This is a genomic window from Streptomyces sp. NPDC001222 (genome assembly GCF_042896945.1).
In the GTDB taxonomy this organism is placed as follows: Bacteria; Actinomycetota; Actinomycetes; order Streptomycetales; family Streptomycetaceae; genus Streptomyces; species Streptomyces gibsoniae.
This window is the reverse complement of sequence record NZ_JBIAXT010000002.1, coordinates 511,000-568,670: the sequence shown is the minus strand read 5'-3', so window position 1 is coordinate 568,670 and position 57,671 is coordinate 511,000. Positions and strand designations below refer to the sequence as shown.

Genomic DNA, 57,671 nt, shown 5'->3' with positions numbered 1-57,671 from the left:
AGACGCCGGTCGGGGTGCCCGTACTGAAGGTGACAGTGCCGCTGGGGGACTCGTCGCCGATCGGCAGCAGCCACCACAGCAGCAGCCCGACGAGCGCGAGGGCTGCCGTCGAGCCCAGCAGCGCGCGGCGCCTGCCGATACGGGGGAGTGCCTGGAGCATGCGGGCGATCCTGCCAGGCCCCACGCACCCCTGACCAGGGCGGGGTGCGTGCGGATGAGCGCGAGGGTCGCGGCGGCGGTGGCCGATAGGGTCGCCGGATGCACCCTTCACCCGCCTCCCTCGTCCGAGAGTTCCACCTCGCCTTCGGCCTCGACGCCCGTTCCGTTCCGACCGAGGTCTCCCCGGAGCTGGCCGCGCACCGCGGTGAGTTGCTCGCGGAGGAGGCGGCCGAGGTCGCCGAGGTGGCCGTCACCGGACCACTGGACCGGCTGGCGCACGAGCTGGCCGACCTCGTGTACGTGGCCTACGGCACGGCTCTTGTGCACGGCATCGACCTCGACGCGGTGATCGCCGAGATCCATCGCGCCAACATGACCAAGATCGGCCCGGACGGCACGGTCGCCCGGCGGGACGACGGGAAGGTCCTCAAGGGCGACCACTACCGGGCCCCGGACGTGTCGGCGGTGCTGCGCCGTCAGGGGTGGACGCCGTCCTCGGTGTAGGACGCCCACGCCTGCGCGCCGCCCGGTGGGCTGACCGCCGGTCGGCCCTGTGCCGACCGTCGTGTCCCCGGCAGTCTTCGTCCGCCGGCATGCCGGGTCGGCGGGCCGCGCCCTCGGTGGGGCCGGGGCCGGAGTCGCCCCTAGACTGGGGCGACTCTCAGGACATGACCGGCAACGGGAAGGGGACGACGACGGTGGCGGCAGGTGGCGGTGGTTTCGCGCAGGACCCGCCCCCCGAGGTGTGGTCGGCGGCGGCGGCCGCGTTCGGGCTGCTGGCCTCGCCCGCGCGGCTGCACATCGTCTGGGCGCTCGCGCAGGGCGAGAGCGATGTCACCGGACTCGCCGAGCGCGTCGGCGGCGCACTGCCCGCCGTGAGCCAGCATCTGACGAAGCTGAAGCTCGCCGGACTGGTGCGCTCCCGTCGCGAGGGCCGCCGGCAGGTGTACTTCGTCGACATCGCCGACACCGCCGCCGACGCGGACGTGGTGACCGTGGTGCGCCTGGTGGTGGACCAGCTCAGCGACCGTGCCACCCGCACCGGCGTCCCGGCCGCCCGGCTCCGTGGCCTCTGAGGCCGCCGCACCGTCGCCGGCCCGGCTCGCGGGCGTCGGCCCCGGCCCCGGGGCGCCCACCGCCCTCCAGGAGTTGCGCCGGCTGCGGAGCAGTCCGCGCGGACTCACCGACGCGCAGGCGCAGTCCCGGCTCGCGGACCTCGGCGAGAACGTCCTCCCCGAGGCCCGTACCCCCTCCTGGTCCCGCCGCTTCGTGCGCGGTCTGCGCGATCCGTTCACCACCGTCCTGCTCTGCCTCGGCCTGGTGTCCGCGACGGTCAGCGCCTGGGGCACCGCCTGCGTGATCCTCTCCCTCGTCGTCGTCAGCTGTCTGCTGCGCGCCACCGGCGAGTACCGGGCCGACCGTTCGATGGCCGCGCTGCGCGACCTGGTCGCCACCACCGCGACCGTGCTGCGCCGCCCGGACGCCGACCGGCCGCCCCGGGAGTGGGAGACACCCGCCGCCGAACTGGTGCCGGGCGATGTCATCCGCCTCGCGCCCGGCGACCTGATCCCCGCCGACGTACGGCTGCTGCGCACGGGCGGCCTGACCGTGCACCAGGCGGCGCTGACCGGTGAGTCGGCGCCCGTCGCCAAGTACGCCCTCGACGCGCCCACGGCCGTGGTGGCGGGCCCCTTCGAGCAGCCCCATCTGTGCTTCCAGGGCAGCAGTGTCGCCACCGGCGGCGGCACCGCGCTCGTCCTGGAGACGGGCACCCGCACCCGGTTCGCCCGGGCCCACGGGGTCCCCGCCCGGCGCGAGGCGAGCGCCTTCGAGCGGTCCGTGCACGGCATCTCCTGGGTGCTGATCCGATTCATGCTGCTCACCCCGCCGCTGGTGCTGATGGCCAACGCGACGCTGCGCGACCGGGGCCTGGAGACGCTGCCCTTCGCGGTGGCCGTCGCCGTCGGCCTCACGCCCGAGATGCTGCCCGTCATCGTCACCACCTGCCTGGCACGCGGCGCCCGGCTGCTCGCCCGCACCCACGGCGTGATCGTGAAGCGCCTGCCCGCCCTGCACGACCTGGGCGCGGCCGATGTGCTGTGCCTGGACAAGACCGGCACCCTCACCCAGGACCGGCCGGTCGTGGAACGGGCCCTGGACGGCGCCGGCCGGGACGCGCCCGAGGTGCTGCGCCAGGCCGCCGCCACCGCCTGGTGGACCCTCCAGCTCGCCGACCTGCCCGCCCCGGACGCCCTCGACGAGGCGCTGCTGGACGCGGCCGACGGCAGCTGGGAGGCGTACGACGGCGTGACCGCCGTACCGTTCGACCCGGTCCGCCGGATCGCCACCGCCGTGGTCCGCGGCGGCCTCGGCACCCACACCCTCCTCGTCAAGGGCGCCCCCGAGGCCGTACTGGAGCGCTGCGCCGTGGCACCCGCCGAGCGGGAGCGGCTGCTCGCCCTCGCCGCCGGCCAGGCACGGGACGGCCTGCGGGTGATCGCGGTCGCGGCCGGCGACCGACCCGCCCGCATCCGCCCCTACACCCCCGCCGACGAGCGCGGACTCACCTTCCGCGGCTTCGTCACCTTCCGGGACGCCCTCGCCCCGACCGCCGCGCGGGCCCTTGGGGACCTCGCCGCCCGCGGCGTCACCGTGCGGGTCCTCACCGGCGACCATCCGGGCACGGCGGCCCGCGCCTGCCGCGACCTCGGCCTCGACCCGGGTGAGGTACGGACCGCGGGCGCCGCGGACGACCACACCGCGACCGTCGTCGCCCGGTGCACCCCCGAGGACAAGGCGCGGATCGTCACCGCGCTGCGCCGGGCCGGGCACACCGTCGGCTTCCTCGGCGACGGCGTCAACGACGTCCCGGCGCTGCACGCCGCCGATGTCGGGATCGCCCCGCGCGACGCCGTCGACGTCGCCCGGGAGAGCGCGGACGTCGTCCTCGCCTACAAGGACCTCACCGCGATCGACCACGCCGTCGCCGCCGGGCGGCACAGCAGCGGCAACATCGCCACCTATCTGCGCGTCACGCTCTCCTCCAACCTCGGCAACGTCGTCGCGATGCTCGGCGCGGGCCTCCTGCTGCCCTTCCTGCCGATGCTCCCGGCCCAGGTGCTGGCCCAGAACCTGTGCTTCGACGCGGCCCAGCTCGCCTTCGCGTACGACCGCCCAGCGCCCGGGGTGCTCACCCGCCCCACCGTGCTGCGCCCGCGCGACTTCCTCCGCTTCATCACCGGCTTCGGCCTGCTCAACGCCGTCGCCGACCTCGCCACCTTCGCCGTCCTCGCGCTCGCCCTGTACGGGCCCGACCCACTCGACGACGAAGCCGTCTTCCACTCGGCGTGGTTCACCGAGAACCTGCTCACCCAGTCCGTGGTGATGGTGCTGCTGCGCTCCGGCCGAGGCCTCGCCGCCGGGCGGGCCCCGGGGCCGGTGGGCCGGGCCGCGGGCGTCCTCGCCGCCCTCGCCCTCCTGCTGCCCTTCACCCCGGTCGGTGCGGTGCTCGGCATGACCGTGCTGCCGGTGGGCTACTACGTGCTGCTCGCCGCCGTCCTCGCGCTGTACGCGCTCGCGCTGTGGGCGGTCCGGGCGCGCTACGAGCGGCGCGCCGCGGCCGGCGGCGATCACCTGTAGGTCACGGTTCGGACCGGGCGGGCGTCCCACGCTCCCGATTCCGTGTCACGGTCGTACAGTTGCGCAAAGTAGCAACCATGAGCCGGACGGGCGAGTGACGGAAGGCGTCCTCGGCCGAGGCGAGGAAGGCGGGCGCGGCCGATGCTCCGCAACGGACTGGAACCCTGGCATCTCCTGATCGTGGCGATCGTCGTCATCATGGTGTTCGGCTCGAAGAAACTGCCGGACACCGCCCGTGCGCTCGGCAAGTCGATGCGCATCCTCAAGAGCGAGGCCAAGGCGATGAAGGACGAGGACGCGCCCTCCTCCCCCGGCTCCGAGTCCGCCGCGACCTCGGCGGCGGTCCGGACCGCCGCCGAGGTCGCGGCGGCCGAACCGCCGGCCACCGCCTCCTGAGCCGGGGCCGCCGCCCGGCGACCCGGCCGGGTCAGGGGCTGGCGCTGTCGTAGCCGTACATCAGGGGCTCGTCCCGGGCGCCGAGCCGGCGCCGGTACACGTACAGCGCCGCCACCTGGACGCCGTCCGCCGGGTCCTCCACCTGGCACGGACAGGTCACCTGCACCACCGAGGGCCGGCCCGCGACCCGCATGCGCAGGCCGTCGGCCGGCCCTCCCGCGAGGACCGCCGTCTCCCACTTCGTCGCGACATGAAGATCCATGTCTGTACTGTAAAGTTGCGCAATCGATGAAGTGTTGTGAGCTCTACCACCTCGGCGGGTGATGCCCGAAGCGGGCCGTGCCACCTCAGTCGGTGAAGCGCGGATCGACGGGGAGAGCCAGCCGGAACAGTGCCCCGCCCCCCGGTGCCTGATGAGCGGTGAGCTCCGCGTCGTGGGTCTGGGCGATCTGGCGCGCCATGGCCAGGCCCAGGCCGGAGCCGGGCAGGGCGCGAGCGGTCCGGGACCGGTAGAAGCGGTCGAAGACATGGGGCAGGTCCGCGGCATCGATGCCGGGACCGTGATCGCGGACAGTGATCTCCAGCCCGCCGTCGGCCGGTGCGGTGCGCGCGGCCACCTCCACCCGTGCGCCGGTCGGCGAGAACTTCGCGGCGTTGTCCAGGAGGTCGGAGAAGAGCCTCGTCAGACGGCTCGGCACGGCGGCCGTCATCCCGGCCGCGGCCGCCGGGTCGATGTCGACGGCGAAGGCGACCTGGGGCCAATGGTCGCGGGCCGCGCGAACGGTGTGCTCCAGGAGCGCCGTCGGCTGTACCAGTTCGAGCGCCTGGTGCGGTTCCTCGTCGCGTGCCAGGTCGATCAGGTCGTTGACGAGCGTGGTCACCTCCCGCAGCTGCCGGGTGAGGGCGGCCGTGGCACGCTACCGCTGACGCGGGGTCAGCTCATCCGTCCGCAGCAGGATCTCCGCATTGGCGCGCAGCGCCGTCAGGGGCGTGCGCAGTTCGTGCGACGCGTCGGCGACCAGCCGTCGCTGCGCGGTGACGGACTGCTCCAAGGCGTCGAGCATGGTGTTGATGGTGACGGCGAGTCGGGTCAGCTCGTCCTCACGGCCTCGGGGCGCGCCCGGCACCTCGATGCGCAGCCCGGCGTCGCGGGTGGCCGTGATCCGCTCAGCGGTCGAGGTCAGCCGGGTCACGGGAGCCAGCTCCGAACGGGACACCCAGTAGCCCAGCAGCGCCGCGACCGGCACGCCCGCCCCGCCGATCACGGCCAGGAGACCGGCGGCCTGACGCTCGGCCCGCTGCACCCCGTCGGACCGCAGCGCCACCTGTACGGCCAGTCCCTTGCGGGCCGGAGTGGTCAGCACCCGCACCGGATGGCCCGCCACCGAGGCGACGCCGTAGTACGGCGCCCGACGGCCGGCCGCGACCTGGCGCACCGCCGGACTCACGGGCAGCAGAAAGCCGTCCGCGCCGCACCTCCGACTGGATCCGCGGCAACCTCCATCTGTTCGCCCCCGGCCGCTACGCGGTCTGACCGCCCCTCGGAGGAGGGAGCGGTCATGAGCCGCCACTCGAAACGGTCCCGGCGCGGGCGTCCACGGCGCAGACATGTCCGCCGGTCCGTGCTGGTCCTCGCCGGGCTCGTCCTGCTCGGCACGGCCGGGCTGGGCTGGACGGTGCTGCGGCTCAGCCGCGGCGTCGAGGCCTTCGACGCGGCCGGCCTCGCCGAGGACCGCCCGCCGGTGTCTCTCTGCGGGTCCCCGGTCATCGCCCGCGGCTGCCGTGGGGACCCGCAGAGACGGCTCAAGGGAAGCGCGCTTCGTCCGGCGGGAAGCCGTGCCGCCCCTGGAGCCGGACGAAGCAGGCGGCGGTCAGCACCCGCAGCTCCCGCAACTCCCGTTCCGTGCGCTCGAAGCACACCACCTGCTCGTGCCCGCCCGGCCCGATCGGCTGCACCAGGCGGCCGCCCTGCCGCACCTGCTCGACCAGCGGCTCCGGCACCTCGGTGAACGCCGCCGACACCAGGACCGCGTCGTACGGAGCCCGGTCCGGCACGCCACATGTGCCGTCGCCGACCCGCAGGTCCACGTTCCGTACGTCCTGCCGCGCGAGATGCGCGCGCGCCTGCCGGGCCAGGTCCGGCCGTACCTCGATGCTGACCACGTCGGCGGCCAGCCGGGCGAGCAGCGCTGTCTGGAAGCCGAGGCCGGTACCGATCTCGAGGACGTGCTCGCTGCCGTCCAGACCGAGACCCTCGATCATCAGGGCGGACAGCGACGGCTGCGTGGTGACCTGACCCTGCCCGATGGCGACGGGCACGTCCCGATAGGCGGCGGCCGTCTGCCCCGAGGGGACGAACCCCGCCCGGGGCGTCGTTCGCACGGCCTCGAGCAGTCGCTCGTCCCTGATCCCGGCCGCTCTGAGGGCTCGCACGAGATCTCCGGGATCCCTGGGTACCGAGGTCACGGTCGGGTCACCACACCAATGGGCCGGGCAGCCGCCGGGCTGCGGGTTTCCACGAGGCGCCCGCTCCGGGCAGCACCGGGGCAGGGACTTCCAGGAAACGCCTACCCTTGAGGAATGACCAGCAGCAGCGACCGGAGCCTCGCAGTGGACGTTCCCGCACCCAAGAGCTATGAGATCCGCACCTACGGGTGCCAGATGAACGTCCACGATTCAGAGCGATTGGCCGGGCTGCTCGAAGACGCCGGGTACGTGCGCGCCCCCGAGGGTTCGGACGGTGACGCGGACGTCGTCGTCTTCAACACCTGCGCCGTGCGCGAGAACGCCGACAACCGTCTCTACGGCAACCTCGGCCGCCTCGCGCCCAAGAAGGCCGACCGGCCCGGCATGCAGATCGCCGTCGGCGGCTGTCTCGCGCAGAAGGACCGCGACACCATCGTGAAGAGGGCGCCCTGGGTGGACGTCGTCTTCGGCACGCACAACATCGGCAAGCTGCCCGTCCTGCTGGAGCGCGCCCGGGTGCAGGAGGAGGCGCAGGTCGAGATCGCGGAGTCGCTGGAGGCGTTCCCCTCCACCCTGCCGACGCGGCGCGAGAGCGCGTACGCGGCCTGGGTGTCGATCTCCGTGGGCTGCAACAACACTTGCACCTTCTGCATCGTCCCCGCCCTGCGCGGCAAGGAGAAGGACCGCCGGCCCGGGGACATCCTCGCCGAGGTCGAGGCCCTGGTCGCCGAGGGCGTCTCCGAGATCACGCTGCTGGGACAGAACGTCAACGCCTACGGCTCGGACATCGGCGACCGGGAGGCGTTCAGCAAGCTGCTGCGCGCCTGCGGCGCCGTCGAGGGCCTGGAGCGGGTCCGTTTCACCTCCCCGCACCCGCGCGACTTCACCGACGACGTCATCGCGGCCATGGCCGAGACGCCGAACGTCATGCCTCAGCTGCACATGCCGCTGCAGTCGGGTTCGGACACGGTCCTGAAGGCGATGCGCCGCTCGTACCGCCAGGACCGCTACCTGGGGATCATCGAGAAGGTGCGGGCCGCCATCCCGCACGCCGCGATCACCACCGACATCATCGTCGGCTTCCCGGGCGAGACCGAGGAGGACTTCGAGCAGACCATGCAGGTGGTGCGCGAGGCGCGGTTCGCGCAGGCGTTCACCTTCCAGTACTCCAAGCGGCCCGGGACCCCGGCGGCCACCATGGAGAACCAGATCCCCAAGGAGGTCGTCCAGGCGCGCTACGAGCGTCTCGTCGCCCTTCAGGAGGAGATCTCCTGGGAGGAGAACAAGAAGCAGGTCGGCCGCACCCTGGAGCTGATGGTCGCCGAGGGCGAGGGTCGCAAGGACGGCGCCACCCACCGCCTCTCCGGCCGCGCCGCCGACAACCGTCTGGTCCACTTCACCAAGCCGGACGAGGAGGTCCGCCCGGGCGACGTGGTGACGGTCGAGGTCACGTACGCCGCCCCGCACCACCTGCTCGCCGAGGGCCCCGTGCTGAGCGTGCGCCGCACGCGCGCAGGCGACGCGTGGGAGAAGCGGAACGCGGCGGAGGCCGCCAAGCCGGCCGGCGTCATGCTGGGCCTGCCCAAGATCGGGCGCCCGGAGCCCCTGCCGGTCGCCACGGCCGGGGCCTGCGGCTGCGACTGACGACGGACGTCACCGGGGCGGGTGCGGGCGGGGCGGCCGTGTCGGCCGGACGCTGAGACGCTGACGGCGGCGGGTGCGTCGACCGCGTCCGCGAGGTGCCATGGCGCCGTCCGGACCGACGACGGACGTCACCGGGGCGGGTGCGGGCGGGGCGGCCGTGTCGGCCGGACGCTGAGACGCTGACGGCGGCGGGTGCGCCGACCGCGTCCGCGAAGCGCCATGGCACCGTCCGGCGGGGTTACGCTGCGGATCATGCTCGTCGCCGCCGCCGTCTGCCCCTGTCCGCCCCTGCTCGTCCCCGAGGTCGCAGCGGGTGCCGCGCCCGAGCTGGACGGTGCCCGCACCGCGTGTGCGGACGCCCTGAGCGTGCTCGCCGCCGCGCGCCCCGACCGGCTGGTGGTCGTCGGCCCCGCACCGGAGAGCGGCTGCGGGCCGCATCCGCAGGGCACGCGGGGGTCGTTCCGCGGGTTCGGGGTGGACGTCGACGTACGACTCGGCGGCGCGGGACCGCGGCCGCTCGCGCCGGCACAGGAGCTCCCGCTCTCGCTCGCCGTCGCCGCCTGGCTGCTGGAGCGCCTGAACTGGGCGGACGCGCCCGTGGAGGGGCTCGGTGTGCCGGAACTCCTGGCCCCCGAGCAGTGCGCCGAGACGGGGGCGGCGCTTGCCGCGCAGGACGCGCGGGTGGCGCTGCTGATCATGGGCGATGCGAGCGCCTGCCGCACGCTGAAGGCGCCGGGCTACCTGGACGAGCGCGCGGCCGGCTTCGACGCCGCCGTGGCGCGTGCGCTCGACACCGCGGACCTGGCGGCCCTGAGAGCGCTGGACGTCGGCCTGGCCCACGAGCTGCAGGCCTGGGGCCGGGCGCCCTGGCAGATCCTCGCGGGGGCGGCGGAGAGCGCGGACCTCGTCGGCGCGCTCCTGTACGACGACGCGCCCTACGGGGTGGGGTATCTCGTGGCGGCCTGGTCGTAGCACGTCCGGCGGCCCGGCTCGGGCCGCCGTGGCCGCGACCCCGGGAAGCCGTGATCACGGACACGGCGGACGGCCGGGAGGTCCCTGCCTCGCGGCCGTCCGCCGATGTGTCGTGCCGTGTCAGGACGCCGGAGGCGGCGATCCGCCGGGTGGTGTCTGCCCACTGGCCGCCGGGCCGGTGTCCCGGTGCGCGATGCGTTCCATCGCGTGCTTCGCCTTGCCCGTGCCCGTGTCGATCTTGCCGCTGTACTTGCCCTTGGTCTTGTCGTCGATCATCTTCGCGGCCTTCTCCAGGCCACGATCGACCTTTCCTTCGTACTGTTGCGCGAAGTTCGAGACCTTGGCCATCAGGTTGTCCACGAGACCCATGGTCCACCTTCCCTGCGAAGCGCGGTTATGTGCGGGCGCCCTCCTCGGCCTCGTTCTCGGCGGCCTCCGCGGCGGACTGCTGCCGGGGGATCCCTACGCCGTCATCGGCGGTCGGAGCTGTCTCCTCCGTCTCCGGCCCGGTCTCGGTCCCGGCCGAGACCTTGTCCGCGTCCGTCGCCCCCGCCTCGCTCCCGGCCGTCGCCCGCGCGGCCTCCGCCGCCACGGACTGTGCCTCCTCCGTCGTCCTCGACCGCCGGAAAAGCCGTGCAAAAACGCCCATACCCACTCCATACGTTACTCGTGCGGGCGAAATCCCGCGTAACTCGGTGCGCCCGTTTGTATGGCCCGGCCCTCCCGCCTTCGAACCGGTGACCGGAACCTCGCATCAGGCAACGACCTCGCATACGGCGCGTAACGTCGCTCGTTCGAGGAGGAGTCCGGAGGTTTGCGAGACTGTTGCGGTGAGTAGCGCAGCCCCCGCACCGCGGGTCATCGCCGTCGTCGGACCGACCGCGGCCGGAAAGTCCGATCTGGGCGTATTTCTTGCCCAGCACCTCGGCGGCGAGGTCGTCAACGCCGACTCCATGCAGCTCTACCGGGGGATGGACATCGGCACCGCCAAGCTGACTCCCGAGGAGCGCGGCGGCATCCCGCACCATCTGCTGGACATCTGGGACGTCACGGTCACGGCGTCCGTGGCGGAGTACCAGCGCCTCGCCCGCGCCCGGATCGACGCCCTGCTCGCCGAGGGCCGCTGGCCGATCCTGGTGGGCGGCTCCGGTCTGTATGTGCGGGGCGCGGTCGACCATCTGGAGTTCCCGGGAACCGACCCGGAGGTGCGCGCCCGGCTCGAGGACGAGCTCGCCGTGCGCGGATCCGGAGCGCTGCACGCACGCCTGGCCGCCGCCGACCCGGGGGCCGCGCAGGCGATCCTGCCCAGCAACGGCCGCCGTATCGTCCGGGCCCTGGAGGTCATCGAGATCACCGGCAAGCCCTTCACCGCCAACCTCCCCGGCCATGACTCGGTCTACGACACGGTCCAGATCGGCGTGGACGTGGCGCGCCCCGAGCTCGACGAGCGCATCGCGCGACGGGTCGACCGGATGTGGGAGGCGGGACTCGTGGACGAGGTGCGCGCGCTGGAGGCACAGGGGCTGAGGGAGGGGCGCACGGCGTCGCGCGCTCTGGGATACCAGCAGGTGCTCACGGCGCTCGAGGGGGAGTGCACGCTGGAGGAGGCGCGCACGGAAACCGTACGCGCTACCAAGCGCTTCGCGCGCCGTCAGGACTCCTGGTTCCGCCGCGACCCGCGGGTGCACTGGCTCAGCGGCGCCGTTGCGGACCTGCGGGAACTCCCGCACCGCGCGCTGGCGTTGGTCGAACGACCGGTTACAGCCTGATCACGTGATGGCATCGGGACGCCCCGGCCGTCATCCGGGCCTCCGGCGGCATGCCATCATCGAGCTTCGATCGACCAAGTGGAGTCCGAGTTGGGAGGGCGCGTGGCGATGGAGGCCGGCCCTCGCGACACCGCAGAGAGCGCGGAGCACGAGAGCGCGGAGCACGAGAGCGCGGAGGCCAGGGACCAGAGGCTCAGTTCCGATGGTCCCGACGATCAGCTCTCGGGCGGTGTGACGGACGACGGGCCGAGCCCGGACGAGCTGTCCACCGGGCCCGAGGTCGAGGTCGAGCTGCGCCCGCAGCGCCGACTGCGGATCTGGCAGCTCGCCCCCATCGTGGGGCTGGCGGCGATGGGCTCCCTGATGTTCGCCTTCCCGCTGGCCTTCGAGTTCGGTGACGGCGGCGCCGTGGTCGCCATGCTCGGTCTGCTGATCTTCTCCTGCGCGGCCGGCTGGGGCATGATGGCCGCGCGCCGGGTCGGTTACACGTGGCCTGGCCTGCCGCAGCGCGGCTCCGGACGGCGCCCGGACTGGCGGGTCGTCCTCGCCTACGTCGTCCTGGTCGCCGCGGTGGTCGTACTGGCCGTGTGGCGCGTGGCCCGACTGCGCTGAGCCGCCGGGGCCGCACCGGGCCGACCGCCTGTCCCGGCCGGCCGTGTCCCTGCCGCGATCCCGTCGCCGTACCTCTGTGGCGATCCCGTCGCCGCCTCGCCCTGCGCCCCCCACCAGGCCGTCCGCCTCAGGACCGCTCGTCCCGGGTGTCGTGGCGACCCCGTACGATCGAGGAATGAGCACGCGGATCGCCTTCCTCAAGGGGCACGGCACGGAGAACGACTTCGTGATCGTCCCCGATCCCGAGAACGTCATCGACCTGCCCGCATCCGCCGTCGCCGCCCTGTGCGACCGCCGCGCTGGCATCGGCGGCGACGGTCTGCTGCACGTCGTGCGCTCCGCCGCGCACCCCGAGGCCCGGGGGATGGCCGACCGGGCGGAGTGGTTCATGGACTACCGCAACGCGGACGGCTCGATCGCGGAGATGTGCGGCAACGGCGTGCGCGTGTTCGCGCGCTACCTCCAGCGCGCCGGGCATGTGGCCGAAGGGGATCTCGTGATCGCCACGCGCGGGGGCGTCAAGACCGTGCACATCGCCAAGAACGGCGACGTCACTGTCGGCATGGGCCGGGCGCTCCTCCCCGAGGACGGGGTCACGGTGAGCGTCGGCGAGCACAGCTGGCCCGCCCGCAACGTGAACATGGGCAACCCGCACGCGGTGGCCTTCGTCGACGACCTCGGGCACGCGGGCGATCTGTACACCCCGCCCCCGTTCAGCCCGGCGTCCGTCTACCCGGACGGGGTCAACGTGGAGTTCGTGGTCGACCGCGCGCCCCGGCACGTGGCGATGCGTGTCCACGAACGCGGCTCCGGCGAGACCCGCTCGTGCGGCACGGGCGCGTGCGCCGTGGCCGTCGCCACGGCCCGCCGCGACGGCGCCGACCCGGCCGTCACGGGCACCCCGGTGACGTACACCGTGGACGTTCCCGGCGGCACCCTGGTGATCACCGAGTACGCGGACGGCGAGATCGAGATGACCGGCCCGGCGGTGATCGTCGCCGAGGGCGAGATCGACACCGACTGGCTGCGGACCGCGGCACGCTGACTCGACACCCTGTCAACCTGCCCCGACCAGCGGCTCCTTGGGGGGCGAACGGGCGGCGCGCGGAAGCACGGGGTCGCACATGAACGTGATGCTCGGCACAGGAGGGTGGCCGGAAAACGTCCCCGGCCACTCCTCCGCGCGGCTCCGGATCACAGCCCGGCTTACTCAGGGCGCTCCGATCCGCAGCCCGGGACGGCCGGGGCTGCTCGAATCGACGGTCGGTGCCTCGGGCTATGGCTGAAAGCCGTAAACCCCTGAATCGTCGCTCGAATGGGTGATCCGCTTCACGCTCGGCGAGAGCCGGTCGGGCGGGCGTGGTGGGCTCGATAGCATCAAGCACCGGCCCGGACGGGGGACCGTCGCCATCCCCTGCGCCGCGTATGCCAAGGGGCACTCCGTCCGCCGGTCCACGAGCCGGAGGTGCCCCATGAGTGCGGAGGCCACGAACCCTGCCACCCCCGCCCCTGCCACGCCGGGGACGCACCGCAGGAAGAGCCGCGCCCGGATCGACCTGCGCCGCCTGGGGCGCGCCGCCCTGCTCGGCCCCGCCGTCCGCGACCGGCTGCCCGACGCGATCGGCCATGTCGCCGAGGCGCACCGCGCCCACCACCCCGACGCCGACCTCGAACCACTTCGCCGCGCCTATCTGTTGGCCGAATCCTCACACCGGGGGCAGATGCGCAAGAGCGGCGAGCCGTACATCACGCACCCCCTCGCCGTGACCCTGATCCTCGCCGAACTCGGCGCCGAGACCACCACCTTGACCGCGTCCCTGCTCCACGACACCGTCGAGGACACGGACGTGACACTCGACCAGGTGCGCGAGCAGTTCGGCGAGGAGGTGCGCTACCTGGTCGACGGCGTCACGAAGCTGGAGAAGGTCGACTACGGCGCCGCCGCCGAGCCCGAGACCTTCCGCAAGATGCTCGTCGCGACCGGCAGCGACGTCCGCGTGATGTCGATCAAACTCGCCGACCGGCTGCACAACATGCGCACCCTCGGCGTGATGCGCCCGGAGAAGCAGGCGCGCATCGCCAAGGTCACCCGGGACGTGCTGATCCCGCTCGCCGAGCGCCTCGGTGTCCAGGCACTCAAGACCGAGCTGGAGGATCTCGTCTTCGCGATCCTGCATCCCGAGGAGTACGAGCACACCCGGGAGCTGATCGTCGAGAACGCGGCGCACGGGGACGACCCGCTCGCCGACATGGCCGAACAGGTGCGCACGGTGCTGCGCGAGGCGGACATCCAGGCCGAAGTCCTCATCAGACCACGGCACTTCGTCTCCGTGCACCGCATCTCCCGCAAGCGGGGCCGGCTGCGCGGCGCGGACTTCGGCCGGCTCCTGGTCCTGGTGAACGAGGACGCCGACTGCTACGGGGTCCTCGGCGAACTGCACACCTGTATGACACCGGTGGTCTCGGAGTTCAAGGACTTCATCGCCGTCCCCAAGTTCAATCTGTACCAGTCGCTGCACACCGCGGTCGCGCGCGAGGACGGCGAGATCGCCGAGGTCCTCATCCGCACCCACCAGATGCACAAGGTGGCGGAGGCGGGCGTGATCGCCCTGGGCAATCCCTACGCCCCCGCCCCCGACGACCCGTCCGACGGCGAGCGCGTCGACCCCACCCGCCCCGGCTGGCTCTCGCGCCTGCTGACCTGGCAGGAGGCCGCCCCGGACACCGACACCTTCTGGTCCACCCTGCGTGAGGACCTCGCCCAGGACCGGGAGATCACCGTCTTCCGCCCTGACGGGGGCGCGCTGGGGCTGCCCGAGGGCGCGAGTTGTGTGGACGCCGCCTACGCGCAGTACGGGGAGGATGCGCACGCCTGCATCGGCGCCCGTGTCAACGGACGGCTCGCGACGCTGGGCACCGTTCTGCAGGACGGCGACACCGTGCAGCTCCTGATGGGCCAGGACCCGGCCTCAGAACCGTCCAGAGAGTGGCTGGAACACGCGCACACGCCGGCCGCGCGGATCGCCATCCAGCGCCGGCTGGCGGCGCATCCCGCGCCGGGGGACCCGTCCGGCGGCGCGTCCGCAGCGGGCGCCGCGGATCACGGCGCCGAGCCGGCTGCGGACGGCGCCGGCGCGCACACCATCGCGCCCGACACCGCCGCGCGCCCCACCGCGCTGTCCTCACGCCCGCCCGTGCCTCCCACGCGTCCCACGGCGGAGGCGCCCGGCGCACGCGCCGCCAACGCGGTCGTCGACCTGCCCGGCGCCTCGGTACGTCTCGCCGGCTGCTGTACGCCCGTGCCGCCCGACGAGGTCACCGGCTTCGCCGTACGCGGAGGCGCGGTGACCGTGCACCGCGTCGAGTGCGCCGGAGCGGCGCGCATGAAGAGCACCGGGCGCCCGGAGATCGGCGTGCGCTGGGGCGACACCACCGACTTCCGGGTCACCCTTGTCGCCGAGTCCTTCGGGCGCCCGCACCTCCTCGCGGACCTCACCGAGGCCATCGCCCTGGAGGGCGTGGCCATCGTCTCCGCCACCGTCGAGCCGCCCAGCCAGCAGCGGGTGCGCCACACCTACACGTTGCAACTCCCGGACGCGGCCCATCTGCCGGCCCTCATGCGCGCGATGCGGAACGTGCCGGGCGTGTACGACGTCAGCCGGGCCCACAACGCCGCGGCGGCCGCCCGCTGACCGCCGTACGGCCGCCCTCGGGCCGTCCCCCCGGGTGGCGGCCGGGGCGCTCGGGGTCCGGAACTGAATCCGTTCGAGTGGGCCCGGCGCGCGTCGTCACCGCGCGGTGCACGCGCGCTGGTAGCCGTGGTCCATGCCGCACACCCCCCGTTCCGCCATCCCGCGTGCCCGGCGTGCCCGGGCGGCCCTGCTCGCCTGTGTCGTCTCCGGCTGTCTGATCGCGGCGGGCGCCCCCACGCCCGCCGTGCCCCTGGGCATCGGCGACCGGCTCTTCCCGACGCTCGGCAACCCCGGCTACGACGTCCTGTCGTACGACCTCTCCTTCGCCTATCCCGGCAGCAACAGCAAGCCGCTCGCCGCCGTCACCAAGATCCGTGCGCGCGCCACCCAGCGCCTGGAGAGCGTCAATCTGGACTTCGCGCACGGCACGGTGGCGTCCGTCGACGTCAACGGAGCGCCCGCGCACTTCACCACCGCGGGAGAGGACCTGGTGATCACACCGACCGCCCCCCTCCCCAAGGGCGGCGCGATGATCATCACCGTGCGGCACACCAGCAACCCGGTGCCCGAGAAGGGCCGCGAGGGCGGCTGGGTGCAGACCGACGATGGGCTCGTGATGGCCAACCAGGCCGACGCCGCCCATCTGGTCTTCCCCTGCGACGACCACCCCTCCGACAAGGCGCTGTTCACCTTCCACGTGACCGCGCCGAACGGCTACCGGGCCGTGGCCAACGGACTCCCGGTGGGCACCCGGCCCAGCGGCAACGCCACGACCTGGAGCTACCGCACCCAGCACCCCATGGCCACCGAACTCGCCCAGGTCTCCATCGGCCGCACCACCGTGCTCCAGCGCGGCGGTCCGCACGGACTGCCCCTGCGCGACGTCGTCCCCGCCCAGGACGCGGCGCAACTCGAACCCTGGCTGGCGAAGACCCCCGCCCAGATCGCCTGGATGGAGCAGAAGGTCGGCCCGTACCCCTTCGAGACCTACGGGCTGCTGATCGCCCGGGCACGCACCGGCTTCGAACTCGAGACCCAGACGCTCTCCCTCTTCGAGAAGGACGTCTTCGGCAACCCCGCCTACCCCCAGTGGTACATTGAGTCGATCATGGTGCACGAGCTGTCCCACCAGTGGTTCGGTGACAGCATCAGCCCGCGCACCTGGTCCGACCTGTGGCTCAACGAGGGACACGCCACCTGGTACGAGGCCCTGTACGCGGAGGAGACCGCGCACCGGCCGATGGAGGCCCGTATGAAGGCGGCCTACGCCTTCTCCGACCGCTGGCGCGCCACCGGAGGCCCGCCCGCGGCCCCCCAGCCGCCCCGGCAGGGCCAGAAGATCGCCATCTTCCGGCCGAGCGTCTACGACGGCGCCGCGCTCGTGCTGTACGCGCTCCGCCAGGAGATCGGGCGTCCCGCCTTCGAGCGCTTGGAGCGGTCCTGGGCCGCCCTGCACCGGGACGGCACATCGACCACCGCCGACTTCGAGCAGCTGGCCTCCCGCGTGGCGGGACGCGATCTGAGCGCCTTCTTCCGGGGCTGGCTGTACGGCAGGAAAACCCCGCCGATGCCGGGCCACCCGGACTGGAGGACAAACCCCGTCTGAGCCCCGGAACGGGACGACAACCCGGATGACGGGACAGGCCGTGCCGTGCGACCATCGACAGGTCGGCGGCGCGGCCCCAGGCCCGGGCGACGGGAATCTCCCGGGCAGCCCGAGCGTTGTGACCTGTGCGAGTGGTGTGGCCGAGACGGCCCCCACCGACGCCGCAAACGGAATCCCCAACGACGTAAGGACCCAATGACCTCCTCTTCTTCCCCTTCCCAGGACACCAAGCGCTTCGCGCACACCTACCCGGAGGGTCTTCGGGCCGATGCCCTGATGGAAGAGGACGTCGCCTGGAGCCACGAGATCGACGGAGAGCGGGACGGCGACCAGTTCGACCGCTCCGAGCGAGCGGCCCTGCGCCGGGTCGTGGGCCTGTCCACCGAGCTCGAGGACGTCACCGAGGTCGAGTACCGACAGCTGCGTCTGGAGCGCGTCGTGCTCGTCGGGGTGTGGACCTCGGGGACCGCGCAGGACGCGGAGAACTCGCTGGCCGAGCTGGCGGCCCTCGCGGAGACCGCCGGCGCGCTCGTGCTGGACGGTGTCATCCAGCGCCGGGACAAGCCCGACGCCGCCACTTACATCGGCTCCGGCAAGGCCGAGGAGCTGCGGGACGTCGTCCTGGAGACGGGCGCGGACACCGTCATCTGCGACGGTGAGCTGAGCCCCGGCCAGCTGATCCACCTCGAGGACGTCGTCAAGGTCAAGGTCATCGACCGCACGGCCCTGATCCTGGACATCTTCGCCCAGCACGCCAAGTCCCGAGAGGGCAAGGCGCAGGTCGCCCTCGCCCAGATGCAGTACATGCTGCCGAGGCTGCGCGGCTGGGGTCAGTCGCTGTCCCGGCAGATGGGCGGCGGCAGCGGCGGCCTGGCGACCCGTGGTCCCGGTGAGACCAAGATCGAGACGGACCGGCGGCGGATCCGCGAGAAGATGGCGAAGATGCGCCGGGAGATCGCGGAGATGAAGACCGGCCGCGAGATCAAGCGCGCGGAGCGCAGGCGCCACAAGGTGCCCTCGGTCGCCATCGCGGGTTACACCAACGCCGGAAAGTCCTCCCTGCTCAACCGTCTCACGGGCGCGGGCGTCCTGGTCGAGAACGCACTGTTCGCGACCCTCGACCCGACCGTGCGCCGGGCGGAGACCCCGAGCGGGCGGTTGTACACCCTGGCCGACACGGTCGGCTTCGTCCGGCACCTGCCGCACGACCTGGTCGAGGCGTTCCGCTCCACCATGGAGGAGGTGGGCGACTCCGATCTCATCCTGCACGTGGTGGACGGCTCCCATCCGGACCCGGAGGAGCAGCTGACCACCGTGCGCGAGGTGATCCGCGAGGTCGGCGCCACGGACGTGCCCGAGATCGTCGTGATCAACAAGGCGGACGCGGCCGACCCGCTGGTGCTCCAGCGGCTGCTGCGGGTCGAGAAGCGTGCCATCGCGATCTCGGCGCGCACCGGCCGGGGCATCGAGGAACTGCGCGCGCTCATCGACAACGAGCTGCCCAGGCCGGCGGTCGAGGTCGAGGCCGTCGTGCCCTACACCGAGGGCCGACTGGTCGCGCGGGCCCACTCCGAGGGCGAGGTGATCTCCGAGGAGCACACCCCGGAGGGCACGCTGCTCAAGGTGCGGGTGCACGAGGAACTGGCGGCGGACCTGGCACCGTACGTCCCGGCTCCCGCGCTCTGACCACAAGAGGCAAGGCCCGCTCCCCGAGGGGAGCGGGCCTTCGCGCGTCTACCGGTGTCCCGTCACCGACCGGCGAACTTCTCGCTGACCGAGTCGTAGACGCCCTTGGCCGTCTGACCCAGCCGCGGTCCGGCCAGCCAGCCCGAGGACACCGGGCCGATCGAGGTGTTGGAGACCAGCGCGGGCTTGCCGCTCGCGTCCCGCTCCACCCAGCCGCCGCCGGACGCGCCGCCCGTCATGGTGCAGCCGATGCGGTACATCGTCGGGTCCGTCCGCAGCAGCGAGAGCCGGCCCGGCTTGTCCTGGCACTGGTACAGCGCCTGGCCGTCGTACGGCGCCGCCGCCGGGTAGCCGCTCGCCGTGATGCTGTCGACCTTCGGCACGGCCGGCGCGCTGAAGTTCACCGGCAGCGCCGAACCGACGGTCTCCTCCAGCGACTTCCCGCCGCTGCCCGCCTCCGGCGTCACATGGATGACGGCGAAGTCGTACGACGCGCCCTGGCCGCCGGTCTCGCCGCCCTGCTCGATCCACTGCTGCGAGGTCTGCGCCCAGTCACCCCACCAGACGCCGTACGGGGCGACCTGCTGCCGCGTGGCACTCGCCAACTGTGCCGCCGTCAGCCCGGAGTTGTTGTACGCCGGCACGAACGCGATGTTGCGGTACCAGCCGCCCTGCCTGCCGGCGTGCACACAGTGGCCGGCCGTCCACACGAGATTGGACTTGCCGGGGTGCGCCGGGTCCTTCACCACGGTCGCCGAGCAGACCATCGTGCCCTTGGGGGAGTCGAAGAACACCTTGCCCGCCGTGGGCGCGTGCTCGTGGTACGCGGCCGGCACGGCCTGCGCGGGAACCGGCGCGGGCGTCGGGTCGGTGACGCCCTGGTCGCCCGAGAGGTCGTCGGCGCCCACGACCTTGTCGGGGTCATTGGCCTTGCGCATCCGGTCCGGGTTCCACAGGCCCTTGATGACGGGGTTGATGAAGTCGTCGGCCTCGCGCAGCCAGTCGTCCTTCTTCCAGTTCTTCCAGGCGCCGTTCTTCCACCTGTCGACGTCGATCCCGTGTTCCTTGAGCTTCCGCTTGATGTCGTCCGGGATCTTGATCTTGCCGTCGTCGGCGGAGGAGGCGGACGCGCTCGCCTCGCCGCTCGTCCGGGCACCGGCACCGGAGTCGCACGCGGTCGCGGTCAGCGCCAGCGCCGCGGCGAGACCGACTGCCGTCAGCCCCCGGGACGTTCTGGCGCGTACGCTCCCTTCCCTGCACCCGGTGAAGAGCGGGCGTATGCGTCGCATGGTCTGAACTCCCCCTGACATGAGCCAGTGTTGAACGGCCTCCCACACTATGGGCAGGCTGTGGGCGGCATTCCATGGAACGGCAACGGTTCGGCTACAAGCGGCCTCGGCCGGTTCCCGCGGCCGCCGCCCCAGCGTGTCCGACCGCCCGGCCCATGGCCGTGGACCATGAACCGCGGCTGTGGATCCGAGCGCGTACGGAGCGAAGCACCCCTGCGGTCCAGTCGTGCCATTTGTCCGGTTATGGCAGCCTCGTGGTATGACTCCGGCGAACACGACGGGTGCCGACGGCGCCACGGTGTACTACGGGAACCTGGACAACGGTCACGCCCTTCAGGTCTTCCTCGAACTGCGCGACCGGGGCAGTCACCGCATGGCGGAGAGCCTCCTCGGCACCATCCGCCAGGCCGCCGACGACAACAGGTTCGTCGTGAAGTTCCACTTCGCGGCGACCATGGACGACACGGTCGGCGGCAGTGGGTCCCGGCGTGGTCTGAGCGCCCTCGGCGCGGCGAGCGACACGGGACAACGGCAATTCATCGAATACTTGGCCGCGTTGTTGGCGGCACAGCCGTTCCCGCCCGGAGACGACCGCTTCTCCGACCCTTCCGTACTGCTGTCGGTGGCGAGCGAGGTCGACGGACTGCGGTGCCCCGACTTCGACCACAAGGTCGCGGACGACACCTATCTGACCTGGGCCGGAGAGGCGGTCGGCAGCTTCCCCTCCTTCGGCGTGGTGGGAACGCCGGTCGTCTGGTACGACGACCAGGTGATCCCCGTCGTGAAGACCGAGGACGGTTCCGCCGTCACCCCACAGGAATTCCTGGCCCAGCTGTCGACGTGAGCCCGGCGCCCATGGCGTCCGGAGCTCTCAGGGCCGATGGCGCTGCAGCCGGGCGAGTAGACGGTAGGCGCGCTGTTCGGTGGCCACGAGCAGCGCCGGGTCGATCCCGGCCGGCCACAGCTCACCGGCCGCGGCGTCGTCGGCCTCGCACAGTTCCACGACCGCCATCGCCAGATGCACCTGGACGAACGCGGGCGGCGCCCCGGTGACGTGGTCCAGTGCCCGTTCGGCCCGCTCGGCGGCCTCCTGGCACGCGGCCAGCGCCCGTTCCACCCGGATCGCGGCCTGGTCGTGGACCAGCAGCAGCGCACACAGCAGCGCCACGGCGATGCCCACGATGCTGCCCAGGACCCGGTCGAGGACCAGCTGTCCGGCCGGGGCGGGCGCCGCCAGATCGCTGAGCAGAAGCGCCAACGGCGTGAGGAAGACGACGCCGAGGGCGTAGTTGCGGGCCACGACGTACTCCAGCAGGAACTCCAGGACCACGATCAGCACCGCGAGTGCCACGGGTTGCAGGTGCGCGGCGAGAGCGCCGAAAGCGAGCAGCAGCCCGACGACCGTGCCCAGGGTCCGCTGGACGGCACGCTGAGTCGTGGTGCGGAGGTTGACCGAGTGCAGAACGGCGGCCGCCGAGATCGCCGCCCAGTAGCCGCGCTCCAGGCCCAGAAGGGCCGCGATCCCGCCCGCCGCGCCGGTGCCCAGCGCCATCCGTACGGCGGGAACGGCCAGTACGGCGAGGCGGCCGGCGCCTCGGCGCCGTCCCATCAGCAGCTCGGTGGCGCGGCGCGCGGCCCCACCGCTCTGGGTCGCGACCGGCGCGGCCGGACGCGGGACCCCCGCAGCGTCCCGCCCCTGTCCTGAGGCTCCGAGTGCGTCCGGGTCTCCTGATGCCCTTGATTCCTCTGATGCTCCGGGACGCAGCTCACCGAGCATGAGGGGATCCCGGAGCCGTCGGTCGGTGAGCAGGCGAGCCTGCCGGCGCAGGAGGACTGCCGTGGCGGCCGGATCGGCGGGGGAGCGGTCCGCCGAGCCGATCAACAGGGTCCAGGAAAGATCGGTCAGCCGGACGAAGGCCGCGTCGCGGGTGGGTTCCCCTCTCCCCGCGGCCGCGGGCGGCGCGACGCCGAGGGACCGGTACGCGTGGAGGACGGCGACGGTCGCCCGGTGCCGCTGCTGCCGGGGCGCCTCCCCGGCGGCGGACGCCTCCAAGAGCTCGGAGAGCCTGCGCAGGGCGGTGGCCACCGCCAGCCGCTGCGGCCGGTCCGGATGCACCAGCCGGCCCGATACGCCCAGCAGCCAGGCCAGGGCCGCTCCTGCCGCCGCGAACGCGGTGTACGGGAGCACATCGGCACTCCGGGTCGAGTCGTTGGCCGCCACCGCGAACGAGAACAGCAGCAGCACCGCACCCAGCCCGCTCAGCCGCTTCGCGTCACAGACGAACTTCGCCGCTCCCGCGACCAGGGCCGTCGCCGTGACCACCGCCGCGGTGCCGGCACCGCCGGCCGACGGCCGCGCCCAGGCGGCGAGGGCCGAGCCGCAGCCCACCAGCACGGTCATGGCCACGGCCACCACGGCCAGGACGCGGGCCCGCCGCGCGTAGGGCAGATTGCGGCCGAAGGTGGTGGTGAAGGAGCCCAGCATGGCGTAGACGGCGAGGTCGGGCCGCCCTGCCCGGGTGATCGGCACCGCGAGGAGCCCCATGGCCAGGGCGGCCCGCAGGGCGAACAGAAACGCTCCGTCGACCTCGTGCAGCGTCAGCGCGCCGCGCGGCGAGAGCGCGCGGGGTGCGTCGGTGAGCCAACGCCGCAGGCCTTGCCGAGGCGCGGAAAGGGCGAAGCGGCGCACAATCCGCATGTCGGGTGTACACCCCCTGTGCGGGCCGCATCGTGCCCGCGGCCGGTCGCGGCACCAGGGCCTGTCGTCGCGGGGCAGGCGGGAGTCTGACGACAGGTCCTAGCCCAGGGACACCACCACTGCTGTCGCCTGTCCTCCTGGCGCGTCGTAGCTCACCGTGTCGCCCGCGTGGTGGCCGAGGAGCGCGCGCCCGAGCGGGCTGTCGGCCGTGACCAGCGTCGGGTCCAGCTCCTCGGCCGTCTCGCCGATCTGGAGGGTCTCCACCGAGCCGTCGGGGAATCGCACGGTGACCGTGCTGCCCACACCGACCAGGTCGGTGGGCGGCGGGCCCGCCGTCTCCGCCTCTCGGAGCCGTGTGCTGATCATCGAGATCCGGGCGTCCAGACGCTGCAGATCACCGGCTCGTTGCAACTCGTCGGCCTCGTCTGCGCGATCGCCCACCGCCGCGTCGGAGTCCCGTAGCGTCGCGGCGACCATCGTGCGTTCGGCGCGCAGGTCGGCGAGCTCTTGTTCCAGGGCGTGACGGGCGGCGTCACTGATCGGTGCTGGTTCGTTGGGCATGCCTGCTCCTCGGGGGTGCAGAGGGAGGGGCCCAAACAGGGCATTTTGCATCATATCAGTCCTATTTATGGACCCGTGTCGTGCCGACTCCGGTCGCGTGGCACCGTCCGATCCCCCGGCCTAGCCTGAGAAGAAGTGCCGGTACCGGCCCATGCCCGGACGGGTGAAGGGGGTGAGATCCTTGAACGCCTCGGATGACCACCAGGACGGACTCGAGCCCCGAGTGGGCCCCGAACCCCAAGGTGAACCGTTCTTCCACCCGTACCACCATCCCGCCGCGGGCTGGGGGGCGGCCAAGAGCGTGACCCGGGTGCTGATGCGCGAACGTGCCCTCGTGGACGGACCGCGGGCGATCATGCGCATGAACCACGAGAACGACGGCTTCGACTGCCCCGGCTGCGCCTGGCCCGACGACACCAAGGGCCTGCACCTGGACATCTGCGAGAACGGCATCAAGCACGTCACCTGGGAGATGACGCCCAAGCGGGTCGGCCGCGACTTCTTCGCCGCCCATTCGGTCACGGAGCTGTACGGCTGGAGCGACTACGCCCTGGAGGACCAGGGCCGGCTGACCGAACCGATGGTCTACGACCCGGAGTCGGACCACTATGTCCCGATCAGGTGGCACGACGCGTTCGAGCTGGTGGGCCGCACCCTGCGCGAGCTGGACAGCCCCCATCAGGCGTCGTTCTACACCTCCGGCCGCCTCGGCAACGAGGCCACCTTCCTCTACCAGTTGATGGCCCGCGAACTCGGCACGAACAACCTGCCGGACTGCTCCAACATGTGCCACGAGGCCAGCGGTCGCGCGCTGGACGCATCGCTGGGCACCGGCAAGGGGACCGTCGATCTCAAGGACTGGGAGACCACCGACGCCCTGTTCATCATGGGCGTCAACGCCGCCTCCAACGCGCCCAGGATGCTCACGGCCCTGGCCGAGGCGTACCACCGTGGCGCCCAGATCGTGCACATCAACCCATTGGTGGAGGCGGCCGCCACGCGCACCATCGTGCCGCACGACTTCACGGACATGGCCCTCTTCAAGACGACGCGGACCAGCACCCTGAACCTGCAACCGCGGATCGGCGGCGACATGGCCCTCATGCGCGGCGTCGCCAAGGCGGTCCTGGAGCAGGCCAAGACCGACCCCAAAGCGCTGGACCAGGAGTTCGTCGACCGCCACACCTCGGGCTTCGACGAGTACCGGGCCCTGTGCGAGGACACCTCCTGGGACGAGATCGAGCGCCAGTCCGGCGTCGACCGCGACGAGATCCTCAAGGCGGCGCGGGTGTACCGGGACGCCGACCGGACCATCGTCAGCTGGTGCCTGGGCGTCAGCCAGCACGAACACGGCGTCGACACCGTCCGGGAGATCATCAACCTCCTGCTGCTGCGCGGCAACCTGGGCCGCGAGGGGGCCGGACCGTCTCCCGTGCGCGGGCACAGCAACGTCCAGGGCAACCGGACCTGCGGCATCGACCACCGGCCCACCGAGGACTTCCTGGAGCGCCTCGCGGGGATCTGCAAGATCGACCCGCCGCATGTGCACGGCCTGGACACGGTCGGCACCATCGAGGCGATGCACCGCGGCGACGTGAAGGTCTTCGTCGGCATGGGCGGCAACTTCGCCCTCGCCGCGCCCGACACCCCTTACACCTACGAGGCGTTGCGCAGGTGCGACCTCACCGTCCAGGTGAGCACCAAGCTCAACCGCAGCCATCTCGTCCACGGCCGGCGTGCGCTCATCCTGCCGTGCCTGGGCCGCACCGAGAAGGACCACCAGCGCCACGGCATCCAGAGCACCTCGGTCGAGGACTCGATGAGCATGGTCCATCTGTCCCTCGGCATGAAGCGGCCCGCCTCGCGGCACCTGCTGTCAGAGCCGGCCATCATCGCCGGGATGGCCCGCGCCGCCCTGCCGGACAGCCGTACTCCCTGGGAGTGGTACATCGAGGACTACGACCGTATCCGCGACACCATGGCCCAGGTTCTGGACGGGTTCGAGGACTTCAACCGCCGGGTGCGGCTGCCGCTCGGCTTCCGGATCAAGCAGCCCGCGCGCGAACTGGTCTTCCTGACCCCGTCGGGACGCGCCGAGTTCTCCAGTGCGCCGCTGCCCGACGTGGTACCCGCCCCCGGCACCCTGGCGCTGGGCACCATGCGTTCCCACGACCAGTGGAACACCACCATCTACTCCGACAACGACCGCTACCGCGGCATCAAGAACCTGCGCACGCTCGTCTTCATGAACAAGGACGACATGCGGGAGCGCGGCATCGCGGAGTTCGATCCGGTCGACATCACCAGCACCGCCAAGGACGGCAGCCACCGTCACCTCAACGGCTTCCTCGCCATTCCCTACGACATCCCGCGGGGCTGCGCGGCGGGCTACATGCCGGAGATGAACGTGCTGCTCGCGATCTGCGACTACAGCGCCCAGAGCGACCAGCCGCTCATGAAGCACGTCAAGGTCACCATCGCCCCCGCCATCTGAGGGGGCGGCGAGGGCGGCGGGACCCGGCAGCGCCGGGTCGCCAGGCAGGGCGCCTCGGGTGGACTTCCCTGCCCACCCGGCGAGTTCAGCCGCCGGTCGTGGTGGGAAACCGGCGCCTGCCGAACACCTCACACCTGTTCGGCTGCTGCTTCCTGAAGGTCCTTGCGGCTGTGCTCCATCAACTCGCCCAGGTCGACCAGATCGGGGTCGAGCTCCTTGGCGCGCGGCGCGACCTGCCGCAGACACTCCGCCATGGCGAGCGCGAGCTCGACGGCCTTGTCCCGCTCCCCGTCGCTGAGGAGTTCCTCGATCCGGAAGGCGATGCCGGCGATGGTCTCGTCGTCGGTCTCCGGTACCAGGTAGCCCTTGAGGCCCGCCGGGTAGGGCGTCCGCTCCCGGAACTCACGCAACGCGTCGACCACGGCCGAGTTCTCGCTGAGCCGGTCGAGGAGCCCCATGAACACATACAACCGAGCCACCAGCCGGGGCAGGCCGGGAAAGCGGTCCAGCCAGACCACCAGCTCGCGCTGACCACCGAGATGCTCGGAGACCTGCGACATCGCTTCCGCGTACGTGTTGGACTGGGCCCAGTGGTAGGGCAACAGGCCCGCCACCTGCCGAGCCAGTTCCGCCTCCTGCTGCGGGGTGAGGGTGCCGGTGACGAAACCGCTGACCAGCGCGCCGTCGAGGCCGAAGCCGACCGGTGTCGAACGGTCCTTCGCGGTGCGCGACACGTCGTGACGCAGGCGCAACAGCTCGTCCTCGATCCTGCTCAGCAGTTTCTCCCGCATGCGTCCTCCCTGCCGTAGGGCCTTGCCGTTCCCGTCGGGTGCTCGTGCACGGCCGCACCTTGTGGGGCGCGGGGAGCACGGGGCAGTCGACCGAAGCCCGCAATCAACACCATGCCGCCCGACGCGGGGACACGCGCGTTCGGTGGCCCATGCGGGCGAGGGGGTGTCTGACAATTCGCGCGCCCGGCGGGAATTGTCTGACACCCCCTCGTGGGCCTCGCTCTCGCCGGGCGGTCGTCGGTGCCGAGCGCCCACGTCGGCGAGCGCCCCGTAAGGATCTTGCGGCCACCCGCTTCCACAGGCCGTTCACGTCGTTGATACGTACGGGGTGACCTGCCATTCACGCCGGAACCCTCGCCCCGTCCCCTCTGAACAGTGGAGGAACTGACGTCGTGACCGTGTCGGAGACTGCGGTGGTGCCGGTGGAGGGCGGATCGGAGGGGCGCGCGGGAACGGAGGAGCAACCCCCAGCGCGTGACGGGGCTACAGCCACCAGGGAAGCGCGCTCGGCGCACGAGGGGATTCTGCGCCGGCAGTCGGCGCGCGAATCCGCGGCGCGCACCTATGCGCGCGCCCTGCCGATCGTGCCCGTGCGGGCGCGCGGGCTCACCATCGAGGGCGCCGACGGGCGCCGCTACCTCGACTGCCTCTCGGGCGCGGGCACACTCGCCCTCGGGCACAACCACCCCGTCGTCCTGGAGGCCATCCGCAAGGTCCTCGACTCCGGGGCGCCGTTGCATGTGCTGGACCTGGCCACGCCCCTGAAGGATGCCTTCACCACCGAGCTGTTCCACACGCTCCCGCCGGCCTTCGCCGACCGCGCGCGTGTGCAGTTCTGCGGTCCGGCCGGGACGGACGCCGTGGAGGCCGCGCTCAAACTGGTGCGCATCGCCACCGGCCGGAACGGGATCCTCGCCTTCACCGGGGCCTACCACGGCATGACCGCGGGAGCGCTGGAGGCCTCCGGCGGAGCGACCGACGTCCGGGTGACGCGCCTGCCGTATCCGCAGGACTACCGTTGCCCCTTCGGAGTCGGCGGTGAGCGCGGCGCCGAACTCGCCGCCCGCTGGACCGAGTCCGTCCTCGACGACGCCAAGTCGGGCGTACCGCTGCCCGCCGGGATGATCCTCGAACCCGTCCAGGGCGAGGGCGGGGTGAATCCCGCGCCGGACACCTGGATGCGTCGTATGCGGCAGATCACCGAGACCCGGTCGATCCCGCTGATCGCGGACGAGGTGCAGACGGGTGTGGGGCGCACCGGGCGGTTCTGGGCGGTCGAGCACAGCGGGGTGGTCCCGGACGTGATGGTCCTCTCCAAGGCGATCGGGGGCAGCCTGCCGCTCGCCGTCGTCGTCTACCGCGACGACCTCGACGTGTGGCAACCCGGCGCACACGCCGGCACCTTCCGCGGCAACCAGCTTGCGATGGCCGCCGGCGCCGCGACCCTCGCCTACGTCCGGGAGAACCGCCTCGCCGAACGCGCCGCCTCGCTCGGCACCCGCATGCTCGCCCAACTCCGCGCCTTGGCCGCGGAGTTCCCCTGTATCGGAGACGTACGCGGCCGGGGGCTGATGATCGGCATCGAGCTGGTCGACCCCGACCCGGACCTCGCACCCGGACAGACGCCGCCCGACACCCCGGACGCCGCCCCCGCCCTGGCTGCCGCCGTCCGGCGGGAGTGCCTGCGGCGCGGGCTGATCGTCGAACTGGGCGGGCGGCACGCGAGCGTGGTCCGGCTGCTCCCACCCCTGACGATCAGCGACGAGCAGACGAGCGCGGTCCTGGACCGGTTCGCCGACGCGGTGGCCGCGGTCGCTCGGGAGCCCGCCCACACCGCCGGGCCCTGACCCTCCCGCCACACCCAGGGACCGGCACGAGAGTGCCTACGACTCCACGCCCCACTCCTGCCCCCGGCCCCCGCCCTCCCCCGGCACTTGCCCACGGCTCGTCGCCTCACAGGCCCGAACGACCTCCAGGAACGCCCTTGAACGTCACACCCACCTCCGACGGCCCCCCGCCACCTCCCGAGCCGCTGACCAGCCGCACCGAGCCCACGCCCAAGACCGGCCGGGGCCCGGACGCCTTCCCCCGACAGAAGCCGACGACTCCGGAAGCGGTCGCAGCAACCTCCCAGCCCGCCGCCCCGGCCCCTGTGGTCGCCGGACCTGCTTCGGCGCCTGACAGCGGTCGCGTCCCGCGGGATCCGGTGGCTTTGGAGGCGGTGGCAGGTGCCTCCGAGTCCGTCGTTCCGGCTTCTGTGGTCGCCGGAGCGGTTTCGGCGTCTGACGGTGGTGGCGTCCCGCGGAGTCCGGTGGCTTTGGAGGCGGTGGCAGGTGTCTCCCAGTCCGTCGTTCCGGCTTCTGTGGTCGCCGGAGCGGTTTCGGCGTCTGACGGTGGTGGCGTCCTGCGGGATCCGGTGGCTCCGGAAGTGGTGGCAGCAGCCTCCCAGCCCGCCGTCCCGGCCCCGGCGCCCCACAGCGGCCGCGCCTCCGTGGCCAGGGAGTGGCGTGTCGCCGCCGTCGACCCACCCGAGCATCCCGACCCCCTGAAGCTCTCCGACCCCTTGGAGCACCCCTACCCGCACGCGGCGGCCCAGGCCGCGACCGTCGAGAACCTGCTGCGCTGCTGGGTACGCGAGAGGGACCTGGCCGCTCCCACCGATGCCACCCTCCGGATCCCGCTGCCCGCCAGCGCCACCGCCCTCCTCGTTCCGGTCCGCTACTGGTCCGCGACCGGCTGGCATCGCTTCGGGCCGCCCCGCCTGGCGGACGCACCGCGGTGGGCACCGCCCGCCGACGCCGTGACCGTAGCGGCACTGCTGGCACGCGAGACGACCCCACAGCGTGCACAGCACTCCGTACGAGACACCGCCACACAGCCTGCGCAGCCCCCGGCACCCACTCACGCCGCCGACCTGGTGCGCCGGGTGGCCGACTCCGCGCACCGCACCGCGACGTTCATCGCGGAGCGCCGGGTGCGACCGGCGGACGCGGCCGACTTCTTTCTCTCCGCCGAGCAGGCGCTGCTGCTCGGACACCCGACGCACCCCACGGCCAAGAGCCGCGAGGGCCTGTCCGACGCCGAGGCCCGGCTCTACTCGCCCGAACTGCGCGGCACCTTCCCGCTGCACTGGTTCGCGGTCGCACCATCCCTTCTCGCCACCGACTCGGCCTGGACCGAAGGCGGCCGGTCCGTGGCCGCCGCCAGGCTGACCGAACGCCTCGCCGGCCCGGGTCTCCCCCTGCCCGACGGTTTCGCCGCCCTGCCGCTGCACCCCTGGCAGGCCCGCGATGTCCGGCATCGCCCCGCCGTCAGGGCCTTGCTGGACGCCGGGCTGCTCCGGGACCTCGGCCCGCACGGCGAGCCCTGGCACCCCACCTCCTCCGTCCGTACCGTCTACCGCTCGGGCGTCCCCGCGATGCTCAAGCTGTCGCTGGGTCTGCGCATCACCAACTCCCGCCGTGAGAACCTCCGCAAGGAGCTCCACCGGGGCGTCGAGGTGCACCGCCTGCTGCGCAGCGGCCTCGGCAAGCAGTGGCAGTCGGCCCACCCCGGCTTCGACATCGTCCGCGACCCCGCCTGGCTCGCCGTCGACGCCACGGACGGCACCCCCGTGACCGGCCTGGACGTGATGATCCGCCACAACCCGTTCGCCCCGGCGGACCGTGCGGCCTGCATCGCCGGACTCGTCGCACCCGGATGTCATGCCCGGACCGCCACAGAGCAGCACCCTGCTCCGTCCTCCCGGCTCGCGGCGATCACCGCGCGCCTCGCCGCGCGTACCGGACGCCCGCTCGGTGCCGTCGCCACCGAGTGGTTTCTGCGCTACCTCGTACTCGTGGTGCGCCCGGTCCTCTGGCTGGACGGCGAAGCAGGTGTCGCTCTCGAAGCGCATCAGCAGAACACCGTGCTCCTGCTGGACTCCGAGGGCTGGCCCGTGGGCGGTCGCTACCGGGACAACCAGGGCTACTACTTCCGCGAGTCCCGTCGCGCAGAACTCGAAGCCCGGCTGCCCGGCATCGGCGAGCACAGCGACACGTTCGTCTCCGACGAGGTCACCGACGAACGCTTCGCCTACTACCTCGGCATCAACAACGTGCTGGGTCTGATCGGTGCGTTCGGCTCCCAACGCCTCGTCGACGAGAGGCTGTTGCTCGCCGCCTTCCGCCGCTTCCTCGTCGGCGCGGCCACCGGCCCCGGCCGGCTGCGCTCGACCCTGCCCGCCCGCCTGCTCGACTCACCCGTCCTGCGGTGCAAGGCGAACCTGCTGACCCGGCTGCACGGCCTCGACGAACTCGTCGGCCCGGTCGACACCCAGTCCGTCTACGTCACCCTCACCAACCCCCTTCATTCCTGAGGAACATGCCCCACCCCGTCTTCTGAGAGGAGCGTCGTCGTGTCTGCCACCGACGCCAGCACCGACGCCGGTACCGCCTCCGCGCCAAGGAGGTCCCACCCCGCCACGAGCCATGCGTCCCGCACCGAAGCCGTCCCAGCCCCCAAGCCGGGCCCGGGGGCTGGTTTCAACAGCGAGGACACCCTCGACCTCCGGCTGCCACCCGGGTTCATGGCGTTGTGTGCGAAGGAGAAGACGAGCCATGGCGGCCCAGCCGCGCGCACGCCGGCCGGAGACTCGGGAGAGGCGCCCGCCGCACCTCACGCCCCCCTCGCCGCTTCGCAGGACAACGACCTCCTCGGCCCCCTCGCCGACTGGGGCCCGACGACCACCTCTGTCGGTTCCTTCCACCTTCTCCCCGTCCGTCTCGACCGTGATCTCCCCCTTCTCACCCGCTGGATGAACGACCCCACCGTCGCGGTCTTCTGGCAACTGGCCGGAGACGAAGCGGTGACCGAGCGACACCTGCGCGCCCAACTCGGCGGTGACGGACGCAGCGTGCCCTGCCTGGGCGTACTGGACGGCACGCCGATGAGCTACTGGGAGATCTACCGCGCCGACCTCGACCCCCTGGCCCGGCACTATCCCGCCCGCCCTCACGACACCGGCATCCATCTCCTGATCGGGGAGGTGGCCGCCCGAGGGCGCGGCCTCGGCTCCACCCTGCTGCGTGCCGTCGCCGATCTCCTCCTCGACCGGCGTCCCGCCTGTGCTCGTGTCGTCGCCGAACCCGACCTTCGCAACACCCCCTCCATCGCCGCCTTCCTGAGCGCCGGATTCCGGTTGTCCGCCGAGGTCGACCTGCCCGGCAAGCGGGCCGCCCTCATGGTCCGGGACCGAGTCCTGCGCGATCTGCTGTAGTCGTTCTGTCACTTTGCGTAACGCGCCTCGCTCTGTGAGAGTTCCGAGCCGAGGAGTTCTTGTGCCGAATCCACCCGCTCGTCCCGCTCGAACCATCCCGAGCACCTGTCCCACGCGACGCACCCAACCATCGCGAACCCCCGCACCACCCATGCACGCCCCGTGCGCCGCGGCCTTGATCCCCGTCTTGTCAGTGCGGGGCCGTAGGGTGGTCGGGCTATGACGAAGCCCTCACTCCCCGAACTCCTGCATGCAGCCGTCGCAGCCGTCGGCGGCACGGAGCGCCCCGGCCAGGTGACCATGGCCCAAGCCGTCGCGGAGGCCATCGACGACGGCACCCATCTGCTGGTCCAGGCCGGCACCGGTACGGGCAAGTCGCTCGGCTATCTGGTGCCCGCGCTCGCGCACGGGGAGCCTGTCGTGGTGGCGACCGCCACCCTCGCGCTGCAGCGTCAGCTCGTCGAGCGGGACCTGCCGCGCACGGTGGAGGCACTGCATCCGCTGCTGCGCCGCCGCCCGGAGTTCGCGATGCTCAAGGGTCGGTCGAACTATCTGTGCCTGCACCGACTGCACGAGGGCGTGCCCCAGGACGAGGAGGAGGGCCTCTTCGACCAGTTCGAGGCCGCCGCGCCCAGCAGCAAGCTGGGCCAGGACCTGCTGCGGCTGCGCGACTGGTCCCAGGAGACGGAGAGCGGCGACCGCGACGACCTCACCCCGGGAGTCTCCGACCGCGCCTGGGCCCAGGTGTCGGTGTCGTCCCGGGAGTGCCTCGGCGCCGCGAAGTGCGCATACGGAGCCGAGTGCTTCGCCGAGACGGCCCGTGAGCGCGCCAAGCTCGCCGAGGTGGTCGTCACGAACCATGCGCTGCTCGCGATCGACGCCATCGAGGGCGCGCCGGTCCTCCCGCAGCACGAGGTGCTGATCGTCGACGAGGCCCATGAACTGGTCTCCCGGGTCACGGGCGTCGCCACCGGCGAGCTCACCCCCGGCCAGGTCAACCGGGCGGTGCGCCGTGCCGCCAGGCTCGTCGACGAGAAGGCCGCGGACCAGCTCCAGACCGCCGCCGAGGGCTTCGAGCGACTGATGGAGCTGGCGCTCCCGGGCCGTCTGGAGGAGATCCCGGAGGACCTCGGGTACGCACTGATGGCGCTGCGCGACGCCGCCCGTACGGTGATCTCGGCGCTCGGCAACACCCGCGACCGATCCGTCCAGGACGAGGACGCCGTCCGCAAGCAGGCGCTGGCCGCCGTGGAGTCCGTGCACGACGTGGCGGAGCGGATCACCAACGGCTCCGAGTGGGACGTCGTCTGGTACGAGCGCCATGACCGCTTCGGCGCGTCCCTGCGGGTCGCCCCGCTGAAGGTGTCGGGGCTCCTCAGGGAGAAGCTCTTCGCGGACCGCTCGGTGATCCTGGCCTCCGCCACGCTGAAGCTGGGCGGCGACTTCAACGGCGTGGGCGGGACTCTGGGCCTCGCCCCCGAGGGCACGGAGGGGGAGGACCTGCCGAAGTGGAAGGGCGTCGACGTCGGCTCGCCCTTCGACTACCGGAAGCAGGGCATCCTGTATGTCGCGAAGCATCTGTCACGCCCCGCACGGGACGGCGACCGCGCCGACATGCTGGACGAGCTGACGGAGCTGGTCCAGGCGGCGGGCGGCCGCACGCTGGGCCTGTTCTCGTCGATGCGGGCCGCCCAGCTCGCCGCCGAGGAGCTGCGCACGCGCATCCCGGAGTTCCCGATCCTCCTCCAGGGCGAGGAGACGCTCGGCGAGCTGATCAAGAACTTCGCGGCCGACCCGAAGACCTCCCTGTTCGGCACGCTCTCGCTCTGGCAGGGGGTCGACGTCCCCGGACCCAGCTGTCAGCTGGTCGTCATGGACAAGATCCCCTTCCCCCGTCCCGACGACCCGCTGATGAGCGCCCGCCAGAAGTCGGTGGAGGACGACGGGGGCAACGGCTTCATGGCCGTGGCGGCGACGCACGCCGCGCTGCTGATGGCGCAGGGCGCCGGCCGCCTCGTACGGGCCACCGGGGACCGCGGGGTGGTCGCCGTGCTGGACCAGCGGCTCGCCACGGCCCGCTACGGCGGCTTTCTCAAAGCGTCACTTCCCGATTTCTGGTTCACGACGGACCGTAACCAGGTACGGAAATCGCTGGCGGCGATCGACGCGGCGGCGAAGGCACAGGACGCGTGACATCGGGCCGGTGCGGTGCGACGGGGCAGCCCGGTCCGCACCGGCCCATGTACCGGCGCGGCACACCGGGTCCCTGGACAGCACAGGGCCCCGGAACCGGCGCAGGGGTTCCGGGGCCCGGATCATGGGGGCGTCCGAAGATTCGCCCGCCGCGACGGTGTCACACGCGTCGCAGCACCGCCACCACCTTGCCGAGGATCGTCGCCTCGTCGCCCGGGATCGGCTGGTAGGCGGAGTTGTGGGGGAGGAGCCACACGTGGCCGTCCTCGCGCTTGAAACGCTTGACCGTCGCCTCGCCGTCCAGCATGGCCGCGACGATGTCGCCGTTCTCGGCGACGGGCTGGCGGCGGACCGTGACCCAGTCGCCGTCGCAGATCGCGGCCTCGATCATGGAGTCACCGACGACCTTCAGGACGAACAGCTCACCGTCGCCCACGAGCTGCCGAGGGAGCGGGAAGACATCCTCCACCGACTCCTCGGCGAGGATGGGGCCACCGGCGGCGATACGGCCGACGAGCGGGACGTAGGACGCGGCGGGCTTGCCCGCGGTGTCGGTGGGCTGCACGGAGGACGACTGGTCGGAGCCGCGCACCTCGTACGCGCGTGGGCGGTGCGGGTCGCGGCGCAGGAAGCCCTTGCGCTCCAGAGCCATCAGTTGATGCGCCACCGAGGAGGTGCTGGAGAGGCCCACGGCCTGGCCGATCTCGCGCATCGACGGCGGGTAACCGCGCCGCTGCACGGAGTCCCGGATGACCTCGATCACCCGGCGTTGCCGGTCGGTCAGCCCGGAGCTGTCGGCCCGGATGCCTGGAGGTCGGCCGGGCAGGGACCTCTTGGGTCCCTCTGGGTTCGTGGCTTCGTTCATGGCATTCATGGCGTGCACCGGCTCGAGTCGGCCCTGGGAGCGGTCCTGGCCAGTGATGGTGGCACTGTCTGCGGTGGTGGTCACGTCGGCCCCTCTCGATGGTCTCCCGTGCAGCACAACGGTAGTTGCTTTCGAAAGGTTGCGCCAAACACACGTTCGAGTGAAAAACGGCGAATTACCTGACGTGATCGGGTCTCGCGGTGTATGGCCGATGCCTCTTCCCGGGAGTCTCCCTGCTCGGGTTCGAGCCGGGAGCGCGGGAGGGCAAAAGCGCTCATTGCTGTACTCTTCACCGCCGGAGCGAAGGCCTTGTGGGCCGCCGTGGCAGGTGTCCAGTCTGCCATCCGGCACCCCGTCCGGCGTGTACCGGCCCCTCTTCTCCATGTGGCGTCCACCGTATCCGCGCATGACCTGAATCGGCGCGGTCCGGTGGCATGTGCCAATCCGCCCCTGGAGGGCGTGTCGCCGCCAAATGTGCGAGCTGATCGCTACATGTAGTGGTTGGATTGCGGCAGTGGCCCAGAAGTTGTGGTCCCCCCGGTCTCCGGGTCTCGGGCGATCGCCTATGCTTGGGGCTGCTTCGAGGGGCCCGTGAGGCCCGCGAGGTCAATGAGTCGCGCTGAAAAGGAGGGTTGGAGCCATGCACTGCCCCTTCTGCAGGCACCCCGACAGCCGCGTCGTCGACAGTCGTACGACCGATGACGGCACGTCCATCCGCCGGCGCCGCCAGTGCCCCGACTGCTCCCGTCGTTTCACGACCGTGGAGACGTGCTCGCTCATGGTGGTGAAGCGGTCCGGAGTCACCGAGCCCTTCAGCCGCACCAAGGTCATCAACGGCGTGCGCAAGGCGTGCCAGGGGCGGCCTGTCACCGAGGACGCCCTGGCCCAGCTCGGCCAGCGGGTCGAGGAGGCGGTGCGGGCCACCGGTAGCGCCGAGCTGACCACCCACGACGTGGGGCTGGCCATACTCGGACCTTTGCAGGAGCTCGACCTCGTCGCCTACCTGCGGTTCGCGAGCGTCTACCGGGCGTTCGACTCGCTGGAGGACTTCGAGGCCGCCATCACGGAACTCAGGGAGCAGCAGCGGGAGCGCCCCGCCGTGGACGACGACCACGGGAACCCTGTCGCGGAGCGCCGAGGAACCGACTGCGGGTCCGGAGGGACGGCTGACGTCCCCGTGCCCGCCATCGCCGCCGACTGACGGGAGGGCCGGTCGGTACCGGCCCCGTCGGCGGCGGACACAGACCCGTCGCGCGCGCCCGCGTACGACGCGCGTGACAAGCAGACACAACACCGTGCCCGGGAAGAAAAAGGGCACTTTAGGGCGTTTTGCCCGATACAGGGAGGCGGCATGACAGAGACGGCGAGCGGTCCGGCACGAGGTTCCCGAGCGAAGGGCGCCAAGGCCACCAAGGGACTGCGTATCGAGCGCATCCACACCACCCCCGGCGTGCACCCGTACGACGAGGTCGAGTGGGCGCGCCGTGACGTCGTCATGACCAACTGGCGCGACGGCTCGGTCAACTTCGAGCAGCGTGGCGTCGAGTTCCCCGAGTTCTGGTCGGTGAACGCGGTCAACATCGTCACCAGCAAGTACTTCCGCGGTGCCGTCGGCACCCCGCAGCGCGAGACCAGCCTCAAGCAGCTGATCGACCGCATCGTGAAGACGTACCGGAAGGCCGGTGAGGACTACAAGTACTTCGCATCGCCCGCCGACGCGGAGATCTTCGAGCACGAACTGGCATACGCCCTCCTGCACCAGATCTTCAGCTTCAACAGCCCTGTCTGGTTCAACGTCGGCACCCCGCAGCCCCAGCAGGTCTCCGCCTGCTTCATCCTGTCCGTCGACGACTCCATGGAGTCGATCCTCGACTGGTACAAGGAAGAGGGCATGATCTTCAAGGGCGGCTCCGGCGCCGGCCTGAACCTCTCCCGGATCCGTTCCTCCAAGGAACTGCTCTCCTCCGGCGGCAACGCCTCCGGCCCGGTCTCCTTCATGCGCGGCGCCGACGCCTCCGCAGGAACGATCAAGTCCGGCGGTGCCACCCGCCGCGCGGCCAAGATGGTCATCCTGGACGTCGACCACCCGGACGTCGAGGACTTCATCGAGACCAAGGTCAAGGAGGAGGAGAAGATCCGCGCCCTCCGCGACGCGGGCTTCGACATGGACCTCGGCGGAGACGACATCACCTCCGTCCAGTACCAGAACGCCAACAACTCGGTCCGCGTCAACGACACCTTCATGAAGGCCGTCGAGAGCGGCGGCAAGTTCGGCCTGCGTGCCCGTATGACCGGTGAGGTCATCGAGGAGGTCGACGCCAAGGCGCTGTTCCGCAAGATGGCCGAGGCCGCCTGGGCCTGCGCCGACCCGGGCATCCAGTACGACGACACGATCAACCACTGGCACACGTGCCCGGAGTCCGGCCGGATCAACGGCTCGAACCCGTGCAGCGAGTACATGCACCTGGACAACACGTCCTGCAATCTCGCCTCGCTGAACCTGATGAAGTTCCTTAAGGACGACGGCAAGGGCCACCAGTCCTTCGAGGTGGAGCGCTTCGCCAAGGTCGTCGAGCTGGTCATCACCGCGATGGACATCTCGATCTGCTTCGCGGACTTCCCGACCCAGAAGATCGGCGAGAACACCCGCGCCTTCCGCCAGCTCGGCATCGGCTACGCCAACCTCGGCGCCCTCCTCATGGCGACGGGCCACGCGTACGACTCCGACGGCGGCCGCGCCCTGGCCGGCGCCATCACCTCCCTGATGACCGGCACGGCGTACAAGCGCTCCGCCGAACTCGCCGCGGTCGTCGGCCCGTACGACGGCTACGCCCGCAACGAGCAGCCGCACCTGCGCGTCATGAAGCAGCACGCCGACGCCAACACCACGGCCGTCCGCATGGACGACCTGGACACCCCGGTCTGGGCCGCCGCCACGGAGGCCTGGCAGGACGTGCTCCGCCTCGGCGAGAAGAACGGCTTCCGCAACTCCCAGGCGTCCGTCCTCGCGCCGACCGGCACCATCGGTCTCGCGATGTCGTGCGACACCACCGGTGTCGAGCCGGACCTGGCGCTGGTCAAGTTCAAGAAGCTGGTCGGCGGCGGCTCGATGCAGATCGTCAACGGCACCGTGCCGCAGGCGCTCCGTCGCCTCGGCTACCAGGAGGAGCAGATCGAGGCGATCGTCGCCCACATCGCCGAGCACGGCAATGTGGTCGACGCGCCGGGCCTCAAGCACGAGCACTACGAGGTCTTCGACTGCGCCATGGGCGAGCGCGCCATCTCCCCGATGGGCCACGTCCGGATGATGGCCGCGATCCAGCCGTGGATCTCGGGCGCCATCTCCAAGACGGTCAACATGCCGGAGACGGCGACCGTCGAGGAGGTCGAGGAGATCTACTTCGAGGCCTGGAAGCTGGGCATCAAGGCGCTCGCGATCTACCGGGACAACTGCAAGGTCGGCCAGCCGCTCTCCGCCAAGAAGAAGGAGACCGCGCCGGAGAAGACCGAGGCGCCCGCCGCCGTCGAGCCCAAGGTCGAGAAGGTCATCGAGTACCGCCCGGTCCGCAAGCGCCTCCCGAAGGGTCGTCCCGGCATCACCACCTCCTTCACCGTCGGCGGTGCCGAGGGCTACATGACGGCCAACTCCTACCCGGACGACGGACTGGGCGAGGTCTTCCTGAAGATGTCCAAGCAGGGCTCGACCCTCGCGGGCATGATGGACGCCTTCTCCATCGCCGTCTCGGTGGGTCTGCAGTACGGCGTGCCGCTGGAGACGTACGTCTCGAAGTTCACGAACATGCGGTTCGAGCCGGCCGGTATGACGGACGACCCGGACGTGCGGATGGCGCAGTCGATCGTCGACTACATCTTCCGCCGCCTCGCGCTGGACTTCCTGCCCTTCGAGACGCGCTCCGCGCTCGGCATCCACTCCGCCGAGGAGCGTCAGCGCCACCTGGAGACCGGCTCCTACGAACCCTCCGAGGACGAGGTCGACGTCGAGGGCCTGGCCCAGTCGGCGCCGCGCACCCAGGAGCTGAAGGCGGTCGCGACCCCCAAGGCCGAGGCCGCGACGGCCAAGCCGGCCCCGAAGCAGGCGCACACCAGCGCCGAGCTGGTGGAGATGCAACTGGGCATCCAGGCGGACGCCCCGCTCTGCTTCTCCTGCGGCACGAAGATGCAGCGGGCGGGTTCCTGCTACATCTGCGAGGGCTGCGGCTCGACGAGCGGCTGCAGCTGATCTGAGCGCCTGAAGGGCGGCACGACCGACGGTCGTGCCGCCCTTCGGTGTCGGGGGTTGCCCTCACCCGGGGGGAGCTCCCCCCGGGAGGACGGAGACGGCTCAGGAGGTGCGGGTTCCGCCCATGACGCGGGCGAAGCCCTCCGGATCCGTGTCGTATCCCGTAAGTCCCGGGTGGAACATCCACTCGCCCGAGCCGTCGCGGACGAACTCGGCCACCGTCGCCGCCGTCGCACTGAGCACGCCCGCGAAGTCGTCCTGGGCGAGCACGGTGTACCCCTCGCGCAGCCGCACCGCCGGGTTCAGGACGTCGACGAACGTCTTGTGACCGGTGCGCTGCTGGATCACGACCCCGGCCACCACGCGCGCGTACCGGCTGTCGAGCCGGTAGAGCTCCAGCGTCATGACCTCGTCCCAGCCGAAGCCCTTGCCGTCCAGGCTGTCGCGGTTGAGATAGATCGTGCCGTCGGGGGAGCGGCTGTCGAAGTGCACCACATAGGCGGGGGCACCATACGGATCGTCCGCCAAGTAGGTTGCGGCAATGAGGTCGAGATCGGTGGGCGACTGTCCGCTCGGACTGGGGTCCCACTGCAGTGCCAACTCGACCTTGCTGATGCCCTTGTTGAGACCGGTCATCTCTCCCATCCCTCCCCGTCCATGCAGCCTCACGCGAACTCTGTTACGGCAAGGCCCAGTTGTCCATTGTGCCTCGCGCGCCGGGGCGCTCGGCGGGGTGCACTCCACCGGAGAGTGACCGGCGCCACGCGATAGGGCCTTACGATGGCGCGGTGCTGGTCAAGTGGACTCGCTGCACCGTGGTGGACCGCCGCGGTTTCGAACGGGGGCAGCGGAAGTGGGCGGGGCTTCCGGGGGAACCGGGCTTCCGGGGACAGGGCGGCGGCTTCAGCCGGGTCAGGCCCGGTGTGGCGCATGTCTTCGCGTTCTGGGAGAGCCGCGCCTTCTACGACTCGTTCATGGCGCGCTCCCACGACCGGCTGGCCGCGTCCCAGTCGGGCACGTTCAAGGACCAGCAGGTCCGGCTCTTCGACTACCGCTTCGATGTGAAGACCGGTTTCGAGCCCCGCTTCTCGGACGCCGATCTGGTGCGTGTGGCCCACTGCCGGGTCCATGAGGAGCGGGCCGAGCACTTCGCCCTGATGCAGGAGAAGGTCTGGAACCCGGCCATGGCGGGTTCGCCGGGCATGATCCGCGGACTGTTCGGCGAGGGGCCGGGGCACGAGTTCCTCGTCCTGTCGATGTGGCAGTCGGCGGCGGAGCACGGAAAGTACCGCGAGGAGCGCGTGGAGCGGCTGGCCCTGAGGGCTCAGACGGAGGCGGACGTCGCGGCGCTCACCGGCGACATCGTGGAACTGGAGCCGGGCTGGACGGTGTGATGTCCCGCCCGGGTGATCCCGGGGCCCGGACGCGCCACGGCGCCGGTGAACGTGAGATCAGGACCGAGGTGTGGCGAAGCCCCTAGTGTGACCTGTGCCGTATGGGGGCTCTTCGGGTGCCCGTTCGGCCGTCACTCGATCTAGGGTTTCGGCATGGCACGACCACGGCGCATCGTCCTTGTCCGACACGGCGAGTCGGTGGGCAATGCCGATGACTCCGTGTACGAACGCGAGCCCGACCACGCACTGCCGCTCACCGAGAGGGGATGGCGGCAGGCGGAGGAGACGGGCAAGCGGCTGCGGGAGCTCTTCGGCCAGGAGCAGGTCAGCGTGTACGTCTCCCCGTACCGCCGCACCCACGAGACGCTCCGCGCCTTCCACCTGGACCCCGATTACGTCCGCGTCCGCGAGGAGCCCCGGCTGCGCGAGCAGGACTGGGGCAACTGGCAGGACCGCGATGACGTACGGCTGCAGAAGACCTACCGGGACGCCTACGGGCACTTCTTCTACCGCTTCGCCCAGGGAGAGTCCGGGGCCGACGTCTACGACCGGGTCGGCGGCTTCCTGGAGAGCCTGTTCCGGAGCTTCGAGGCCCCCGACCACCCGCCGAACGTGCTCCTGGTGACGCACGGCCTGGCCATGCGGCTGTTCTGCATGCGCTGGTTCCACTGGACGGTCGCCGAATTCGAGTCGCTCTCCAACCCGGGGAACGGCGAGACGCGCATGCTCGTCCTCGGCGACGACGGCAGATACACGCTCGACCGGCCGTTCGACCGCTGGCGTGATCCGGACCCGTACTGGATCACGGGATAGAACTGGATCACGGGATACAGTGGCAGAGAGATGACCGCTGACTCCTCTCCCGAAGGCCGTCTGGGACGCGCCCTGGCAGCCCTGCGCGGACTGGCCGTGGGAGACGCGCTGGGCGCGCAGTTCTTCCTTCCCGCGAACTACCCCCTGCTCCAGCGCCGCGAACTGCCGCCCGGACCCTGGCCATGGACGGACGACACGGAGATGGCCGCTTCCGTGCTCGCCGTACTGGCCGGACACCGCAGGGTGGACCAGGACGCGCTGGCGCGGTCCCTCGCCGAGCACCACGGCGCCGCCCGCCGGCACGAACCGGCGATCGACCTGCTGCTGGAGCGGATCGCCGCCGGCGGCGACTGGCGGGAACTGGCCGCCTCCATGTTCAGGGGCCATGGCTCGTGGGGCAGCGGCGCCGCGGTACGGGCCGCCCCCATCGGCGCCTGGTACGCGGACGACCCCGAGCAGGCGACCCACCAGGCGGAGATCTCCGCCTATCCGACCCATCAGCACCGCGAGGCCGTGGTCGGCGCGATGGCCGTCGCCGCGGCCGCCGCCCTGGCCGCCGATCCGGCGGGACCGCCGAGCGCCGGGGCCCTGCTCGACGGGGTCGTCGCGCTCGTACCGAAGAGCGCCGTCGGCATGGGACTGCGACGCGCCCGGGACATGCTCGACTACGGCGACGCGGCGACCGTCGCGGCCGTCCTGGGCAGCGGTCGGCGTACGACGGCGCACGACACGGTGCCCTTCGCGCTCTGGTCCGCCGCGCGCGCCCTCGGTGACTATCAGCGGGGCTTCTGGACCACCGCCCAGGTGGGCGGCGACATGGACACGACCTGCGCCATCGTCGGCTCGGTGGTCGCCTCCGGGAGCGCGGACACGCTGCCGGGGGAGTGGCTGGACCGGGTGGAACCGCTGCCGGACTGGGCTCCGGCGCTCGCGTAGCCGGGTCGGACCCCTGACCGCACCCACCCCTCTCGCGGGCGGTCGGACCCGCGTACCACCGGGCGGGCTCCGGCCGCGCTCCGCTCCCGCCCCCGACGGGCCGGGGGACGGGAGCGGACGGGAGCCGTCAGCCCGCGGCGGGCCCCGCCGCGCCGGAGAGGGCCTCCAGATCGCTCCTGCGTACGCGGATCACCACAGCGGCCATGATCAGCGCCAGCAGCGCCATCCCGGCGGCCGGGAGAAACGCCGTCCCGATTCCGTGGGCGAGCACCTCGTGCCCCCAGGGAGCGGGCAGCTGGTGGGTCTTCGCGAACTGCGCCTTCTGCTCGGCCGTGCCGTTCACGAGGAACCTCGGTATCTGCTTGTCCGCCTCGTGCCGGCTGGCCGTGCCGAAGACCGTGGTCAGGATCGACAGGCCGAGGGAGCCGCCGACCTGCTGCGTGGTGTTGAGCAGACCGGAGGCCGCGCCCGCCTCGTGCGGGGCGACACCGGAGACCGCGGTGAGCGTCATGGTCACGAAGTTCAGACCCATGCCCAGGCCGAACAGCAGCATCGGGCCGAGCACCCCGGAGACGTACGAGCTGTCGGGGCTGATGAACGTCAGCCAGCCGAGCCCGGTCGCCACCAGCGCCGCCCCGGTCAGCATGAACGGCTTGGGGCCGAACATCGGCAGGAACCGCTGCGACAGACCCGCGCCGGTCACGATCGCCACGGTCACCGGGAGGAACGCCACGCCGGCCGCGATCGGCGAGTAGCCGAGCACGTTCTGCACGAACAGCACGATGTAGAAGAACATGCCGAACATCGCGGCGGCCAGGCTCAGCATGATCACGTACGTGCCCGAGCGGTTGCGGTCGGCGAACATCCTCAGCGGTGTGATCGGCTCCTTCGCCCGCGCCTCGATGAGGGCGAACGCGACCAGCAGGACCACGGCCGCCGCGAACGAGCCGATCGCGCCCCGGTCCCGCCAGCCGTCCTCGGCGGCCCGGATGAAGCCGTACACCAGGGACGCCATGCCGGTCGTCGAGGTCAGCGCGCCCGCGATGTCGAAGCGCCCCGGGTGACGCTCGGACTCGTCGATGTAGCGGGGCGCGAGCGCGGCGATCAGGACACCGATGGGCACGTTGACGAAGAGGACCCAGCGCCAGTCGAGCCACTCCGTGAGCATGCCGCCGGCCAGCAGACCGATCGCGCCGCCGCCGGCCGAGACCGCGGCGAAGACTCCGAACGCCCGGTTCCGCTCCGGGCCTTCGGGAAAGGTGGTGGTGATGAGCGCCAGCGAGGTGGGCGACGCTATCGCGCCACCCATGCCCTGCAGGGCGCGTGCGGCCAGCAACTGCCATGGCTCCTGGGCGAGTCCACCGAGCAGCGAGGCGAAGGTGAACAGCAGGATGCCCGTCATGAAGACGCGGCGACGGCCGAGGATGTCCCCGGCCCGGCCGCCGAGAAGCAGCAGGCCGCCGAAGGTCAGCGTGTACGCGCTGACCACCCATGTCAGGTCGGTCGTGCTGAACTTCAGGGCGTCTTGAATGTGCGGGAGTGCGATGTTCACAATCGTCGCGTCGAGGACCACCATGAGTTGGCAGGCCGCGATGACGGTCAGCGCGATGCCGGGACGCCCCTCCCGGCGGGCGGCTTTCGGCTTGTCGTCCTGAATCAATGGAGAGGTTGTCACTATGGATCCCCCACGAGTGCGTTAGTGAACGATGGCGTTCACTGTCGCGTCAAACGGTAGTGAGTCCCCGTCAGTGAACGCAAGCGTTCACTGAGTTCATTGCCGTGGGATGCGTCCCCGTCCCCCGCCCCTTCCCCGGAACCCCCGCTTCCCCTTGCTCAACGGAGAATCACAGATGGGTACTTCGCCCTGGACGGAAACCTCCGCCCAGCCGGTCTCCCCTCGCCGGCGCGGTGCCGTCCTCGAGCGCGCGATCCTCGACGCCGCCCTGGAACAGCTCAGCACGGTCGGCTGGAACGCTCTCACCATGGAGGGCGTCGCCGCCGGCGCGCAGACCGGGAAGGCCGCGGTCTACCGCCGCTGGCCGTCCAAGGAGGACCTCGTGGCCGACGCGCTCCAGGCCGGACTGCCGCGCTTCGACGTGGCGCCCGACCTCGGGAGCGTGCGCGAAGATCTGCTGGCGCTGTGCCGGCAGGCGCGTGACGCGCTGTACTCGCGCCCCGGGTTCGCCCTTCGCTCCGTGATTCACGAGTGCGACACAGTGCAGGCCGAGCGATTCCATGGAGTGATCTTCGACGGGGTCGTAGAGCCGATCATCAAGCTGCTGCACCAGGTCATCAACCGCGGAATCGAGCGGGGTGAGGTGCGCGCCGACGCTGCGAACGGATATGTCTTCGACGCCGTCCCCGCCATGATGATGTACCGCTCAAAGATGTGCGGAAGTGAATGGAAGGACCCGGACATCGTGGAGATGATCGATCAGCTGATGATGCCGCTGCTGCGGCCGGAGCGGGGCTGAACCGCGTTGGACGGGCACGTCCAGGCGGTCCCGTGGAGCCGTCGCGGACGCGTGCCGACGGGTGTCCCGTCGCCCGGGGAAACCTGGGTGTCGCACGGGGATCGAAGCGGCGTACGCTAAGGGCGCCATGCCGTACGAACCGCCTACTCACACCGTCGAGCGCTCCCTTCGCGCAACGACCGGAGCGAAGGTCGTCGCCGGTGTCGACGAGGTGGGGCGCGGCGCCTGGGCCGGTCCTGTCACCGTCTGCGCCGCGATCACAGGCCTGCGCCGGCCACCTCTGGGTCTCACCGACTCCAAGCTGCTCACCGTCAAACGACGCACCGAGCTCGCCCGGGAGCTGGAACGGTGGGTGACGGCCTTCGCCCTCGGCCATGCCTCCCCCGAGGAGATCGACGACCTCGGGATGACGGCAGCGCTCCGGCTCGCCGCGGTACGCGCCCTCGAGGCGCTGCCCGTGCGGCCCGACGCGGTCATCCTCGACGGAAAGCACGACTATCTCGGGGCGCCCTGGAGGGTGCGTACGGTGATCAAGGGCGACCGGTCCTGTGTGGCGGTCGCCGCGGCATCGGTGATCGCCAAGGTCCGCCGAGACAAAATGATGGCCGAACTGGGTATCGACCATGCAGACTTCGGTTTCGCGGCCAACGCCGGGTATCCCTCGCCGGTGCACAAGGCCGCGCTGGAGGAGCGGGGCCCCACCCCGTACCACCGCTTGACGTGGGCGTATCTTGATGCGCTGCCCCAGTGGCGGCATCTCAAGAAGGTCCGCAGCTGGGCGGACGGACACGTGCCGGAGATCGAAGGCCAGCTCGGCTTCGAGTTCTGACCCGTTCCGATCGCACTCATGTGCCACCCGCCGACGCGACCAGCACCGGCGTTTGATAAAAATCAGCTCATGCCTCTCATTCCCGAGGAGCCTCAGATTCACGAGAGTGCCCAGGGTCCCCGCGCCACGCCGGCCGCCGGCCGCACCGCGCCGACCCCCCGTCCTGTCCCCGGCCCCCGCCCCGCGGCCCCTGCGCGTCCCGGTCGTCCGGGGCCTGTCCGGCCGATGCCGGCACAGCGCACCACGCGCGAGCCGGCCGCGGCCAAGCCCGGGCCGTCCACTCCCGCGGCCACCCCGCAGATCCAGCTGATCCCGGCCTCGGCCGAGGGTGCGCTGGACGCTGCCGAGGAAGCCGTCGACCTGTTGCTGGAGACCGGCCGCGCCCCCGGCGACGTGCTGGTGATCACCACCGGCGAGTCGCACCCGTGGGCCGCGCACGAGATGTCGTTCGGCGAAGCCTCGTACTGGGCGCAGCACGACGCCCGTGACGACGTCTTCTACGCCGACGCCTCCGTCGCGCCCCGGGCCGCCGTTCGCCCGGTGGTCGTGGCAGTCGTCAACGGCGGCTCCGACGACGCTGTCGCCACGGCGCTTCCGCTGGCGCTCGGCCGGGCCGATGCCCTGCTGATCGTCTGCGGCGACCCGAAGCAGATCAACTCGGTGCTGGGCGTAGGCGTCTGAGCGGTCCGGTCCGGACCTCCTCGCTCGTACGCCGTGCTCCCGCACCGAGGGCCGGGAGCCGGATCGGCCCCGGACCGCGGGGAGCCGACCGGCACGGTGGCGCTTCGGCGGCACCGGTACGGCGGTTGCTTCGGCGTGCGCGGAGTCGGGGCGTGCCGTCTGCGCGCCGGGCCGGCAGGGCCGGCGCACGGGTTCGCGTGCGGACCCCGGCTGGGGTCGGTCAGACGAGGACTCCCGGTCCGAAGACCTTCGCGTTCATGCCTGGACAGGGCGTGATCTTCGGCGTGTGGATGTGTGGGGCCTGGGTGCGTCGGCGCGCGGGCGTCCCGGCCCGGGGCCGCTGCCTCCGGGCCGCTCCGCGTCCGCGCCGCTATGCGGCCGTAGGCCTGCGGGTGTCCCGTCGTTCTCCGTTCGCGCCGTTGTACGCCCGTAGGCCCGCGGGTGCCCGTCGTCCAGCTGCGAGGCGCGGTGATCTCCTGTAAGGGCGATCTCCTGCCAGGCACGGCGATCTTCTACGAGGTGCGGCGCTTTCCGCGGTCGTACGCGCCTTCTGCGGTTGTACGGCCTCGGAGGGCACGGCCCGCACGCCCTGGTCGGTGTACGCCGGCACAGTGCCCTTTCGGGGCGCCTCAGCGGGCCGCGGCCCGGCGCAGCACCTCAGAAGCGACGCCTCCCGTGCGTGGCGGCGGAGGCGTCCCGCCGGTCAGGTCGAAGGGCTCCGCCGAGGAGTCCGCGTTGGGGCGGCGCCCACCGCGACCCTCGCCGAGGACCTGCCACCCGTCATGCGTCAGCGTGATGTACGCACCGCATCGCAGCCCGTGCAAGGTGCAGGCGTCGCGCAGGCCCCACATCCACGCCCCGTCCTCCTCCGTCCAACGGCCGTCCCCCTCACGGCAGTAGAGCAGCACCGCGGTCCGCACGGGCGTACGGCGACGCAGGTCGTGCGGGATGACGCGGCGGAGTTGGGCGAGCAGCGCGTTGCGGAACACCCAGCCGTCCGCCGGTACCGGACGCCGCGTGAACGAGGCGCTCGCCCGCAGCCGGTCGTCCGGGTCGAGGACGGCCACGACGGCCGTGGAGAGCCGTGGCCGGTGAAGGTCGTGCAGTTCGCCGACGACTTCCCGGGGGTTGCGCAGCAGGGGTATCCCGGCGGCTGCCCATTCTGCGGGCTCGAGCATGCGGGCCAGGGGATTGGCGGAAGCGGCGGACAGTTCGGCGGAGGCCGACATGGATGCCGCCGAGGACGGAGCGAATCCGAAGGTCACGATCCTCCCTTCGGCTACGCGCCCAGACTGCGGGCGGGGTCGGACTCGGGGGCCCGCACCGCAGTACAGCCCTGTCGGATCACGTGCGAGCCGTGCGGGGAGCGGAACCCCAATTCTTCCCGTCGAACTGGAATGCGGCAACGAGCAATTGGGGCCACCGGCCGGTTTGTGCTGGTCTGAGACCTATCTCCCTGCCGACGGTCTGCATCAATGTCTTCCCAGGTGAGGGGCGGATCACTCCTGTCCGGCGAGAACCAGTGGTCACACCCCGGTGAGCGCGGGGGCGTGCCGTCCGTCACGCGGGGCGAAGTGGCCGATTGTCCGTGCCGTCGGGTTGCATGGGAGGTATGAACGTTCTGGAGCTGCGTGCCGAAGCCGACGCCATCCTCGCCGAGCTGGTCGGTGATCCTACGGGGTCGGCGCGGCTGCGTGAGGACCAGTGGCAGGCGGTGGCGGCCCTGGTGGTCGAGCGCCGTCGCGCACTGGTGGTGCAGCGCACCGGGTGGGGCAAGTCGGCGGTGTACTTCGTGGCCACCGCTCTGCTGCGCCGACGCGGCTCCGGCCCCACGGTGATCGTCTCGCCGCTGCTGGCGTTGATGCGCAACCAGGTCGAGTCGGCGGCACGGGCCGGCATCCATGCGCGCACCATCAACTCGGCGAATCCGGAGGAGTGGGAGACCATTCACGGGGAGGTCGAGCGCGGTGACGTCGATGTCCTCCTGGTGAGTCCTGAACGTTTGAATTCGGTTGATTTCCGTGAGCAGATGCTGCCCAAGCTCGCGGCCACGACGGGCCTGCTGGTGGTGGACGAGGCGCACTGCATCTCCGACTGGGGCCACGACTTCCGTCCTGACTACCGCCGACTGCGCACGATGCTCGCGGACCTGACCCCCGGTGTCCCGGTGCTGGCCACGACCGCGACGGCCAACGCCCGGGTCACGGCGGACGTGGCCGAGCAGCTGGGCACCAGCAGCGGCGAGGCACTGGTGCTGCGTGGCCCGCTCGAGCGGGAGAGCCTGCGGCTGGGCGTGGTGCGGCTACCGGACGCCGCGCACCGGCTGGCCTGGCTCGCCGAGCATCTGGAAGAGCTGCCGGGTTCCGGGATCATCTACACGCTCACGGTGGCGGCGGCCGAGGAGGCGACCGCGTTCCTGCGGCAGCGCGGTCTCGAGGTGGCCTCGTACACGGGCCGGACGGAGAACGCCGACCGTCAGCAGGCGGAGGACGATCTGCTGCGGAACCGGGTCAAGGCGCTGGTGGCGACCTCCGCGCTGGGCATGGGCTTCGACAAGCCCGACCTGGGCTTCGTGGTGCACTTCGGTTCGCCGTCCTCGCCCATCGCCTACTACCAGCAGGTCGGCCGCGCCGGCCGCGGTGTGGAGCACGCCGAGGTGCTGCTGCTGCCGGGCAAGGAGGACGAGGCGATCTGGCGCTACTTCGCGGAGACCGCCTTCCCGCCGGAGGACCAGGTGCGCCGGACGCTCGCGGTCCTCGCCGAGGCGGGACGCCCGGTGTCCGTGCCGGCCCTGGAGGCCTCGGTGGATCTTCGGCGCAGCCGGCTGGAGACGATGCTGAAGGTGCTGGACGTGGACGGCGCCGTACGGCGGGTGAAGGGCGGATGGATCGCCACGGGTGCCGACTGGGTGTACGACGCGGAGCGGTATGCGCGGGTGGCCCAGCAGCGTGCGGTCGAGCAGCAGGCCATGCGCTCCTACGCCGACACCATCGACTGCCGCATGGAGTTCCTGCGTCGCCAACTGGACGACGAGGAGGCCGCGCCGTGCGGCCGCTGCGACAACTGCGCGGGCGCCTGGGCCGACCCCGGCGTCTCGGCGGAGAGCCTGGCGGGGGCGACGAAGGAACTGGGCCGCCCAGGTGTGGAGATCGAGCCGCGCCGGATGTGGCCGACCGGCATGCCCGCGCTGGGCGTCGACCTCAAGGGGCGCATCGCGGCCCAGGAACAGTGCTCGCCCGGCCGGGCCCTGGGTCGGCTCTCCGACATCGGCTGGGGCAACCGGCTGCGCCCGCTTCTGTCGGAACAGGCGCAGGACGGGCCCGTCCCCGAGGACGTGCTGAAGGCCGTGGTGATGGTCCTCGCCGACTGGGCGCGCTCTCCGGGCGGCTGGATGTCGGACGGCCCTGAGGCCTCCCTCCGGCCGGTAGGGGTCGTCGCCGTACCGTCACTGGCCCGCCCTCAGCTGGTCGCGTCCCTAGCTCAGGGCGTCGCGAACATCGGGCGCCTGCCCTTCCTGGGCACCCTGGCCCACACCGAGCCGAGCGGTGCGCACGCGGCACGGCGCAGTAACTCCGCTCAGCGGCTCCGGGCACTGTCCGCCGCCTTCACCCTCCCCGGGGAGCTGGCCGACGCCCTGGCCCAGACCCCGGGCCCTGTCCTGCTCGTGGACGACTACACCGACTCCGGCTGGACCCTCGCCGTCGCCGCCCGCCTGCTGAGGCGGTCGGGGGCCGGCCAGGTCCTGCCACTGGTGCTCGCCGCGGCGGGCTGACCGTCCTGACGGCTCCATGGACTGAACCCGGTCCCGGTGCCGGTCTCAGGCGTCGTGCCGGTGTCAGGAGTCCGAGTCGGGCTGGTTCCTCGCCGCGGCGTACGCCTGGGACGGCGTCATGGGGACTCCGTCGAGGCTGACCGTCCGGTACGGGCTCACCTTGGCGCAGGTCTTGGCCTGGTCGGCGGTCTGGGCGTGGGCGTTGGAGACCGCGGCCTTCGTGTCGGCCGGTGCCGGCGCGGACGAGCCGCCGGGGTACGAGGTGCCGCTCGGCCAGTCGCTGCCGATCACGAGGGTCAGACCCGTCCCGGTGCCCTGCTTCACGTGGGAGGTGGGCAGACCCAGGGCCTTGGCGGCCGTCTGGGCCTCGCCCTGCTGCCCGGCTCCGTAGGTGAGAGTGGTTTTGCTCGCGGGGCTTGTCGCGTTGGCCGTGGTGGTGCCGGAGCTGAAGCCCGCGTCGATGAGTGCGCCGGCGACGCCGGAGGCGCGGCCGGGAATGCTGGTGCCGTTCTCGACCGTCACGGCGATCTGGGACGCGGGCACGCTCGGGGCGGTGGCCTTGGCCGTCGAGGACGCCGCCGCGGACTTCGCGCCGGAGCCGGTGGTCAGGGACTGGTCGTTGGCGATGGCGGCGAAGAGGGTCTTGGCGCCCTGGCCCACCACCACGCGGTCGCGGTTGGCGGGGTCGGGAGCGGTCTGCATGGTGGTGAAGGTCATCCGCTTGGTCGGGACCTTGTTCACGTCGGACGCGAGCCCGATCAGCTTGTTGACGCTGCCGAGGCCGTCGTCCACGGTCAGCGCCTTGGTGGCGGCGTCCGCGAGACCGTAGACCGCGGTGGGGTCGATGAGTGTGCCCGCGCTCTTGAACTTGCGCATCATCGCGCTGAGGAAGATGTGCTGGGAGACGGTCCGCCCGAGGTCGCTGCCGTCACCGAAGCCGTGCCGGGAGCGGACGAACTCCAGCGCCGCGACGCCCTTGAGGGTGTGGGCGCCCTTGGACAGCTTCAGATGCGAGTAGGTGTCGTAGACGTTGTCGCTGACACACACGGACACGCCGCCGACCGCGTCCGACATCTTGACCACGCCGGAGAAGTCGAGCTTGACGAAGTGGTCGATGGGGATGCCCGTGAGCTGGTGGACGGTGGCCACCTGGCAGGCGGGGCCGTACTGCAGCGCGCTGTTGACCTGGCCGTAGTAGCCCGGCGTGGACTCGCCGCTCGTGCTGTCCTTGCAGGCCGGGACGTTGGCCATGGTGTCGCGGGGGATGCTCATGACGGTCGCGTTGGAGCGGTCCGCCGATATGTGCATCACCATCTCCACGTCCGCGTTCCCGCTGCCGGTCTGCACGCCGGTCTTCGAGCAGCCGCCGCCGAGCTTGCAGTCCTCCGCGCTGGTACGCCCGTCCGAGCCCATGACCAGGATGTTGAGCGGGGTGCGACCGAACGCGTCAGCCTTCTCCGAGCCGCCCTTGCCGTCCAGCGAGACGCTGTGGATGTTGTCGTTCAGGTGCTCGTAGAACCACCAGCCGACACCGGCCGTGCCCAGCACCAGGATCGCCAGGCACAGTCCTACGATCCGCAGGACCCGCCTGCCGCGCCCGCCCGGCCGGGACCGTCGCGACCCCGGGCCGCCGCGTGAGCGGGAGGCCGCTCGTGTCGCGGCCCGCCCGCCCGGCAGGCGCGCTTCGTCAGGCGCGGCCGTGCGCTGTGCGACCACCCGGGCGTTGTGGTTACGCGTGGCCTGGCTGCCCGGGCCGTCCCACGGGTCGCTCATCTCCCACTCCCATGAACGGTCGAGCTCAGCAGGCCGGGCCGTCGGACAGGGGGCCGGGCGTGCACGGCGGTGTACGGGCAGGTGAGGCGCGACGTGCGGACTTCACCTTGGTTGCGTAGTTGCGCAATCTAACAAATTCATAGCCGGAGCAGCACAGCTCCTGCCGCAATTCACAAGTGAGGGATCTCATGGAACCAACAGGGCATCCCACCACTCCGCACCCGCAAAGACGGATGGCGCCCCGCACGCTCCGCCCTGCCCGTGGCCTCGTGTCCTGCGGCCGCGGTGCTCTCAGCCACCGGTCCGGCGCAGCGAATCCACCGGCGCGGAGGCTTGGTACGAGCGCACGGTCAGCTGCCCGAGCATCACGCGCACCACGGTCGCGATGTCGGGGTCGTCGACGTAGTAGACGTGCCGCCGACCCTCACGACGGGACCGTACGAGTCCGGCGAGCTTCAGCTTCGCCAGATGCTGGCTGACCGCGGGCAGCGCACCACCGACGCGATCCGCGAGGTGCGTGACATCGCTCTCACGCTGGAACAGCGCCCACATGATGTGCAGCCGGGCCGGTGAGGCGAGCAGTCCGAACGCCGCGGCCGCCTCCGCCAGAACCTCGGCGGACGGGTCCTCGAAGCCACCGACACTCTCCCCCACGGCCCCTCTCCCGTTCCGCCCACATCACAGCCGCCGCACACGCGCCCACCCAGTGTAGGCGTCCACCTTCGGCGCACACGCGTTGCCGGGAGAGCCCCGGCCGTCCTCAGCGGACGGCCGGGCCGGCCCACGACGGCATCGGCCGGTCGGTCCTCGGTTCCGGTCATTCTTCTTCGTAGTAGTTGTTGACGACCACGTCCGGCTCGTCGTCGTCGAACGCCTCGTTCAGCAGGGCGCCACCGATCAGACCGGCCGCACCGGCGCCGATGAGCGCCCCGGCTCCGAAGCGCCGTCCGCCGCCCTGCTGGTGATCGTGGTGGTCGTAGTGCTCTCCGTATGGCTGTGGGTATCCCTGCTGCGGGTAGCCCTGCTGGGAATACCCCTGCTGGGGATACCCCTGCGGCGCCGCCTGCGGATAGCCCTGCTGGGGCGGCGTGTAGAACGGGGGAGGCGTGGTCTGCACCCGCTGCGCGCAGCCGCCGCACGTCTGGATCGGCCGGGGAACACCCCACTGCGGGGACCACGTCACGGTCGTCATGCCGGGGCCGTGGCTGGGGTCGAAGAAGCACGTCACGGAGGAACTCCCTGTAGGTTGCGGTGGTGCGATAGGCATCGGTGCAGCCGGTGCAGGCGCCGGGACGACGCTCGGCGTCGGCACGGCGGGCGGGTGCGGCACGTGTGTGCCGATCTTCGTCTGAGGTGAGGGGGCCGGGTCCGGACTCGGCGCCGTCTCCCGCAGTACGTCCACGCCGTAGTCGGCTGCGATGCCCGCGAGTCCGGCGGCATAGCCCTGGCCGATGGCGCGGAACTTCCACTCCGCGCCGTGTCGGTACAGCTCGCCGAAGACCAGCGCGGTCTCGTTCGACAGACCGCCGGGGTGGAGGTCGTAGCGGGCCAGTTCGGCGCCCGATTCCTGGTCGAGGACGCGGATGTGGGCGAGCTGCACCTGGCCGAAGCTGTGGCCGCGCGCCGCGCTCTCGTAGACGGACACCGAGAAGACGATCTTCGCGACCTGGTCCGGGACCCGAGCGAGGTCGATGTGGATCCGCTGGTCGTCTCCGTCGACGGGACTTCCGCCTCCGGAGTGGCGGACCGCGCCGTCCGGGCTGTTCAGGTTGTTGAAGAAGACGAAGTGCTCGTCGGACAGCACCTTCCCGGACTCGTCGCACAGGAGCGCGCCGGCGTCCAGCTCGTATCCGGTGTTCGCCTGCCAGCCCAGCCCGACCGTCACCGCGGTCAGGCCGGGGGCCCGCCGGCTCAGCGACACATTGCCGCCCTTGGTCAGGGACACACTCATGCACGTCCTCCGCAGCTGCTGACGCTTCCCGCGCTCATCCTGATGAACGCGACCCTAGCTGCTTCAGTTCCCCGATTGCGCAAATGTCTTGATCATGTGACAGAACCTCAACGGCTCATTCCCAGGCGTCAGTCGGTTCTCGCCATACCTCCGAGCCGCTCCTTACGCTTGCGCAACCGAGCAATACACAGCAACAGGCGTCTGGCGGGGCCGCCGGGCCCCATCGACTGGAGGACGACGACGTGGGCATCATCAGCTGGATCATTCTGGGACTGCTCGCCGGAGCCATCGCCAAGATCCTGCTGCCCGGCCGCGACCCGGGTGGACTGATCGGCACCACCCTCATCGGCATCGCGGGCGCCTTCGTCGGAGGCTGGCTGTCCGCCCGCTTCCTCGACCGCCCGGTGGAGAAGAACTTCTTCGACCTCTACACCTGGGGCGCGGCGATCGCCGGCTCCCTCGTCCTGCTCATCGGCTACCGCATCCTGTTCGGCAACTCCCGCGAGTGACCCGAGGGTGTGGCAGTACGGGCCGACTGGCCCGGGGGTGTGGCAGTACGAGCGCCGAGCGCCTCGGCAGTCGTTGCCCGAGGCCTCGGCCACCCGAGCGGGTGATGTGCCGGGCCACCGCGAGTGAGGGGAGCGGGCGCCCGGAAGCCCGAGGGTGTTCAGGCAGGAATGCCCCTGGGAGGTTTTGTGACGCGGGTTACGCAGAGCCCTGCTCGCCGGCGCGGCCGCCACTGCGCCGGCCCTCACGGTGCCGATGGGCAGCGCGTCTCCCCGCCCTCCATGCCGCTGCCTTCCGGCTGTGGTGGATCGTCATGACCCTCACGCTGCTCGCGGCCGCAGCAGCCCTGTGGCGCCTCGTGCCTCGAACGACGGAGTAGGAGCCAGGAGCACGTCGAGGGGAGCGCCCATCGCCGTCGTCCGACGGTGAGTGCGCCGTTCGGCTGGTCCACGGCTCCTTCGTATCGCCGTGAAGCCTCATCGCGGCTCTCCCGTGCACTACTGGAGTGACTGGCCGGCGGTCTTCCTTCGGATGTGCGTCTTGTGGCTGCCCGGTCGGCCTTCCTCAGACAGGGCTGCACGGGTGTGCCGCTGCAGCTCGGGAACGACGAAAGGGCTCGGCGGGTATGAAGGCAAGAGCACGTCTGAAGGCGATCGCGGGGGTGTTGAGCCGCCGCAGATGGATGTGTGCCTTTGCCGCGACGGCGCTGGCCCTGGTGACGACTCCCGGCGCCGTGGCGGCCGAGCAGGGCACCGGCGTACGTACCTGCCCCGTCATCCAGCAGCACGCCCGAACCGTTCACGTCCCGGGAGTGGCCGGCCCCCGTGGATTCCCGAGTGCCACGGGCGAGATCGACACCGGCCTGTGTGTACGCCATGCCGTGCGCCTCACCGCGACAGGACTGATCGCCGTCACCGCCAACGGCACCCCCACCTTCGGTCCCGGAGGTGATCCCACGCGGCTCGCCGGGCAGGGCTTCCCGCTGCAGGGGGTACCCAGTTGGTCGCTGATCGGCCGGATCGGCAACGGGCCGTGGCAGTACATCGGGGCGGGGCCGACAACGCTGGTGGGTCGTGGGGAACTGTTCCTCGCGGTGAACGACGACTTCTTCTCCGACAACAGTGGGTTCTTCACGGCGACCCTGACCCGATGCGTGCACGCACGTCCCTTCGGGTCCTTCACGGGCGGCCTGGCGGACGCGCGGTTTCCGGGCCTGGGCGTGCCCTGCTTCGACTGAGTAGGTGCTGCCGGGCCGGACCCAAAGTGCATGTGAAGGCCGCGCCCCCATGGTGTGGCCTTCGCTGTGTTCGTCGGTCATGGCGTCCATGCAACCCGGTCCACCGGACATCGTGGGGTCGAGCCCCAGGAGCTGTGGACAACTCCTGGCATGCGCATGGCCGCGATTGTCCACAGCCTAAGCGGAACTTGAAGATCCGCGAGATGGTCGCGGCATGACGAACCACGACGAAGCGGCCGGCTGCTCCGACATCGGTGACAGGGGCGGTTCCTCCCGCCACGACGGCGAGACCACGGCCCACTGCGGGCACGGACCCTCGGGACCGCAGGGCGAGCCCCAGGTCACCCTGCGCACACCGGCCGAGCTGGCCGACGCCCTGCCCTATCTGCTGGGGTACCGCCCCGAGGACAGCATCGTGCTGGTCGCGCTGCACGACCGGGAAAGGCGGGGGAGGTTCGGCGGGCGCGCACGGCTCGGTATCCCCGCCCACCCCGCCGACTGGCCGTCCGTGGCCGAGCAGTTGGCCCGGGGGCTGGTGATCGGCAGCGAGCGCAGAGGCGCACCGCCCGAGAGCATGGTCGCCTACCTCGTCCAGGAACCCGCGAGCGGCGAAACGGGACGCGACGTGATGGAACGCCTCCGTCCGCTCGCCCAGTCGCTGCGCACGGCCTGTGGCAGCCTCGACGTCCCGGTGGTGGAGGCCCTGTGCCTCTCCGACGGACGGTTCTGGTCGTACTGCTGCCCGAGCCCGGTCTGCTGCCCGCCCGAAGGACAGCCGATGGGCGTGCCCGGTACTTCGGTCCTGGCTGCCGCGGCGACCTACGCGGGACTTCAGGTGCGCGGCAGTCTCAAGGAGTTCAGGGCCAGGCTGAGCCCGTGCGGGACGGAGACCGCCCGCGTGCAGGAGGCCGCGCTGGACAGCGCGAGTCGTGCGCTCGTCCCACGGATCCTCGACGGCGACAGCCGCGCGGACGTGGCCGCGGACACGCTCGCACTGGCCGAGCGGGTGATGGCCCGGCTCGGCGCAGCACCACCCGTACCGGGTACGGAGGAGGCGGACCGGCGCGACGACGTACTCCTGGCCCACGACGAGGCAGCGGCCCTGATCCTCGGTCTGCAGGACCGCACGACACGCGACCGGGCCGCGGAGTGGATGGAGGGTGCCGAGGCCGCTGTGGCACTACGCCTGTGGCGCTCCCTCGCCCGCCGCTGTGTCGGCCCGTACGGTGAGCACGCCGCGGCGCCTCTGACGCTCGCCGGATGGGTCGCCTGGTCGACCGGCGACGAACTGGAGGCCCGCGAAGCCTTCGCCATGGCCCTGGGCGCGGACCCGGACTACCTCTTCGCCCGCCTGCTGCACCAGGCGTGCAACGAGGGCCTGGATCCGGAGACCGTCCGTCGTTGCCTGCGAACGGAGCGAGCGGACCGAGCCGAACCGAACGAGACCGCGGCGATGACGCCGCGCTCCAGCACCACGCCGACATCGGACACATCTGCCGGTTCAGCACTCGACGCATCTACGCCGTCACCGCTGGACCCACCCACCCCGTCACCACTCGACCTGTCGGCACTCGACCCGTCCGCCCCGTCGGCACACGACACATCCGGCTCGTGCCAGGCCGCGGTCCAGGAGCGTCTCGAAGGCGTGGAGCCCTCCGCGCCACAGCGTGTCCCTGCCCGCAGGCTGCGCAGGGTGCGACCGGGGAGCGGGCCCAGGCCGAGTCGCCGTTCGTCAGGGACGTTCGATGCCCGTCGACGGAAGCCCAACGACACCCCTGCCGGCGACGGGCCGCATCGTGACCGGTCACCTCGGGCGGTCGAAGGCGCCGACAGCCGGCTCAGGGCCCGTCGCGGGCTCGGCCGGCGTGCGGGGGAGGAGGCCACATGAGTGACTCCGGCCGTCCGTGGCACCACCGTTCGGTGGGCTTCTCCTTCCATGGGCGTGACCCCGTGCAGGTCCGTGGCGTTCACCTGAGTGGCGGAGCCCGGGCCCGGGTCGCGCCACCCATCACCGCTCATGACCCTCCGGAGCCCCTCACCCGGTGCCGGCCGCGCCCGGGGCGCACAGGAAGCCGCCACATGTCCCTTCCCCCATCGCAGGGTCCGCCCCAGCGTCCGGCCGCTCCGGCGCGTCGCATCGCCGACCTGCCGCCCGCCCACACCGCGCTGATCTGTGTCGCTCTGCCCGGACTGGCGATCTCCACCCACGAGGGGCAGCTGACCGGGCAAGGTCTGGAGGGGTTCTACCAGGCGGGCCGACGGGTGCTCTCCCGCT

General features: G+C 71.5%; 47 protein-coding genes and 1 pseudogene (2 of these 48 only partly in view). 31 read left to right on the top strand and 17 right to left on the bottom strand.

Translation table 11 applies throughout. The annotated features are described in order from the left end of the window. Nucleotides 1-160, bottom strand: partial view of a TAXI family TRAP transporter solute-binding subunit gene (locus tag ACFY2Z_RS05565; protein ID WP_390742869.1) — the 5' portion only. The gene continues 839 nt to the left of window position 1, outside the view; the window shows 160 of its 999 coding nt (coding positions 1-160); its start codon is at nt 158-160; its stop codon lies beyond the left edge, outside the window. Between the two features lie 98 nt (nt 161-258). On the opposite strand from ACFY2Z_RS05565, the gene ACFY2Z_RS05560 reads away from it, so the two are divergent. From ACFY2Z_RS05560 to tatA, 4 genes are all read left to right on the top strand, one after another. After that, nucleotides 259-663 carry a MazG nucleotide pyrophosphohydrolase domain-containing protein gene (locus tag ACFY2Z_RS05560; protein WP_390742868.1) on the top strand — a complete coding sequence of 135 codons (405 nt, stop codon included), beginning with the start codon at nt 259-261 and terminating at the stop codon, nt 661-663. A gap of 194 nt (nt 664-857) precedes the next feature. Further along, complete coding sequence (locus ACFY2Z_RS05555) at nt 858-1,235, top strand: ArsR/SmtB family transcription factor (RefSeq protein ID WP_390742916.1); 378 nt, start codon at nt 858-860, stop codon at nt 1,233-1,235. Next, complete coding sequence (mgtA, locus tag ACFY2Z_RS05550; RefSeq protein ID WP_390742867.1) at nt 1,225-3,798, top strand: magnesium-translocating P-type ATPase; 2,574 nt, start codon at nt 1,225-1,227, stop codon at nt 3,796-3,798. The genes ACFY2Z_RS05555 and mgtA overlap by 11 nt, the downstream gene beginning before the upstream one ends. Nucleotides 3,799-3,939: 141 nt before the next feature. Then, the gene (tatA, locus tag ACFY2Z_RS05545; protein ID WP_390742866.1) at nt 3,940-4,194 is read left to right on the top strand and encodes a Sec-independent protein translocase subunit TatA; all 255 of its coding nucleotides are present in this window, start codon (nt 3,940-3,942) and stop codon (nt 4,192-4,194) included. 31 nt (nt 4,195-4,225) lie between these two features. On the opposite strand, the gene ACFY2Z_RS05540 is transcribed toward tatA, so the two are convergent. From ACFY2Z_RS05540 to ACFY2Z_RS05530, 3 genes and pseudogenes are all read right to left on the bottom strand, one after another. Next, complete coding sequence (locus ACFY2Z_RS05540) at nt 4,226-4,456, bottom strand: hypothetical protein (protein WP_311691742.1); 231 nt, start codon at nt 4,454-4,456, stop codon at nt 4,226-4,228. An 85-nt stretch (nt 4,457-4,541) separates the two neighbouring features. Beyond that, a pseudogene (locus ACFY2Z_RS05535) lies at nt 4,542-5,654 on the bottom strand (ATP-binding protein); the annotation flags it as partial. A 343-nt stretch (nt 5,655-5,997) separates the two neighbouring features. Then, the gene (locus tag ACFY2Z_RS05530; RefSeq protein ID WP_390742865.1) at nt 5,998-6,627 is read right to left on the bottom strand and encodes a protein-L-isoaspartate(D-aspartate) O-methyltransferase; all 630 of its coding nucleotides are present in this window, start codon (nt 6,625-6,627) and stop codon (nt 5,998-6,000) included. Between the two features lie 147 nt (nt 6,628-6,774). Here ACFY2Z_RS05530 and miaB point away from each other — a divergent pair, with 147 nt between their 5' ends. Beyond that, entirely contained in the window at nt 6,775-8,304 is a 1,530-nt protein-coding gene (gene miaB, locus ACFY2Z_RS05525) for a tRNA (N6-isopentenyl adenosine(37)-C2)-methylthiotransferase MiaB (RefSeq protein WP_390742864.1), read from the top strand. Nucleotides 8,305-8,556: 252 nt separating this feature from the next. Beyond that, a complete protein-coding gene (locus tag ACFY2Z_RS05520; protein ID WP_390742863.1) occupies nt 8,557-9,276 on the top strand; it encodes a class III extradiol dioxygenase subunit B-like domain-containing protein in 720 nt (239 codons plus the stop codon). Between the two features lie 120 nt (nt 9,277-9,396). Here the strand turns inward: ACFY2Z_RS05520 and ACFY2Z_RS05515 are convergent, their stop codons facing one another. After that, a complete protein-coding gene (locus tag ACFY2Z_RS05515) occupies nt 9,397-9,645 on the bottom strand; it encodes an antitoxin (RefSeq protein WP_390742862.1) in 249 nt (82 codons plus the stop codon). 25 nt (nt 9,646-9,670) lie between these two features. Next, the gene (locus ACFY2Z_RS05510; protein WP_390742861.1) at nt 9,671-9,868 is read right to left on the bottom strand and encodes a gliding motility protein; all 198 of its coding nucleotides are present in this window, start codon (nt 9,866-9,868) and stop codon (nt 9,671-9,673) included. Between the two features lie 238 nt (nt 9,869-10,106). Here ACFY2Z_RS05510 and miaA point away from each other — a divergent pair, with 238 nt between their 5' ends. From miaA to hflX, 6 genes are all read left to right on the top strand, one after another. After that, nucleotides 10,107-11,045 (top strand): tRNA (adenosine(37)-N6)-dimethylallyltransferase MiaA, encoded by a 939-nt coding sequence (gene miaA, locus ACFY2Z_RS05505; protein WP_390742860.1) that lies wholly within the window; start codon nt 10,107-10,109, stop codon nt 11,043-11,045. Nucleotides 11,046-11,153: 108 nt separating this feature from the next. Beyond that, on the top strand, nt 11,154-11,657 hold the full coding sequence (locus ACFY2Z_RS05500) for a hypothetical protein (protein WP_390742915.1): 504 nt from the start codon (nt 11,154-11,156) through the stop codon (nt 11,655-11,657). 175 nt (nt 11,658-11,832) lie between these two features. Continuing rightward, nucleotides 11,833-12,702 (top strand): diaminopimelate epimerase, encoded by an 870-nt coding sequence (gene dapF / locus ACFY2Z_RS05495; RefSeq protein ID WP_390742859.1) that lies wholly within the window; start codon nt 11,833-11,835, stop codon nt 12,700-12,702. A 427-nt stretch (nt 12,703-13,129) separates the two neighbouring features. After that, nucleotides 13,130-15,349 (top strand): RelA/SpoT family protein, encoded by a 2,220-nt coding sequence (locus tag ACFY2Z_RS05490; protein WP_390742858.1) that lies wholly within the window; start codon nt 13,130-13,132, stop codon nt 15,347-15,349. 133 nt (nt 15,350-15,482) lie between these two features. After that, nucleotides 15,483-16,955 carry a M1 family metallopeptidase gene (locus tag ACFY2Z_RS05485; RefSeq protein ID WP_390742857.1) on the top strand — a complete coding sequence of 491 codons (1,473 nt, stop codon included), beginning with the start codon at nt 15,483-15,485 and terminating at the stop codon, nt 16,953-16,955. A 195-nt stretch (nt 16,956-17,150) separates the two neighbouring features. After that, nucleotides 17,151-18,641 carry a GTPase HflX gene (gene hflX / locus ACFY2Z_RS05480; protein ID WP_390742856.1) on the top strand — a complete coding sequence of 497 codons (1,491 nt, stop codon included), beginning with the start codon at nt 17,151-17,153 and terminating at the stop codon, nt 18,639-18,641. A 62-nt stretch (nt 18,642-18,703) separates the two neighbouring features. Here hflX and ACFY2Z_RS05475 read toward each other — a convergent pair whose 3' ends face one another. After that, the gene (locus ACFY2Z_RS05475) at nt 18,704-19,930 is read right to left on the bottom strand and encodes a trypsin-like serine peptidase (protein ID WP_390742855.1); all 1,227 of its coding nucleotides are present in this window, start codon (nt 19,928-19,930) and stop codon (nt 18,704-18,706) included. A gap of 259 nt (nt 19,931-20,189) precedes the next feature. Here ACFY2Z_RS05475 and ACFY2Z_RS05470 point away from each other — a divergent pair, with 259 nt between their 5' ends. Continuing rightward, nucleotides 20,190-20,774 carry a DsbA family protein gene (locus ACFY2Z_RS05470; protein ID WP_390742854.1) on the top strand — a complete coding sequence of 195 codons (585 nt, stop codon included), beginning with the start codon at nt 20,190-20,192 and terminating at the stop codon, nt 20,772-20,774. A 27-nt stretch (nt 20,775-20,801) separates the two neighbouring features. Here the strand turns inward: ACFY2Z_RS05470 and ACFY2Z_RS05465 are convergent, their stop codons facing one another. Both ACFY2Z_RS05465 and ACFY2Z_RS05460 read right to left on the bottom strand, forming a co-directional pair. Further along, nucleotides 20,802-22,628: an FUSC family protein gene (locus ACFY2Z_RS05465; protein WP_390742853.1), complete on the bottom strand. Its 1,827-nt coding sequence runs from the start codon at nt 22,626-22,628 to the stop codon at nt 20,802-20,804. Between the two features lie 99 nt (nt 22,629-22,727). Continuing rightward, nucleotides 22,728-23,189: a GreA/GreB family elongation factor gene (locus ACFY2Z_RS05460; protein WP_390742852.1), complete on the bottom strand. Its 462-nt coding sequence runs from the start codon at nt 23,187-23,189 to the stop codon at nt 22,728-22,730. Between the two features lie 151 nt (nt 23,190-23,340). Here ACFY2Z_RS05460 and ACFY2Z_RS05455 point away from each other — a divergent pair, with 151 nt between their 5' ends. Beyond that, nucleotides 23,341-25,683, top strand: a complete 2,343-nt coding sequence (locus ACFY2Z_RS05455) for an FdhF/YdeP family oxidoreductase (RefSeq protein ID WP_390742851.1) — start codon at nt 23,341-23,343, stop codon at nt 25,681-25,683. A 128-nt stretch (nt 25,684-25,811) separates the two neighbouring features. Here ACFY2Z_RS05455 and ACFY2Z_RS05450 read toward each other — a convergent pair whose 3' ends face one another. Then, nucleotides 25,812-26,474, bottom strand: coding sequence for a hypothetical protein (locus ACFY2Z_RS05450; RefSeq protein WP_390742850.1), 663 nt, complete (start codon nt 26,472-26,474; stop codon nt 25,812-25,814). A gap of 392 nt (nt 26,475-26,866) precedes the next feature. Between ACFY2Z_RS05450 and ACFY2Z_RS05445 the strand changes: the two genes are divergently transcribed. The 4 genes from ACFY2Z_RS05445 (at nt 26,867) to ACFY2Z_RS05430 (ending at nt 33,924) form a co-directional block, all read left to right on the top strand. Further along, nucleotides 26,867-28,321: a diaminobutyrate--2-oxoglutarate transaminase family protein gene (locus ACFY2Z_RS05445; RefSeq protein WP_390742849.1), complete on the top strand. Its 1,455-nt coding sequence runs from the start codon at nt 26,867-26,869 to the stop codon at nt 28,319-28,321. A 584-nt stretch (nt 28,322-28,905) separates the two neighbouring features. Then, the gene (locus tag ACFY2Z_RS05440; RefSeq protein WP_390742848.1) at nt 28,906-30,831 is read left to right on the top strand and encodes an IucA/IucC family protein; all 1,926 of its coding nucleotides are present in this window, start codon (nt 28,906-28,908) and stop codon (nt 30,829-30,831) included. A gap of 39 nt (nt 30,832-30,870) precedes the next feature. Further along, complete coding sequence (locus ACFY2Z_RS05435) at nt 30,871-31,731, top strand: GNAT family N-acetyltransferase (protein ID WP_390742847.1); 861 nt, start codon at nt 30,871-30,873, stop codon at nt 31,729-31,731. Nucleotides 31,732-31,950: 219 nt separating this feature from the next. After that, a complete protein-coding gene (locus tag ACFY2Z_RS05430) occupies nt 31,951-33,924 on the top strand; it encodes an ATP-dependent DNA helicase (protein ID WP_390742846.1) in 1,974 nt (657 codons plus the stop codon). Nucleotides 33,925-34,084: 160 nt separating this feature from the next. Here ACFY2Z_RS05430 and lexA read toward each other — a convergent pair whose 3' ends face one another. Beyond that, on the bottom strand, nt 34,085-34,873 hold the full coding sequence (lexA, locus tag ACFY2Z_RS05425) for a transcriptional repressor LexA (RefSeq protein ID WP_311691791.1): 789 nt from the start codon (nt 34,871-34,873) through the stop codon (nt 34,085-34,087). A gap of 556 nt (nt 34,874-35,429) precedes the next feature. Here lexA and nrdR point away from each other — a divergent pair. Both nrdR and ACFY2Z_RS05415 read left to right on the top strand, forming a co-directional pair. Then, complete coding sequence (nrdR, locus tag ACFY2Z_RS05420; RefSeq protein ID WP_390742845.1) at nt 35,430-35,990, top strand: transcriptional regulator NrdR; 561 nt, start codon at nt 35,430-35,432, stop codon at nt 35,988-35,990. A 150-nt stretch (nt 35,991-36,140) separates the two neighbouring features. Further along, nucleotides 36,141-39,029 (top strand): vitamin B12-dependent ribonucleotide reductase, encoded by a 2,889-nt coding sequence (locus ACFY2Z_RS05415; RefSeq protein ID WP_390742844.1) that lies wholly within the window; start codon nt 36,141-36,143, stop codon nt 39,027-39,029. 102 nt (nt 39,030-39,131) lie between these two features. On the opposite strand, the gene ACFY2Z_RS05410 is transcribed toward ACFY2Z_RS05415, so the two are convergent. After that, the gene (locus tag ACFY2Z_RS05410; protein ID WP_390742843.1) at nt 39,132-39,665 is read right to left on the bottom strand and encodes a TerD family protein; all 534 of its coding nucleotides are present in this window, start codon (nt 39,663-39,665) and stop codon (nt 39,132-39,134) included. A gap of 152 nt (nt 39,666-39,817) precedes the next feature. On the opposite strand from ACFY2Z_RS05410, the gene ACFY2Z_RS05405 reads away from it, so the two are divergent. From ACFY2Z_RS05405 to ACFY2Z_RS05395, 3 genes are all read left to right on the top strand, one after another. After that, entirely contained in the window at nt 39,818-40,423 is a 606-nt protein-coding gene (locus ACFY2Z_RS05405; protein WP_390742842.1) for a YdbC family protein, read from the top strand. Between the two features lie 153 nt (nt 40,424-40,576). After that, nucleotides 40,577-41,236: a histidine phosphatase family protein gene (locus ACFY2Z_RS05400; protein ID WP_390742841.1), complete on the top strand. Its 660-nt coding sequence runs from the start codon at nt 40,577-40,579 to the stop codon at nt 41,234-41,236. A 30-nt stretch (nt 41,237-41,266) separates the two neighbouring features. Beyond that, nucleotides 41,267-42,172 (top strand): ADP-ribosylglycohydrolase family protein, encoded by a 906-nt coding sequence (locus ACFY2Z_RS05395; protein ID WP_390742840.1) that lies wholly within the window; start codon nt 41,267-41,269, stop codon nt 42,170-42,172. Nucleotides 42,173-42,299: 127 nt separating this feature from the next. Here the strand turns inward: ACFY2Z_RS05395 and ACFY2Z_RS05390 are convergent, their stop codons facing one another. After that, nucleotides 42,300-43,847, bottom strand: a complete 1,548-nt coding sequence (locus tag ACFY2Z_RS05390; protein WP_390742839.1) for an MFS transporter — start codon at nt 43,845-43,847, stop codon at nt 42,300-42,302. A 175-nt stretch (nt 43,848-44,022) separates the two neighbouring features. Between ACFY2Z_RS05390 and ACFY2Z_RS05385 the strand changes: the two genes are divergently transcribed. From ACFY2Z_RS05385 to ACFY2Z_RS05375, 3 genes are all read left to right on the top strand, one after another. Next, the gene (locus tag ACFY2Z_RS05385) at nt 44,023-44,646 is read left to right on the top strand and encodes a TetR/AcrR family transcriptional regulator (protein ID WP_390742838.1); all 624 of its coding nucleotides are present in this window, start codon (nt 44,023-44,025) and stop codon (nt 44,644-44,646) included. Between the two features lie 127 nt (nt 44,647-44,773). Then, nucleotides 44,774-45,475 carry a ribonuclease HII gene (locus ACFY2Z_RS05380; RefSeq protein WP_390742837.1) on the top strand — a complete coding sequence of 234 codons (702 nt, stop codon included), beginning with the start codon at nt 44,774-44,776 and terminating at the stop codon, nt 45,473-45,475. 69 nt (nt 45,476-45,544) lie between these two features. Further along, nucleotides 45,545-46,156, top strand: coding sequence for a hypothetical protein (locus ACFY2Z_RS05375; RefSeq protein WP_390742836.1), 612 nt, complete (start codon nt 45,545-45,547; stop codon nt 46,154-46,156). 629 nt (nt 46,157-46,785) lie between these two features. Here ACFY2Z_RS05375 and ACFY2Z_RS05370 read toward each other — a convergent pair. Beyond that, nucleotides 46,786-47,421 carry a hypothetical protein gene (locus ACFY2Z_RS05370; protein ID WP_390742835.1) on the bottom strand — a complete coding sequence of 212 codons (636 nt, stop codon included), beginning with the start codon at nt 47,419-47,421 and terminating at the stop codon, nt 46,786-46,788. Between the two features lie 347 nt (nt 47,422-47,768). On the opposite strand from ACFY2Z_RS05370, the gene ACFY2Z_RS05365 reads away from it, so the two are divergent. Continuing rightward, on the top strand, nt 47,769-49,928 hold the full coding sequence (locus ACFY2Z_RS05365; RefSeq protein WP_390742834.1) for a RecQ family ATP-dependent DNA helicase: 2,160 nt from the start codon (nt 47,769-47,771) through the stop codon (nt 49,926-49,928). A 63-nt stretch (nt 49,929-49,991) separates the two neighbouring features. Here ACFY2Z_RS05365 and ACFY2Z_RS05360 read toward each other — a convergent pair whose 3' ends face one another. The 3 genes from ACFY2Z_RS05360 to ACFY2Z_RS05350 all read right to left on the bottom strand — a co-directional run bounded on the left by ACFY2Z_RS05360 (nt 49,992) and on the right by ACFY2Z_RS05350 (nt 53,652). After that, nucleotides 49,992-51,701 (bottom strand): LCP family protein, encoded by a 1,710-nt coding sequence (locus tag ACFY2Z_RS05360; protein ID WP_390742833.1) that lies wholly within the window; start codon nt 51,699-51,701, stop codon nt 49,992-49,994. 291 nt (nt 51,702-51,992) lie between these two features. Next, entirely contained in the window at nt 51,993-52,355 is a 363-nt protein-coding gene (locus ACFY2Z_RS05355) for an ArsR/SmtB family transcription factor (RefSeq protein ID WP_390742832.1), read from the bottom strand. 163 nt (nt 52,356-52,518) lie between these two features. After that, complete coding sequence (locus tag ACFY2Z_RS05350) at nt 52,519-53,652, bottom strand: TerD family protein (RefSeq protein ID WP_390742831.1); 1,134 nt, start codon at nt 53,650-53,652, stop codon at nt 52,519-52,521. A 242-nt stretch (nt 53,653-53,894) separates the two neighbouring features. Between ACFY2Z_RS05350 and ACFY2Z_RS05345 the strand changes: the two genes are divergently transcribed. The 4 genes from ACFY2Z_RS05345 to ACFY2Z_RS05330 form a co-directional block, all read left to right on the top strand. Continuing rightward, nucleotides 53,895-54,161 carry a GlsB/YeaQ/YmgE family stress response membrane protein gene (locus tag ACFY2Z_RS05345; protein WP_390742830.1) on the top strand — a complete coding sequence of 89 codons (267 nt, stop codon included), beginning with the start codon at nt 53,895-53,897 and terminating at the stop codon, nt 54,159-54,161. A gap of 623 nt (nt 54,162-54,784) precedes the next feature. After that, nucleotides 54,785-55,396: a hypothetical protein gene (locus tag ACFY2Z_RS05340; protein ID WP_390742829.1), complete on the top strand. Its 612-nt coding sequence runs from the start codon at nt 54,785-54,787 to the stop codon at nt 55,394-55,396. A gap of 214 nt (nt 55,397-55,610) precedes the next feature. Further along, complete coding sequence (locus ACFY2Z_RS05335) at nt 55,611-57,284, top strand: DUF4192 family protein (protein ID WP_390742828.1); 1,674 nt, start codon at nt 55,611-55,613, stop codon at nt 57,282-57,284. Between the two features lie 191 nt (nt 57,285-57,475). Beyond that, nucleotides 57,476-57,671, top strand: partial view of a glycogen debranching N-terminal domain-containing protein gene (locus ACFY2Z_RS05330; protein ID WP_390742827.1) — the start only. Its footprint extends 1,811 nt past the window's final position; only the first 196 of its 2,007 coding nucleotides appear in the window; its start codon is at nt 57,476-57,478; its stop codon lies beyond the right edge, outside the window.

Coding starts and splice junctions, on each gene's coding strand:
- hflX (WP_390742856.1), top strand. CDS start 17,151: ATGACCTCCTCTTCTTCCCCTTCCCAGGACACCAAGCGCTTCGCGCAC.
- ACFY2Z_RS05450 (WP_390742850.1), bottom strand. CDS start 26,474: ATGCGGGAGAAACTGCTGAGCAGGATCGAGGACGAGCTGTTGCGCCTG.
- ACFY2Z_RS05470 (WP_390742854.1), top strand. CDS start 20,190: ATGACTCCGGCGAACACGACGGGTGCCGACGGCGCCACGGTGTACTAC.
- ACFY2Z_RS05335 (WP_390742828.1), top strand. CDS start 55,611: ATGACGAACCACGACGAAGCGGCCGGCTGCTCCGACATCGGTGACAGG.
- ACFY2Z_RS05410 (WP_390742843.1), bottom strand. CDS start 39,665: ATGACCGGTCTCAACAAGGGCATCAGCAAGGTCGAGTTGGCACTGCAG.
- ACFY2Z_RS05460 (WP_390742852.1), bottom strand. CDS start 23,189: ATGCCCAACGAACCAGCACCGATCAGTGACGCCGCCCGTCACGCCCTG.
- tatA (WP_390742866.1), top strand. CDS start 3,940: ATGCTCCGCAACGGACTGGAACCCTGGCATCTCCTGATCGTGGCGATC.
- ACFY2Z_RS05520 (WP_390742863.1), top strand. CDS start 8,557: ATGCTCGTCGCCGCCGCCGTCTGCCCCTGTCCGCCCCTGCTCGTCCCC.
- ACFY2Z_RS05340 (WP_390742829.1), top strand. CDS start 54,785: ATGAAGGCAAGAGCACGTCTGAAGGCGATCGCGGGGGTGTTGAGCCGC.
- ACFY2Z_RS05365 (WP_390742834.1), top strand. CDS start 47,769: ATGAACGTTCTGGAGCTGCGTGCCGAAGCCGACGCCATCCTCGCCGAG.
- ACFY2Z_RS05385 (WP_390742838.1), top strand. CDS start 44,023: ATGGGTACTTCGCCCTGGACGGAAACCTCCGCCCAGCCGGTCTCCCCT.
- ACFY2Z_RS05485 (WP_390742857.1), top strand. CDS start 15,483: ATGCCGCACACCCCCCGTTCCGCCATCCCGCGTGCCCGGCGTGCCCGG.
- ACFY2Z_RS05475 (WP_390742855.1), bottom strand. CDS start 19,930: ATGCGACGCATACGCCCGCTCTTCACCGGGTGCAGGGAAGGGAGCGTA.
- dapF (WP_390742859.1), top strand. CDS start 11,833: ATGAGCACGCGGATCGCCTTCCTCAAGGGGCACGGCACGGAGAACGAC.
- ACFY2Z_RS05415 (WP_390742844.1), top strand. CDS start 36,141: ATGACAGAGACGGCGAGCGGTCCGGCACGAGGTTCCCGAGCGAAGGGC.
- nrdR (WP_390742845.1), top strand. CDS start 35,430: ATGCACTGCCCCTTCTGCAGGCACCCCGACAGCCGCGTCGTCGACAGT.
- ACFY2Z_RS05430 (WP_390742846.1), top strand. CDS start 31,951: ATGACGAAGCCCTCACTCCCCGAACTCCTGCATGCAGCCGTCGCAGCC.
- ACFY2Z_RS05360 (WP_390742833.1), bottom strand. CDS start 51,701: ATGAGCGACCCGTGGGACGGCCCGGGCAGCCAGGCCACGCGTAACCAC.
- ACFY2Z_RS05515 (WP_390742862.1), bottom strand. CDS start 9,645: ATGGGTCTCGTGGACAACCTGATGGCCAAGGTCTCGAACTTCGCGCAA.
- ACFY2Z_RS05400 (WP_390742841.1), top strand. CDS start 40,577: ATGGCACGACCACGGCGCATCGTCCTTGTCCGACACGGCGAGTCGGTG.
- ACFY2Z_RS05465 (WP_390742853.1), bottom strand. CDS start 22,628: ATGCGGATTGTGCGCCGCTTCGCCCTTTCCGCGCCTCGGCAAGGCCTG.
- ACFY2Z_RS05380 (WP_390742837.1), top strand. CDS start 44,774: ATGCCGTACGAACCGCCTACTCACACCGTCGAGCGCTCCCTTCGCGCA.
- miaB (WP_390742864.1), top strand. CDS start 6,775: ATGACCAGCAGCAGCGACCGGAGCCTCGCAGTGGACGTTCCCGCACCC.
- ACFY2Z_RS05560 (WP_390742868.1), top strand. CDS start 259: ATGCACCCTTCACCCGCCTCCCTCGTCCGAGAGTTCCACCTCGCCTTC.
- ACFY2Z_RS05455 (WP_390742851.1), top strand. CDS start 23,341: ATGCCCGGACGGGTGAAGGGGGTGAGATCCTTGAACGCCTCGGATGAC.
- ACFY2Z_RS05540 (WP_311691742.1), bottom strand. CDS start 4,456: ATGGATCTTCATGTCGCGACGAAGTGGGAGACGGCGGTCCTCGCGGGA.
- ACFY2Z_RS05350 (WP_390742831.1), bottom strand. CDS start 53,652: ATGAGTGTGTCCCTGACCAAGGGCGGCAATGTGTCGCTGAGCCGGCGG.
- ACFY2Z_RS05375 (WP_390742836.1), top strand. CDS start 45,545: ATGCCTCTCATTCCCGAGGAGCCTCAGATTCACGAGAGTGCCCAGGGT.
- ACFY2Z_RS05500 (WP_390742915.1), top strand. CDS start 11,154: ATGGAGGCCGGCCCTCGCGACACCGCAGAGAGCGCGGAGCACGAGAGC.
- ACFY2Z_RS05490 (WP_390742858.1), top strand. CDS start 13,130: ATGAGTGCGGAGGCCACGAACCCTGCCACCCCCGCCCCTGCCACGCCG.
- ACFY2Z_RS05395 (WP_390742840.1), top strand. CDS start 41,267: ATGACCGCTGACTCCTCTCCCGAAGGCCGTCTGGGACGCGCCCTGGCA.